This window comes from Mesorhizobium sp. M0991 (assembly GCF_040318915.1).
Lineage (GTDB): Bacteria > Pseudomonadota > Alphaproteobacteria > Rhizobiales > Rhizobiaceae > Mesorhizobium.
Map to the genome: position 1 here is coordinate 1 of NZ_JAMYNE010000033.1, position 52950 is coordinate 52950.

General features: G+C 60.9%; 45 protein-coding genes and 8 pseudogenes. 17 read left to right on the forward strand and 36 right to left on the reverse strand.

Annotation, left to right across the window (positions count from 1 at the left end; all coding sequences use genetic code 11):
- Window positions 1–149: 149 nt before the first annotated feature.
- From NKH70_RS29915 to NKH70_RS29950, 8 genes and pseudogenes are all read right to left on the reverse strand, one after another.
- Window positions 150–4477 (reverse strand): annotated as a pseudogene (locus NKH70_RS29915) (strawberry notch-like NTP hydrolase domain-containing protein).
- A gap of 215 nt (window positions 4478–4692) precedes the next feature.
- Window positions 4693–4909: pseudogene (locus NKH70_RS29920) on the reverse strand (DUF6117 family protein); the annotation flags it as partial.
- Between the two features lie 45 nt (window positions 4910–4954).
- A pseudogene (locus NKH70_RS29925) lies at window positions 4955–5427 on the reverse strand (UCP036055 family protein).
- A gap of 94 nt (window positions 5428–5521) precedes the next feature.
- Window positions 5522–7648, reverse strand: a complete 2127-nt coding sequence (locus tag NKH70_RS29930) for a ParB/RepB/Spo0J family partition protein (RefSeq protein WP_353026868.1) — start codon at window positions 7646–7648, stop codon at window positions 5522–5524.
- A gap of 74 nt (window positions 7649–7722) precedes the next feature.
- Window positions 7723–8190, reverse strand: a pseudogene (locus tag NKH70_RS29935) (DUF2958 domain-containing protein).
- Window positions 8187–9158: an ArdC family protein gene (locus NKH70_RS29940; RefSeq protein ID WP_353026870.1), complete on the reverse strand. Its 972-nt coding sequence runs from the start codon at window positions 9156–9158 to the stop codon at window positions 8187–8189. Before NKH70_RS29940 ends, NKH70_RS29935 begins: the two are co-directional and overlap by 4 nt.
- A 176-nt stretch (window positions 9159–9334) precedes the next feature.
- A complete protein-coding gene (gene ligD / locus NKH70_RS29945; protein ID WP_353026872.1) occupies window positions 9335–11491 on the reverse strand; it encodes a DNA ligase D in 2157 nt (718 codons plus the stop codon).
- A 215-nt stretch (window positions 11492–11706) separates the two neighbouring features.
- Window positions 11707–12168, reverse strand: coding sequence for a hypothetical protein (locus NKH70_RS29950; RefSeq protein ID WP_353026873.1), 462 nt, complete (start codon window positions 12166–12168; stop codon window positions 11707–11709).
- A gap of 158 nt (window positions 12169–12326) precedes the next feature.
- On the opposite strand from NKH70_RS29950, the gene NKH70_RS29955 reads away from it, so the two are divergent.
- The 3 genes from NKH70_RS29955 (at window position 12327) to NKH70_RS29965 (ending at window position 15121) form a co-directional block, all read left to right on the forward strand.
- A complete protein-coding gene (locus NKH70_RS29955) occupies window positions 12327–13082 on the forward strand; it encodes a hypothetical protein (protein ID WP_353026875.1) in 756 nt (251 codons plus the stop codon).
- Between the two features lie 1497 nt (window positions 13083–14579).
- Window positions 14580–14732 carry a hypothetical protein gene (locus tag NKH70_RS29960; RefSeq protein WP_353026877.1) on the forward strand — a complete coding sequence of 51 codons (153 nt, stop codon included), beginning with the start codon at window positions 14580–14582 and terminating at the stop codon, window positions 14730–14732.
- A 200-nt stretch (window positions 14733–14932) separates the two neighbouring features.
- Entirely contained in the window at window positions 14933–15121 is a 189-nt protein-coding gene (locus NKH70_RS29965; RefSeq protein WP_353026879.1) for a hypothetical protein, read from the forward strand.
- Between the two features lie 115 nt (window positions 15122–15236).
- Here NKH70_RS29965 and NKH70_RS29970 read toward each other — a convergent pair.
- Window positions 15237–15416: pseudogene (locus NKH70_RS29970) on the reverse strand (chromate transporter); the annotation flags it as partial.
- 230 nt (window positions 15417–15646) lie between these two features.
- On the opposite strand from NKH70_RS29970, the gene NKH70_RS29975 reads away from it, so the two are divergent.
- Window positions 15647–15949, forward strand: coding sequence for a hypothetical protein (locus NKH70_RS29975; RefSeq protein ID WP_353026881.1), 303 nt, complete (start codon window positions 15647–15649; stop codon window positions 15947–15949).
- Window positions 15950–16308: 359 nt separating this feature from the next.
- Here the strand turns inward: NKH70_RS29975 and NKH70_RS29980 are convergent, their stop codons facing one another.
- Complete coding sequence (locus NKH70_RS29980; protein WP_353026883.1) at window positions 16309–17583, reverse strand: class I SAM-dependent methyltransferase; 1275 nt, start codon at window positions 17581–17583, stop codon at window positions 16309–16311.
- A gap of 446 nt (window positions 17584–18029) precedes the next feature.
- Between NKH70_RS29980 and NKH70_RS29985 the strand changes: the two genes are divergently transcribed.
- The gene (locus NKH70_RS29985) at window positions 18030–18509 is read left to right on the forward strand and encodes a Ros/MucR family transcriptional regulator (protein ID WP_353026926.1); all 480 of its coding nucleotides are present in this window, start codon (window positions 18030–18032) and stop codon (window positions 18507–18509) included.
- Window positions 18510–18663: 154 nt separating this feature from the next.
- On the opposite strand, the gene NKH70_RS29990 is transcribed toward NKH70_RS29985, so the two are convergent.
- Together NKH70_RS29990 and NKH70_RS35880 are read right to left on the reverse strand one after the other, a co-directional pair.
- Window positions 18664–19095 (reverse strand): L,D-transpeptidase, encoded by a 432-nt coding sequence (locus NKH70_RS29990; protein WP_353026885.1) that lies wholly within the window; start codon window positions 19093–19095, stop codon window positions 18664–18666.
- 244 nt (window positions 19096–19339) lie between these two features.
- A pseudogene (locus NKH70_RS35880) lies at window positions 19340–19548 on the reverse strand (ParB N-terminal domain-containing protein); the annotation flags it as partial.
- 269 nt (window positions 19549–19817) lie between these two features.
- Between NKH70_RS35880 and NKH70_RS30000 the strand changes: the two are divergent.
- Window positions 19818–19970 carry a twin-arginine translocase TatA/TatE family subunit gene (locus NKH70_RS30000; protein ID WP_353026887.1) on the forward strand — a complete coding sequence of 51 codons (153 nt, stop codon included), beginning with the start codon at window positions 19818–19820 and terminating at the stop codon, window positions 19968–19970.
- A gap of 180 nt (window positions 19971–20150) precedes the next feature.
- Here NKH70_RS30000 and NKH70_RS30005 read toward each other — a convergent pair whose 3' ends face one another.
- Together NKH70_RS30005 and NKH70_RS35885 are read right to left on the reverse strand one after the other, a co-directional pair.
- Window positions 20151–20372 (reverse strand): hypothetical protein, encoded by a 222-nt coding sequence (locus tag NKH70_RS30005; RefSeq protein WP_023673607.1) that lies wholly within the window; start codon window positions 20370–20372, stop codon window positions 20151–20153.
- A 78-nt stretch (window positions 20373–20450) separates the two neighbouring features.
- Window positions 20451–21044 carry a CatB-related O-acetyltransferase gene (locus NKH70_RS35885; protein ID WP_502908424.1) on the reverse strand — a complete coding sequence of 198 codons (594 nt, stop codon included), beginning with the start codon at window positions 21042–21044 and terminating at the stop codon, window positions 20451–20453.
- 69 nt (window positions 21045–21113) lie between these two features.
- Between NKH70_RS35885 and NKH70_RS30015 the strand changes: the two genes are divergently transcribed.
- Complete coding sequence (locus tag NKH70_RS30015) at window positions 21114–21488, forward strand: glycosyl hydrolase 108 family protein (protein WP_353026889.1); 375 nt, start codon at window positions 21114–21116, stop codon at window positions 21486–21488.
- Here the strand turns inward: NKH70_RS30015 and NKH70_RS30020 are convergent.
- From NKH70_RS30020 to NKH70_RS30045, 6 genes are all read right to left on the reverse strand, one after another.
- Window positions 21410–22504, reverse strand: coding sequence for an ABC transporter ATP-binding protein (locus tag NKH70_RS30020; RefSeq protein WP_353026891.1), 1095 nt, complete (start codon window positions 22502–22504; stop codon window positions 21410–21412). The two genes, NKH70_RS30015 and NKH70_RS30020, sit on opposite strands and share 79 nt — an antisense overlap.
- Window positions 22497–24167, reverse strand: coding sequence for an ABC transporter permease (locus tag NKH70_RS30025; RefSeq protein WP_352562071.1), 1671 nt, complete (start codon window positions 24165–24167; stop codon window positions 22497–22499). Before NKH70_RS30025 ends, NKH70_RS30020 begins: the two co-directional genes overlap by 8 nt.
- A 119-nt stretch (window positions 24168–24286) precedes the next feature.
- The gene (locus NKH70_RS30030) at window positions 24287–25390 is read right to left on the reverse strand and encodes an ABC transporter substrate-binding protein (protein WP_352615194.1); all 1104 of its coding nucleotides are present in this window, start codon (window positions 25388–25390) and stop codon (window positions 24287–24289) included.
- A 214-nt stretch (window positions 25391–25604) separates the two neighbouring features.
- Entirely contained in the window at window positions 25605–26708 is a 1104-nt protein-coding gene (locus tag NKH70_RS30035) for an ABC transporter substrate-binding protein (protein ID WP_352615196.1), read from the reverse strand.
- Window positions 26705–28057 (reverse strand): sensor histidine kinase, encoded by a 1353-nt coding sequence (locus NKH70_RS30040; RefSeq protein ID WP_353026894.1) that lies wholly within the window; start codon window positions 28055–28057, stop codon window positions 26705–26707. Before NKH70_RS30040 ends, NKH70_RS30035 begins: the two co-directional genes overlap by 4 nt.
- A 40-nt stretch (window positions 28058–28097) precedes the next feature.
- Window positions 28098–28772 (reverse strand): response regulator transcription factor, encoded by a 675-nt coding sequence (locus tag NKH70_RS30045; protein WP_352562083.1) that lies wholly within the window; start codon window positions 28770–28772, stop codon window positions 28098–28100.
- 890 nt (window positions 28773–29662) lie between these two features.
- Here NKH70_RS30045 and NKH70_RS30050 point away from each other — a divergent pair.
- A complete protein-coding gene (locus tag NKH70_RS30050; RefSeq protein ID WP_353026929.1) occupies window positions 29663–30145 on the forward strand; it encodes a hypothetical protein in 483 nt (160 codons plus the stop codon).
- A gap of 55 nt (window positions 30146–30200) precedes the next feature.
- On the opposite strand, the pseudogene NKH70_RS30055 reads toward NKH70_RS30050, so the two are convergent.
- The 3 genes and pseudogenes from NKH70_RS30055 to NKH70_RS30065 all read right to left on the reverse strand — a co-directional run.
- A pseudogene (locus tag NKH70_RS30055) lies at window positions 30201–30551 on the reverse strand (tetratricopeptide repeat protein); the annotation flags it as partial.
- 6 nt (window positions 30552–30557) lie between these two features.
- Window positions 30558–31013, reverse strand: a complete 456-nt coding sequence (locus NKH70_RS30060) for a tetratricopeptide repeat protein (protein WP_353026896.1) — start codon at window positions 31011–31013, stop codon at window positions 30558–30560.
- A gap of 47 nt (window positions 31014–31060) precedes the next feature.
- Window positions 31061–31795, reverse strand: coding sequence for an IclR family transcriptional regulator (locus NKH70_RS30065; protein WP_353026898.1), 735 nt, complete (start codon window positions 31793–31795; stop codon window positions 31061–31063).
- Window positions 31796–32086: 291 nt separating this feature from the next.
- Between NKH70_RS30065 and NKH70_RS30070 the strand changes: the two genes are divergently transcribed.
- From NKH70_RS30070 to NKH70_RS30080, 3 genes are all read left to right on the forward strand, one after another.
- On the forward strand, window positions 32087–32341 hold the full coding sequence (locus tag NKH70_RS30070; protein WP_353026900.1) for a hypothetical protein: 255 nt from the start codon (window positions 32087–32089) through the stop codon (window positions 32339–32341).
- Between the two features lie 64 nt (window positions 32342–32405).
- On the forward strand, window positions 32406–32528 hold the full coding sequence (locus NKH70_RS30075; protein ID WP_353026902.1) for a putative universal stress family protein: 123 nt from the start codon (window positions 32406–32408) through the stop codon (window positions 32526–32528).
- A 618-nt stretch (window positions 32529–33146) separates the two neighbouring features.
- Complete coding sequence (locus NKH70_RS30080; protein WP_353026904.1) at window positions 33147–34271, forward strand: DUF2333 family protein; 1125 nt, start codon at window positions 33147–33149, stop codon at window positions 34269–34271.
- A 356-nt stretch (window positions 34272–34627) separates the two neighbouring features.
- Here the strand turns inward: NKH70_RS30080 and NKH70_RS30085 are convergent, their stop codons facing one another.
- Window positions 34628–35635, reverse strand: a complete 1008-nt coding sequence (locus NKH70_RS30085) for an AI-2E family transporter (protein ID WP_352561869.1) — start codon at window positions 35633–35635, stop codon at window positions 34628–34630.
- Between the two features lie 286 nt (window positions 35636–35921).
- Entirely contained in the window at window positions 35922–37229 is a 1308-nt protein-coding gene (locus NKH70_RS30090; protein ID WP_352883531.1) for a hemolysin family protein, read from the reverse strand.
- 554 nt (window positions 37230–37783) lie between these two features.
- Between NKH70_RS30090 and NKH70_RS30095 the strand changes: the two are divergent.
- A pseudogene (locus NKH70_RS30095) lies at window positions 37784–38038 on the forward strand (DUF1402 family protein); the annotation flags it as partial.
- Window positions 38039–38125: 87 nt separating this feature from the next.
- On the opposite strand, the gene NKH70_RS30100 reads toward NKH70_RS30095, so the two are convergent.
- From NKH70_RS30100 to NKH70_RS30115, 4 genes are all read right to left on the reverse strand, one after another.
- Window positions 38126–38710, reverse strand: a complete 585-nt coding sequence (locus NKH70_RS30100) for a LysR substrate-binding domain-containing protein (protein WP_353026906.1) — start codon at window positions 38708–38710, stop codon at window positions 38126–38128.
- Window positions 38711–38772: 62 nt separating this feature from the next.
- Window positions 38773–39939: an MFS transporter gene (locus tag NKH70_RS30105; protein WP_353026908.1), complete on the reverse strand. Its 1167-nt coding sequence runs from the start codon at window positions 39937–39939 to the stop codon at window positions 38773–38775.
- 155 nt (window positions 39940–40094) lie between these two features.
- Entirely contained in the window at window positions 40095–41510 is a 1416-nt protein-coding gene (gene chrA / locus NKH70_RS30110) for a chromate efflux transporter (RefSeq protein WP_353026910.1), read from the reverse strand.
- Window positions 41511–41518: 8 nt separating this feature from the next.
- On the reverse strand, window positions 41519–42496 hold the full coding sequence (locus NKH70_RS30115) for a chromate resistance protein ChrB domain-containing protein (RefSeq protein WP_352561874.1): 978 nt from the start codon (window positions 42494–42496) through the stop codon (window positions 41519–41521).
- Between the two features lie 108 nt (window positions 42497–42604).
- Here NKH70_RS30115 and NKH70_RS30120 point away from each other — a divergent pair, with 108 nt between their 5' ends.
- From NKH70_RS30120 to NKH70_RS30130, 3 genes are read left to right on the forward strand one after another with little or no spacing between them, the layout of a single operon-like run.
- On the forward strand, window positions 42605–43576 hold the full coding sequence (locus NKH70_RS30120) for a Fe-Mn family superoxide dismutase (RefSeq protein WP_353026913.1): 972 nt from the start codon (window positions 42605–42607) through the stop codon (window positions 43574–43576).
- Window positions 43573–44043 (forward strand): chromate resistance protein ChrB domain-containing protein, encoded by a 471-nt coding sequence (locus NKH70_RS30125; RefSeq protein WP_353026915.1) that lies wholly within the window; start codon window positions 43573–43575, stop codon window positions 44041–44043. Before NKH70_RS30120 ends, NKH70_RS30125 begins: the two co-directional genes overlap by 4 nt.
- 55 nt (window positions 44044–44098) lie before the next feature.
- Window positions 44099–44971, forward strand: a complete 873-nt coding sequence (locus tag NKH70_RS30130; protein ID WP_502908426.1) for a DUF1259 domain-containing protein — start codon at window positions 44099–44101, stop codon at window positions 44969–44971.
- A gap of 140 nt (window positions 44972–45111) precedes the next feature.
- Here the strand turns inward: NKH70_RS30130 and NKH70_RS30135 are convergent, their stop codons facing one another.
- Window positions 45112–45828, reverse strand: a complete 717-nt coding sequence (locus NKH70_RS30135) for a HoxN/HupN/NixA family nickel/cobalt transporter (protein WP_352561878.1) — start codon at window positions 45826–45828, stop codon at window positions 45112–45114.
- 163 nt (window positions 45829–45991) lie between these two features.
- On the reverse strand, window positions 45992–46888 hold the full coding sequence (locus NKH70_RS30140) for a class I SAM-dependent methyltransferase (protein WP_353026919.1): 897 nt from the start codon (window positions 46886–46888) through the stop codon (window positions 45992–45994).
- 152 nt (window positions 46889–47040) lie between these two features.
- Between NKH70_RS30140 and NKH70_RS30145 the strand changes: the two genes are divergently transcribed.
- Entirely contained in the window at window positions 47041–47622 is a 582-nt protein-coding gene (locus NKH70_RS30145) for a TetR/AcrR family transcriptional regulator (RefSeq protein WP_353026920.1), read from the forward strand.
- 105 nt (window positions 47623–47727) lie between these two features.
- On the opposite strand, the gene NKH70_RS30150 is transcribed toward NKH70_RS30145, so the two are convergent.
- Window positions 47728–48372: a DUF1007 family protein gene (locus tag NKH70_RS30150; protein WP_502899425.1), complete on the reverse strand. Its 645-nt coding sequence runs from the start codon at window positions 48370–48372 to the stop codon at window positions 47728–47730.
- A 374-nt stretch (window positions 48373–48746) separates the two neighbouring features.
- Between NKH70_RS30150 and NKH70_RS30155 the strand changes: the two genes are divergently transcribed.
- Window positions 48747–49535 (forward strand): sulfite exporter TauE/SafE family protein, encoded by a 789-nt coding sequence (locus NKH70_RS30155; RefSeq protein ID WP_353026928.1) that lies wholly within the window; start codon window positions 48747–48749, stop codon window positions 49533–49535.
- A gap of 51 nt (window positions 49536–49586) precedes the next feature.
- Here NKH70_RS30155 and NKH70_RS30160 read toward each other — a convergent pair whose 3' ends face one another.
- The 4 genes from NKH70_RS30160 to NKH70_RS30175 all read right to left on the reverse strand — a co-directional run.
- Window positions 49587–50114: a hypothetical protein gene (locus NKH70_RS30160; RefSeq protein ID WP_353026921.1), complete on the reverse strand. Its 528-nt coding sequence runs from the start codon at window positions 50112–50114 to the stop codon at window positions 49587–49589.
- Between the two features lie 92 nt (window positions 50115–50206).
- The gene (locus NKH70_RS30165) at window positions 50207–51190 is read right to left on the reverse strand and encodes an ABC transporter ATP-binding protein (protein WP_353026922.1); all 984 of its coding nucleotides are present in this window, start codon (window positions 51188–51190) and stop codon (window positions 50207–50209) included.
- On the reverse strand, window positions 51183–52196 hold the full coding sequence (locus NKH70_RS30170) for an ABC transporter ATP-binding protein (protein WP_353026923.1): 1014 nt from the start codon (window positions 52194–52196) through the stop codon (window positions 51183–51185). The genes NKH70_RS30165 and NKH70_RS30170 overlap by 8 nt, the downstream gene beginning before the upstream one ends.
- On the reverse strand, window positions 52193–52950 hold a 758-nt coding region (locus tag NKH70_RS30175; protein ID WP_353026925.1), incomplete at its 5' end, for an ABC transporter permease. The genes NKH70_RS30175 and NKH70_RS30170, both read right to left, overlap by 4 nt.

Genomic DNA, 52950 nt, shown 5'->3' on the forward strand with positions numbered 1-52950 from the left:
GCTGGGTGAGGTGTATAAGCCACTTTGGGGCCCGTCGCCGCGGGTCCATTGGTGGCCCTGGGGGCGGCCTTGGTAGTGGTGGGGGCGGCCCCCCGCCGCGCAATGGCCGCGGTGGGGGTGTGCGAGGTCGGGTGCAGCGTGACGCGGAATCATGCAGCCTCCCGCTCGCTGACCCGCTCGATTGGGAAGCGGTCGAGCACGCGCTCCAGCACAGCGAGCCCGTTGGCGTCGATCGGCACGAACATCCTGAGCTTCCACGAAATGATCTCGTGGAAGAGACCGTAGGCAGTGAGGCGCTCCCGCATCGTGTCGGTGAAGCCCGACAGTTCGATGCGCCATGCGCCCATGACGCGGCTGCGGCGAAGCTGGAGACCCTCGGCGAGATCGAGGATCGTCCGCCCGTCGATCAGCGCCGCGAGCGCCTGCTCGGGCGATAGCGATGCGACGTCTGTCGCCGTGGCGTTGGCGGCCCAGGCCGGCGAGACACGGCGCCCAATGATGCGCTCGCCCTCGTCGGTCTGAAGTCGATAAACGCGGGTCGACTCGTTTGGCAGACGCTTCCAGATCGGCAACAACAGGCCCGTCACCATGTGCAGAACGCCATCGGTGAACTCGGCAACCTCGGCGACCTCCGCAGTCCATGCTGCGGCGAAAGCTTCACGGTGGGCCTCGACCCAGCGGGTTTCGCCCATAGCCTTGAGCGGCATGTTCTGGCCTTCGATCGGCCGGACCAGGCGCACCCGCCGCTCGACCTCGCCATCGTCGAGCATGATGCTGGTGGTCGGGATCTGCACGGCGGCGCGTCCAGATTGCTCGTTGATCAGTAGCATGGCGCGCGAATCGCGAAGGTGATCGAGCGCCGCATCGAGCGTTACTGGCCGGTTGCGCTTGCGTTCGGTGATCGTCAGCAGCCGCGTTTCGGCGCCGGTGCGCGGATGCGTGTAGATGACCTGCCGATCGGGGATGACGAAGCTCTCGGCCCGCAGGGTCTCCAGCCCTGTGTCATAGGTGCCCGAGGCGATGGCGCCATCGATCCGAGCGGCCAGAAGCTGCTCGAAGGCGCCGAACAGCACGCCCTGCAGTTCGATGGTCAGCGCCAGCAGGCGATTGAGGAAGGTGGTGATCGGCGGCAACTCGTCCTTGATGCCATTGGCATCCATCAGCTTGAGGCCCGTCGCCGCCTCGAAACGCTCAAGCGAGCAGCCCTCGACCTTGCCGCGTACGATCAGCAGATAGAGTTGCCGTAGCGCATCGCGGGCATAGTGGCTTTCCAGATTGTCCTCTGGCCGGAACAGCCCTTGGCCGCCGGTCTGGCGCTGGCCGCGCGTGATTGCCCCCAGCGTGTCGAGGCGGCGGGCGATCGTCGAGAGGAAGCGCTTTTCGGCCTTCACATTGGTCGAGATCGGCCGGAAGAGCGGCGGCTGCGCCTGATTGGTGCGATGCGTGCGGCCCAGGCCCTGGATCGCGGTATCCGCCTTCCAACCGGCCTCGAGCAGGTAGTGGACACGCAGGCGCCTGTTTCGGGCCGAGAGTTCGGCATGGTAGGAACGACCCGTCCCGCCGGCGTCGGAAAACACCAGAACGCGCTTCTGATCGTCCATGAAGGACTGCGCCTCGGCCAGATTTGCCGACCCTGGTCGATTCTCGACGACCAGGCGGTCGCCCTTGCGCACGATGCGCCGCGAGCGGCCAGTGACTTCGGCCACGAGGTCCGCGCCGAAATGCTGAACGATTTGGTCGAGCGCGCCGGGGACAGGCGTCAAGCTTGCGAGTTTGGCGATCAGTTCGTCGCGCCGGGCGACCGCCTCGCGGCTCTCGACCGGCTGGCCGTCGCGGTAGACCGGCCGAGACGACACATTGCCCTCGCTGTCGGTGAACGGTTCGTAGAGCTGCACCGGGAAGGAATGGGCGAGGTAGTCGAGGACATATTCGCGCGGCGTGATGTCGACGCGGACGTCGTTCCATTCCTCTGTCGGCAGTTCGGCCAGCCTCCGTTCCATGAGCGCCTCGCCGGTCGAGACGATCTGGACAACGGCCGCATGCCCCTCCTCCAGATCGCGGGTGATGGAGCGGATCAGGGTCGGCGTCTTCATGCTGGTCAACAAATGACCGAAGAAGCGCTGCTTGGCGCTTTCAAAGGCGCTACGGGCGGCCGACTTGGCCTGGGCATTGAGCGTGCCGGTGCTGCCGGTGATGTTGGCCGCCTGCATGGCCGCATCGAGATTGTTATGAATGATGCCGAAGGCGGCGGCATAGGCATCGTAGATGCGGACCTGTTCCGGCGTCAGCTCATGCTCGATCAGCTCGTATTCGACGCCGCTGAAGGAAAGCGAACGGGCGGTATAGAGGCCGAGCGCGCGGAGGTCGCGTGCCAGCACTTCCATAGCCGCGACGCCGCCGCCCTCGATCGCCTCGACGAAGTCCGCCCGCGTCGAGAACGGAAAATGCTCGCCGCCCCAGAGGCCGAGCCGCTGGGCATAGGCGAGATTGTGAACGGTGGTGGCGCCGGTGGCCGAGACATACACGATGCGGGCATTCGGCAGCGCGTGCTGCAGCCGCAGGCCGGCACGGCCCTGTTGCGAGGGAGCGGCATCGCCCCGTTCGCTCTTGCCGCCGGCGGCATTCTGCATGGCGTGGGCCTCGTCGAAGATGATGACTCCATCGAAATCCGGACCCAACCATTCGACGATCTGCTTGACCCGCGAAACCTTCTCGCCGCGGTCGTCGCTGCGCAGCGTGGCATAGGTGGTGAATAGGATGCTCTGCTCCAGCGCGATCGGCTTGCCCTGCGGGAAGCGGGAGAGCGGCGTGATCAGCAAGCGCTCCATGCCGAGCGCCGACCAGTCGCGCTGCGCATCCTCGATCAGCTTGTCGGACTTGGAGATCCAGACCGCCTTACGACGGCCCTGCATCCAATTGTCTAGGATTACGGCGGCGGACTCGCGGCCCTTGCCTACACCGGTACCGTCGCCGATCATGAAGCCTTGCCGGAAGCGCACGGCCCCCGCGGTGTCATCGGCCGCAGCGCTAACCATGTCAAAGGTATCGTCGAGCGTCCAGGCGCCGGCGAGATACTCGGCGTGAGCCTCGCCGGCATAGATGACGGTCTCGAGCTGCGCGTCCGAGAGCAGGTCAAGGACGTTCTTCGGCAGGCGCGGCCGGTAGCTTGGCTTGGGCGGCGCCACCGAGGCCATGGCCGCCGATTGAACGAGCTGGGTGGGGTGAGCCCGAGAGCCGGGGATGCGGATCGCCTGAAGCCCGTAGGCCTCATAGATGGCGTCGCTGATCTGGCCCCCCTCGGCCGCTTGCCAGTCGACAGCCTCATAGGCGAGCTCGATGGCTTCCGGTTCGGCGATCGACATGCGTGGCGTGGTTCTCGCCGAGCGTGTGAGATAGCCGTGCACGGTGCGGGGCGCGGCGACCGCCGATGCCGCGCTGGAAACGGCGGCCATCACGACCGGCGGCCGCGCGGGAAGGCGCTCCTCAATCCACGTGAGGAGCGTTGCCGCATCCGGAGCGATGCCGGGAGCATCGGGGAAGAGCGAGGGATCGTCCGCCGGCACCCTGTCGATGACGGTGAGGCGCGTCGGGAAGGTCGTGCCGTGCTTGGCATAGACCGAGCCATCGATGGCGGCGGAGAAGACGACGCGACCACGCTCCTGCAGGCGGGTGAAGGCCGGGGTCCAAGCCGGATTTTCGGGGCCGAAACTCGCACCGGTGATCGTCACGAGCCGCCCGCCGGGCGCCAGGCGCGCCAGCGCCGAGGCGATGTGCCGCCAGGCCGCGTCGGCCATGCGGCCCTCGACATTGGCCATGACCGAAAAGGGCGGGTTCATCAGCACCACACTCGGCACGGCGCCGGGATCGAGATGGTCGTCGATCTGGGCGGCGTCGAAGCGGGTGACAGGAACGGCCGGAAAGAGGCACGAGAGAAGTGCCGCGCGCGTCTCGGCAAGCTCGTTGAGGATGAGCGAGGCGCCGGCGATCTCGGCTAGGATGGCGAGCAGCCCGGTGCCGGCGGAAGGCTCCAGCACACGGTCGGCCGGCGTGATCGCGGCGGCCGTTGCGGCGACCAGGCCGAGCGGAATCGGCGTCGAGAACTGCTGGAAGGTCTGTGCTTCTTCGGATCTGCGGGTATGCGTCGGCATGAGCCCGGCGATCTTCGACAATGCTGAAAGGCGGAGAGCCGGAGACGCGGCTTTGCGGAACAACGCCTTTCCGTACTTGCGCAGGAAAAGGACCGTCGCAGCCTCGCAGGCGTCGTAGGCCTGTTTCAGTCCCAGGCGCCGGCGGCGTCGGAGGCGCCGAATGCGGCTTCCATCGCCGACCGCAGCTTTGGCGCGTCGATGCAGTCGCCGCGGTCGAGATAAGGAAGCAGCAGGCCTGCGGCGGCGAAGATAGCGACGGCTGCACCGGCTTGGGGGAGCGCGAGCGGCGCGGCTGCGGGAACCGCCACAGCGGGCGAGATCATGTACATGGGTGAACCTCTGGAGAGCGGGGACAGGATCGAGCCGCGCGGCGCTCTCTCTCTGGACCGCGCGGATTCAAACCCATCCCGGCTCGCCTCTCCCTCTCAGGCCCCTGCCGAAGCCAAAATGAAACAAGCGCCCCGCCATGAGGTGGAGCGCTTGCCGGTATCAACCGATCTCGATCATATTCCGCCGTCAGGCTCCGACTTCTGTAGGAAACCATTGGCGTTGTCGGATCGGGCGGGAGGTAGGCATCATAGGGATTGCCGTCGGCAAGATGAGCGAACGGCGTGAACACGTAGTCCGCGCCCTCCCGCTCGACCGCGCAGATTACATAACGCCGCTGCCCGGTCGCCGCGTCGGTGCATTCCATCAGCGCGAGGTTGCCCTCGCCGGCGGCACCAAAGCAGCGTCTGGAAGTTGCCCGGGTTCAACTGGATCGCGGGCACCCTCGATGATCGCTTCGCTGTGTGACACCGCGCGGGTCAGGCTGCCGCCCGTCCTTCGACGACGTCGGCGCCAACTTCGTCGGCGGTGATGTCTTCAAGACGCGCATTGCGGTATCCGGTCTTGGCCAACCAGAGTTCGGCCGCATCGCGGCTCTCGGCGAGGTGGAGCAATTCGTCGTCGCAGACCTGCTGCAGGACCCGGACCATGCCGATCGCGGGTCGCTCGACGATCTCGAAGCTGAGCGCGCTGTCGACTGAGTAGCTGCGCAAAACGGTCACGAGGATGATGCCGCCGGAGGAAAAGTTCCCTTCGTTGAGCGTGATCGAGGCCGGGGCGCTGTAAGTCGGACGGTCGCGCGGTGGTGCCTTGCGGACCAGACGGCTGAGACCGTTTCGACGCTCCCAGTCCGCGCGCTTTCGGGTGAAGCGCGCGGGCGGTTTTGGCGTGCGTCCGAGTAGCGGATCAGCGAGCCAAGCGGGGCGTTGTCATAGACGATGTGGGCAGACATGGATGTCTCCTGAAACGAAAATGGCCCGGCGATACACCGGGCCGTGAGGTGAAGAAGAAAGGGCCGAGCGACCCGGGCCGCTCCGCCAACGGTGCTATTCGGCGGCGACCGCGTGTGCGGCAGTCTCATCGGCGGCCGAGCCGTCGTCGTCGACACGGGCAAGGAATTCGGGAAGGTCGGCTTCCTCGCCCTCATCCGGCTGCGCGGCCGGCGCGTCATCGCCGCTAAGGCGGAGCGGTTCGGGCAGCCAGCCGCTATCGACCAGGAGGCGCTCGGCCTCCTTGGCCATGTCGGCCTTCTTGAGATGGTCGATAAGCTGGGCGGCCTGGTCGCCGGCGCCTTCGCGCACGGCTTCGAGAATGCGGGACTTGGTGACGCGGCCGAGATAGTTATCCACCGTCGGCCGCCAGCCGGCATCTACCATGTCAAGCCCGGTGGCACGGGACAACCGATCGGCTTCACGCAGGCGCTGATCGAGCCCATGCTGGGAAACGCCGCTGCCGTAGGGATTGGGTCGTTCGAACAGGGCGTTGATCCCATAGCTGACGCAATGCGCCAGCAGCGTCTGCCGGCTGGCTTCATCGAGTCCGCCGAGCCACGCCCATAGGGCCTCGTCGTCATCCAGTGGAATGACGCTCTTCCATGCCTCATGGCGCTCATCGACGGCCTTGGCCGCAGGGCTGTCCTTGAGACCGACGTCCTGCCACGGCAAGTGGACATGCCGGACGAAGGCCTCGACGCAGCCGGTCGCGGAACGCTGACCGAAGGTGTCGAGGACCAGTCTATGCAATAGCGCCGTGATGGCCACATGCTGGTTCTCGGCCACAGCATTGCGCAGCGCCAACGTGCGATGGGCAGTGAGTTCGATGAGCAGGCGCTCGGGCAGCGGCTTGATGGTGTCGCCGTCATCCTCCTCAGGCTCAGACGCCTGCGCGCCGATGGTGATAATGGCGCGGCGGGCGGAAGGATCGTGTCTGCTGTCGTTCTCGGTGGCGCAGCCTGGCTCGGCGGAGTCGCCGTCGACCGCCTGCATGGCTTCGTCGTCGGGTCGCACATGGCCCCGATCGACGACGAGACCACCATCACGATCGATGCTGATGAACACACCGGCGCGGGCGATCTCGGCCCGATCGTAGTTCATCGGCCGGCTCTCGAAGGCCTCAAGCGCGGTCGCGATCTGGCCGAGGCGCTGATCGACATCGTCGGGGAGTTCATCGGATTCGCCATACTCGGCTTCCAGCCGATCGTACTCCGCCCGCAGGGCTTCGCGTTCCGCCCGCTCCGCGTCGGTCAGATCGACGGGGGTGCCGGCCAGTGCGCGCAGACCGTGATTGTGGCCATAAGGCAGATCGACATCGACGACGATCCATTTCCAGCCCTCTTTCGCGATCTCGTCGGCAGCGGACTTGAGCTTGTCGCCGACCAGGCGGTCGAGCAACGCCGGGTCCTGCAGCCAGCCGCCGTTGTCGGCCTCGAATAGGTCGCGCAGCACCACGCCGCCGGCGGCGACATACGCGTCGACACCGACGAACAGCGCCCGGCGATCGCTTGCCCGCACAGTGGTCTCCGTCAGCAGGCGCCGGATCTGCTGCGGCTCCTTCGACCAGGAGTTTTCGAGCGCCTCCCAGACCTGCTCCTGACGCGTGTGATCGTCGGTCACGGTAAAGGCCATGAGTTGCTCGAGCTTCATGCCATCCTGCTCGTAAACCTCCTGCAGCTTGGCCGAAACCCTGGCCAGCCTCAGGCGCTGCTGGACGAACGTTGCGGAGACGAAGAAGCGTGCAGCAATCTCCTCATGGCTGGCGCCCTGGTCGTGAAGGGTCTGGAAGGCGCGAAACATGTCGAGCGGATGTAAATCTTCGCGCTGAAAATTCTCGGCCAGCGAATCCTCCTCGATCGGGACCGCGCTGTGGGCGTCGCTGACAACGCAGGGAACTGGCTCGGTCTTGATCATGCGCTTCTGCTTGACCAGCAGTTCCAGCGCGCGATAGCGGCGCCCGCCAGCCGGCACCTCAAACATGCCGGTCTCGTTACCCTCGCCATCCAGCACTGGCCGGACGTTGAGGCTCTGGAGCAGGCCACGCCGTGCGATCGACGCGGCGAGGTCCTCTATCGTTTCCCCGCGCTTGATGCGCCGGACATTGGACTGGCTCAGCATCAGCTTGTTGAAGGGGATGTCACGTGAAGCGTTGAGGGTGATCTTCTGCTTGGGCGTAGCCATGGGATTATCTCCGCGACGGGCCGACCGAGACTCTCTCGACCTCCAAACCCGTCAAAAAGACGGGCGCAGCCCTCTCACTCTGAGGACTGCGCCGCACACCGAAGATCCAGAGGGGGGACAGGGCCGCAGACACGACTTTGCTCATCTGCGGCTTTGCGGATTTCAAGGTGAGATCTCACTTGCCGTCCGGCCATGCTGGGCGGCGTGGTAGAGATGCGTTCGGCGTCGCGAAGGCTTCCCGCCCGGCGGGCGGCCTCTGCCCAGACCGAAATCGGCAGGTCGGTACCAAAGAGGATGTCGCGCTCGATGCCGATGCCGAAGGGCAGCCGGCCGACATCATCTCAAGGAGCGAGAAACTGCCCTGCCCCGGATAGCCGAGATCGGCGAGACCGAACATGGTGTCGCCATCGGCATCCAGCGCGGTCGCGAGTCAGGCTCCTTCGCCGAGTGGATTGAAGAACTTCACGGCCGGTACGTGTTCGGCGCCGCGCTCGCGGCCGTTGGAGAGCAGGCACGCGCAGTTCCTCGGTGAGAACGATCATGCCGCCCTTCTCTCGATTTCGGCCTCATCGACGTCGGCCGGGCCTGCCCTGGCTGCACGGTCAGGTTGCGGCAGGAAGGCGAGCAGCCAGTCGGCCGCCTTGCTGGCCTGGGAGGCGGCACGCACGATGGCGCGGTTGTCTTCGCGCAGGACCTCGAGCCAGGAGGCCAGGTAATCAGCGTGGCGCACGGTCGGCACGATGCCCAGCGAGGCGCAGCAGAAGGCAGCGTTCATCTCGGCGACCAGTTCCTCGAAAGCATATCTCTTGGTGCCGAAGGCGCCCCCGAGGTCGCGGCCGACGCGGGAGGGATGGCCGGTCGCATGGCCAAGCTCGTGCAGGGCGGTGCGGTGCCAGTCGATGGTCTCGAAATAGGCCTGCGGAGGCGGCACCTGTGCGTAGTCATGCGCCGGCACATAATAGGCGCTATTGCCGCCGATGCGGAAATCGATACCTGTCGCTTTAATCAGTGCGTCGACGGCCGGTTCGATCAGTCCTGGCTCTGGTGCGGGCGGAAACACCGCCAGATCGTCGGGCAGATTTTCGCATTGCGCCATGTTGAACACGGTGAAGCGCTTCAGGAACGGTATCGCCTGGGCTGCCTCGCCGGTTTCCCGCGCGCGATGCTTCTCGTCGTCAGGGATGAAGCGGTCAGCATAGACGACGGTGGTCCCGTGTTCGCCCTTGCGGACATGGCCGCCCAGCGATAGCGCCTGGCGGAAAGTCAGCCAGCCCTGGACGGGAAAGCCATGCTCGACGACCGCACCCCACAGGATTAGCACGTTGATCCCCGAATAGGGGCGGCCAGAGGCGGCATTGGCCGGCATGGCGAGGGGTGCTTGCGCCGCCGCCGTGCCCCAGGGCTGCACCCAGGGAAAGTGCCCAGCTTCCAGCTCGGCGATGATCTTGTTCGTGATATCGTCATAGAGGCTTGTCCGGTCGGCGCCGGCGCGAGCGTAATGTCTGGACATCGCGTTTCTCCGCGACGGGCGCCGGAGGCCTCTCCTCCAGCTCTCAACCCCGTCACGGCAAACCGGTCCGTACTCTCACTCTAGAGGGCGTTGCCGGGCCTCGAAGGGGGACGCTCCCGAACTTGGGGCAAAGGCGGTCCGCGCCAAATCAGCAAGTGTCGCTGACCATGTTGTTGCTACCGGACTGCGTGGCGGATGCGGTCGGTAAGCGTTTGTTCGACGTCGAAATAACCTTCCCAGGCTTCGGTCAACTGAGCCCGCGCGGCGGCGGCGAAAACATCGAAACCGTTGGCGCTTTCGCAGGTGGGCAACTCATCCCAGCTAACAGGCACCGCGCACGACGCCCCAACGCGTGCCCGAGTCGACCAGGGGCAGATTGCAGTTGAGCCCTGGCCGTTGCGCAGGTAATCGAGAAACATTCGGCCCTTGCGCTTCGCCTTGCTCATGTTGGCGACGAAGCGCGACGGATCTGTGCGGGCCAGCAGTTCGGCGAAATCTTGGCAGAAGCTCTTGACCTGGTCCCAGTCTGCCTCCGGGACGACTGGCACGACCACATGAACGCCCTTGCCGCCGGAGAGCAACGGCCACGACTGCAGTCCAAGCGCTTCCAGAATGCCCCATACGTCGACGGCTGCCTGCTTGACGGCAGTAAAGCCCAAGCTCTCGTCGGGGTCGATGTCGAAGACCATACGGTGCGGCAGATCCGGCTGCTGGCGACGGCTTCCCCAGATGTGGAATTCGAGCACGTTCATCTGGACGCCTGCGATCAGCCCAGCCAGGTCATCAACCCACAAGATGCGGCTTTCCTTACCGGACATCTTCTCCAACTGGCCGTCATGGATGGCCTTGGGCATGCCTGGCAGTCTGTGCTTCTGAAAGAAGGTCTGCTGCAGGTCGCCGTCGGTATCGCGCACCAGCGACAGCGGTCGATCCTGGATGTGCGGCAGCATCTTCTCGGCGACTATGGCGTAGTAAGCGGCGAGCGTGGCCTTGGTCACCTTGGTCCCCGGATACATGATCTTGTCTGGATGCGTCAGCTTGACGCCGACAGCAGCGGCGATCTCCTTGCCAATTCCCGCATCGAGATTGGCGGAGCCAAGAGTTGCCGGCGTCTTCGGCATTTCCATCACGACCTGGTCGGCTCGCTTGTCTTCGCGCATGCCCTCAAAGCTTGGATGCCGCAAGCTGCCGTCCGGTGTCACTTCGGCATAGGTAACCTCGGCAACAAGTTCGGGCTTCACCCATTTGGCACGTCGGGCAATGTCTCTCGGGACGGAGGCGAAAGCCGGTTTCTCAACACGCAGTTTCGAGAGCTTCGCGAGGATGTCCTTGCGCATCGCCGCAGTGAACCCCGTCCCGACGCGGCCGCGATAGATGAGCTTGCCATTGTCGTAAGTGCCCAGGATCAGCGAGGCCATGCCATGTCCTGTGTCACTTGGGCGATAGCCGCCGACAACGAATTCCTGTCGCTTCGTGCACTTGATCTTGAGCCAACTCCAGGTGCGTTCGCCGACGTAGGGGCTGTCGGCGCGCTTGGCGATGACGCCTTCGTGACCGCCCTCGCACATGGCGTCGAACACCTTTCTGCCGTGGTCGACGATGTGGCTGGAAAATTGCAGGCTGTCCTCTGGGGTGCGAGCGCCAAGCAGGGACTCAAGTTGTTCCTTGCGCTTTAGGAGCGGCTGGTTCGACAGATCTTCGCCATCGAACTCAAGCAGATCGAAGGCGTAGAACTTGAGGGGCATACCTGCGGCAATGCCGGTTTTCAGCATGGAGAAGTTCGTGCGGCCCTGGCTGTCGATGGCGACGATCTCACCATCGATCAGCACCGCGCCCTTGGTCAGTCTCTGAAGCGGCGGCAGGATGACCTTGAACTGTCGGGTCCAGTCGTGGCCATTGCGTGTATACACGACGACGTTCGAGCCGGAGATGGCGACTTGGGCACGATAGCCGTCGAACTTCATCTCGAAGAGCCAATCCCCGCCCACCGGTATGTCGTCTGTTAGTGTGCAGAGCTGGAAGGACCGAAACTCCGGGAGCCGATATGTAGGGATAGATTCTGAGTCTCTGCGCCGCGTGCGCCTTTTGCTAAGGGTGCCATCTACAGCCGACATGCGGAACTCGGATACATGGTCCGATTCAATACCCTGCCTAGGATTCGGTTCCATGCCGAAGCATCTCCACGCCGGCGACCGTCGGCGCTCAAAGGAAGAACGGCGTATAAGCCGCAGTCCTGCGCGCGTCCGCAACAGCGGACGATTGCCGCGCGCAGGACGGAGGAAATTCGCCCCCGCCGCGGGCGGTGAACGGGACAGCCGTAGGAGCGTCAGCATAGCGCCGGCCGCAGGACGGGACGCGGGACCGACTGTCCCCGTCCGCGGTGGTCCGCGTGTGTTTGCTCAGGATGGTAGCCGACCCGGCAGTGATCGCGCGCAGTTCCGGTTCTCGACAGTCCGACCACTGATCGGCGACGATGCGATAGGATTGAACAACCAGGGCCGAGTTGGCCTGGAAGAAATCGATCTGGTCTTGCACCCTTTCGGCTCCCTCAATTGCGTGGCAGCTTGTGAATTTCCAGCCTGACAGGCCCTCCCCTGTCACAACTCGTGCAGAAAAGCGCTCGCTCGACCGAACTGAACAGAGCGCCTTTTCCATAGCGTTCGATGAGCCCGGCAGGCTTTACCGTTGCATGGTGCGAACAAGATCTGCACCAAGCCCGCAACACATGCCATTCGCGAAGATCGCCGAGCGCGACGTCGAGGCCCGCGTGAACGCTGCCATCAATGATGGTCTGCGGCGGGATATTCACCTCGCCGGGTGTCAGGATTTTCTCCATCACATGTCGGCTGTTGTAGTGGATCAGCAACATGCCCGGCCGGCGCCGGATGGCAGCTTGCCAGGCCGCCTGACTCACCGTTGAATCGGGGGAACGCGAAATGGTTTCTGACAAAGCCTGCTCGTCGCGATCCCAAACCTCGATCCGGAAATTGTCTTCCGCGGTTTTTGCCATAGCTTCGCCGGCCAGCGCGTTTCACGCCGAACCATGGTCCCTTTGCTGCTCCAGATCACGCCGAAATAAGGAACATATTCCTCTCCCGTCAAGGGCGATCTTGACTTTTTGTTCTTATTTTGTTCACATTGGCAGAATCAGGTAATAGGAGGCGAACCATGGAACTTCGCTTGAACATCGAGGACGCAACACCCCAAGAGCTCGCGCGTGGTATCGCGGCAGCCGAAGCAGTGTTTGCACGCGCCGGCATTACGGCCTTGCAGGGCGCTGAAGGCCTGTTCGCATTGGAAGGGTGGGATATCAAAGGCTTTCCAGAAGACGGCAAGCCTACCGAAGAGGAGGACCGGGCTGCCACAGTTTGGTTGGAAGCCGACGAGGCTGCTGCAGCGGCATGTTGTGCGGGCTGGCCCGCGGAAAAAGTTCCGCACCATCAGGTCATGGAGCTGATTAACGTCCCCCGCACGAAGTTGCAAGCCGAGGCGATTCCGGACACTTGGCCGGATCGTAAGCAGCTCTATCCTGACGTCGTCAAGCGGCTGGAAATCTCGACCGGCCCGGACCGCCAGATCGATTTCGATATCGCCTTTGTTCTCGGCTGGGTCCCCGAGCGGCCAACGCTCGATCGGGTTGAGCCGCTTTCGGAGGATGGAGACCGTATCCCCTTCTTCACCAGCGACCTTTCCCATGTCGAAGAGATGGCTCGCAAGGCGCTCAAGGACTGGACAATCGAGATCGATCGAGATCCCTGTGATGCCCACGTCTTCGACCCGGCGGCTGGCGATGGCGATGATGAGTTGCGCATGGCGGCATGGCGTGATTTCGACGGCTCCTTGCATATGGAAAAGCCGCCGGCAAACCCTGCAATCGCGCTGACGCTGGCAATGATACGCGGCCAGTCAATGCATTTCGAATAGTGGTCAAGCGCAGTCGGGGGCTCACCTACGTCATCGGTGATCGACCGCGACTGGCCACACCGGCGACGATCCAGCCATTGTGTGCCGCTTCTTCTCCTACACGCTTACAATTTAGGCGACAGCTGCCAGAAGTGGCGGCTTCATTTGCGAATGATCCATTGGATCATGCCGGTATCAACGTGGGCGTCGTTCGTGAGTTCGCGCACCATCGCCGTGGCGTGCTCAGTCCATTGCGCTTCTGGATCAGCAGTTCGGCGACTGATGCCTTGAAAGCGCTTCGCAGCCCATGGAAATCGAGTGCTGACACGGGATCGAAGGGGGTAGCGTCTTTCATCTCGCAACTCCCGGCAAGGGCGGGAGTACGCTGACACTCTCAAGCGCCAGCGCCCGTACAGTGGCCAGCCACGGCTCAATGATGCGCTCTAAACCGTCGCTTAGCGAGTCATTCCGTAGCCAAGCCACGTCACGAGTGCCGTCACCTCTTATTGGCAAGGAGACGCTTTCACTAATCCCTTGCCAGAACGTATATTAGAATTCGGTGAACAACAGTCCACGTTCTCGATCAGTCCTTGCAGATGTATCCGCCTACCTGATAGCGTGCGCCGGGGCTTTCTGTAGGCGAAATGCTAAACCGGACCATAGCTTCAACCACAACCAACTTGCGGCACTTTAACTTTCCTGTTCCGGACAACGTCATAGACGCTGTGCAGGCGTATCTCGACCGCTGCGCTCCCGGACGCATCATTTCAACTTATTCAGCAGCTCAGTCGGTGCGGGACAAAGCTCCGGATTGCGAGCTATCAGACGATCAGATCGAACGGTACATCGTATTGTGCGCAGTCGACCACGGGCTTGCGGTGCATTTCGATCGCAGAGGACGCCCCCTGGAGCCTTACTCAAGTCTGAGTAGAAGCCACTGGCACCTCGTACCCATCTGGAATGTGAAAGCGCAAATGCGATTGGTAGACGCCTCATTCCGCGGCCATGCAGGCAACCTATCAGCGACTCCGCCTTCTCTATGTGGCGTTGTACCTCTTGGTTCAAACATGCAATAGTTGTGGCCGACGGCGGGCTGCCGGGTTTGGCAGGTGGCTGTAGTCTGCCGTCGCTGCGGCCCCCGCACGTCATTTTTCGTCGCAGGGCGCACGGGTGCAAAATACAATCTGAGTAGACACTTCTGCATGCGAGCCATGTCCGATTGTGCGTTGCAGCATATGCGGAACCAGATAGTTTGAGCTGGTCGGCCGTCTACTCCTCCCAGATGAGACCCGACAACCCGAAAGCGGTGCACCTCCTCCCGCGCCGTAATCGAAATCGAGCCCGCTGCCACCTCCTCCCGGCAGCGGGCTTTTTCATTCGCAACCAAGCACGCGAATGCAGCGAATTTTGCTCTTGAAAAGCTGATTCTGGTGGTCTTACAAATCCGCCATTGCCCATGTAGCGTGTGAGGCAATTGCGATGGACGGCTCAGTTCAGCTCAACCAGAATTAAACCCTTATGGAAGTGATCGAAGCCTGCGGCGAAGGGTTTGTTCGCGTGGTCGAAGACGGCAACGAAGACAGCCGGTCATTTGAGTTGGAATCCTACGCCCCAGCGTTCGCAGAAGGCCAGCGGCTTCGCCTGAAACTACGCGAGTTCGTAAGATTGTAGACGATCGCAGCCATAGGGCGCATAGTTCGCCCCATGGAACAGCCGCCCGAACCCGGTGCCGTAAACGACAATGGGAAATCAGAGGATCACCTCGCCGCGGTGACCACGACACTATACTCCATCCTAAGCGAACTCGATGCACCCGGAGAGCTGCTGGCCGTTTTGGCCCGCTATCCGTCAGCTAGAGGAGCGCCGTGGGGGTGGCTTACACGGTGATCTGGTACGGGAAACACGGCATCGTTGAACAGACGCCTTTCGATGCCGAGAAAGAGGCGCGGGACTTTGCGCTGGCCAGCTTCGACGAGCGGCAGCACAATGACGGTATCGTGGCGGTCGAAGTTCGCAAAGCGGACGGCAAGGTTGTGTTTAGCAAGGCCGGCAGCAAATAGAATTACGCTTGGCCATTCTCTGGTCCGTCCTGGTGCTGCTCCCCGTCTGAGGAGCTTTTCTCGGATCCACTGTCGCCGAAAGAGCCCATCTGGATCATCATCGCTCGTGCCGTCTCGATGAGCCGTCGAGCGGATTGAGCGCGCCTGGTGCGCGGAAGGCCGCAATATAGCCGACGAACTGCAGCACCAGGATGAACGGCCCCGGCGTGATCTCCGCGAAGTCGAGCACGTTGACCATCTCGCCGGGCGAGAGCCAGCCAAAGGCCGGCACGGCCGCTTGCCGTGGAAGTGCAATTGGAAGACCGTTCGGTGTTCGAAAATCCTTTGCAGATAATGATATTGTTGGTCCTTGCTGAAGAAACCCACTACGGCTAGCCATCCCGCACAATACGAAGCCGGAAGACTGAGCCAATGATAGCCCGAACGCTCATCCCATGTTCGATTGTGGCCCTGGTGCTGCTTCCGGCGATATCGGCGCCGGCCGCTTCCGCTGGTTGCGCAGTCGGAAGGTCGGACAAGCTAATCTTGCTCGACTGGTCCGCCCAACCTACAAAAAAGGGGCCGACCATAACGTTCCGGCTGAAAAGCAATCTTCAAAAGGCTGTCCGATCAATCAGTGCGACGCTGGTTTTCGACGACGCTCGTGGCAATAGGTTGGCTGAGTTACCGCTCAGCCCTGGCCTGAAGATTGCCGCAGATGTCGAAGGCGCCGCGGACGATGTGATACTCGATCCTCGCATGAATACCGAGCTCCAGGCTGCGGGCGTGAAGGCAACGATCTGCACACGCTACGTGGAGTATACTGACGGGGGCTTCGAGGAGTACTAGATCCCGGCATCGGACTTCGGCGAGCCAGCCTTATGTGTGGGAGCCACGATAGACCGTGGAGTGCTTCACCGAAAAAATAGGCATGATGCAGGCTTCCGGCTTCTAGGTATACACTGGCCTCCCGTATGATCGCGCGTCTGGTGGTGCATATGCTGGCGCCATAACAGGAAGGCCCACTGTACACCCACATCCAGCAGGTGCCGGCCTGCGCCATCGCTGCCCGCAACACCTCCAATCGCTGCCCCCTTTCTGAACGAACAATCTCCTTTCTGGTTTCATTTGCCCGATTTCGGTGCGGGTGCTCGCTTTCAGCTTAACCTCTGGACTGGCTAGACCAGCGGCGTCACCCGGTCAGCGTTCTAGCCATAAATATCGGCTCGAGTTGGCGGCAAACCGCTTGGACCCCGCGCACGCTTGGTAACGACGGTCTGGAAAATTTGCGCCGAGGCGCGTTCGAAAGTGATCGAACAGCCGGTGAGATAAAGCAGCCACAGCCGCGCCTTGGCTTCACCGACCTCGGCGATGGCTTCGTCAAACCGGGCGTGCAGGCGCTCTGCCCACAGCCGGCAGGTGCGCGCATAGTGCTCGCGCAGATTCTCGACATCGTAGACGAGGAAGCCATGCGCCTCGAGATTGCCGAGCGTCATGCCGATCGTGTCGAGTTCGCCGCCGGGGAAGATGTATTTGATCAGCGCCTTGAATTCCGGACCCTTGCGCAAGGTCTTTTTCATATCGCCCTTGCTGCGACGGGTGATGGCATGATGCAGATAGATGCCGCCCGGCTTGAGCAGACGATGGATGGTCGAGAAATAGGTGGCGTGATTGGCAAGCCCAAGATGCTCGAACATGCCGATCGACGATATCTTGTCGAAGGTGCCGGAAAGCTCGGTATAGGACTTGATCTCGATGGTGATGCGGTCCTCCAGACCCTCGGCGCGGATGCGTTCTCGGGCAAGATCGGTCTGCGCCTGCGACAGCGAGACGCCATGGCCGACGACGCCGTAGTGTTTCGCGGCATGGATCAGCATGGCGCCCCAGCCGCAGCCTATGTCGAGCAGCCTTTCGCCCGGCTTCAGCCGGAGCTTGCGGCAGATGTGGTCGAGCTTGTCGATTTGCGCCTGATCGAGGCTGTTGCCGAAATCCTTGAAGTAGCCGCAGCTATAGACCATCTGCTCATCGAGGAAGAGCCGGTAGAAGGCGTTCGAAATGTCGTAGTGATGCTGGATCGCTTCCTGGCTCGAACCGCTGACAAACGGATTGCGCCCAGACAGATCGGTCCGCGCCGTCATTTGTTTTCGTGAAAGCAGCACAGCCGGCAGGTCGCGCAGGATCGCCAGCTTCGGCAATGACTTCAGCTTCGTCCTCAGCTTGCCCTGTGAAGGCAGGGCGTAGAAATCGAAAATCGTCCCGTCTTCGACGTCGACGGTCTTGGAAATCCACATCTCGATCAGCGTCGAGAAAGAGGGCCGGCGGACCATCTGCCAGACGATATCCTGATCATTGATGGAGAGCACGGGGCCGGTGGCGGGGCCAATCCGCTCGCCGGTCCACAGCCTGACCGCGAAACCCGGCTTCAGCGTTTCGAAAACAGTTCGAACGATACGTGCGGCTCTTTCAGTTGCTTCCTTTGTCAATTTTGTGTCCTGTCGGGTTATACGCCAAGCTAAGATGCTAACATGATGCTCGGAATATCTGATGTCATGACTCCAGTCAGGGCGTTCAGAAGGCATCTCGACCAAAGCAACCTGGACCAGTACGCATTCATAACGAATTGCACCGACCCGCAGCGAATTGCCCAGCGGTGTCACATCGCCCATGAAATTAGCGCAGACCGAAGCGGAATTCCAAGTGCCTAGATGTTGGGATTTCCGACAAGAAGGCCTGCTTTCTGGCGGCCGCCCTTTCTAAGATCAGTTGGTGCTCGCGCCGGCAGCCCCGTCGCGCGATCAGCTAGCATCGTCATGCGGGGTCTCCCGCACCCAGGCATCATCCATTTCAGGGTATGCAGACGATTGTTCTTCCTGTAGCTAGACTCATAACGGGACAGGCTACATCACAAGTGCATATTTCCAGGGCCGCTATGACCAAAGATATTGCCGAGACCAAAGCCGAGCTTATCGGCCTGACTACGGATATCGTTGCAGCCTATGTCAGCAACAACCCAGTGCCTGCTTCAGATTTGCCGCGCCTCATCATAGATACGCATACGGCAATTTCCGGTCTTGGATACGCGACCGGGCCGTTCGCCGACGAGAAGCGGGTGCCGGCAGTGCCGATCAAGAAGTCTCTAACGTCGGATTTCCTGATCTGCCTTGAGGATGGCAAGAAGTTCAAATCGCTCAAGCGTCATCTGGCGACGCACTACAATCTGACGCCCCAGCAGTATCGCGAGAAATGGAGCCTGCCGAAGGACTATCCGATGGTGGCGCCGAGCTATTCCTTGTCTCGTTCGCAACTTGCAAAGGCGTCCGGCCTGGGCCGCAAGGCGGAACCTGCGTATGAGCCGGAAAACCCAGGAGCGCGTCCGAAGCGGAAGAAACTTGGGCTGAAGATCAGCTGAGGCGGAGCTATCTGTACTGATTCGGATGGGGTGAAGGTCAGACCGCCGTCAAATTCAGATGTGAAATGGAGCGCTCAGAAGACATTTGGAATGAGGCCGGCGAACCGTGCGCGGGAACGTCCGCTAGGACGTGTCTTTTCGTCGGCGCCGAGCCTCAGTCGGTGACGACGATCCGCGTGTTGCCGAAGCCAACTTCCCGCACCATTGAATAGAAGGTCGCGGCATTGGCGGTGTGCAAGCGGACACAGCCATGCGACGCCGGGCGTCCAAGGTATCTCACCGGGCCCGTGCCATGAATGGCATAGCCGCCACGGAAGAACACCGAATAAGGCATCGGCGACATGTCGTATTTGCGCGAATACCACATCCGCGCTGTCCGTTGCGGCCGATAGCTGCCGCGCGGGGTGATGTAACCCTTGCGGGCGGTGGATACGCTCCATCGATAAAGCACTTGACCATAGCGGCTGACAGTCATGGTCTGCGAAGATACATTAATGGTGGCGATCAGGCCCGCGGCCTTGCCTTCGATAGACGCGCCGAACAGCATCGCAGCAAGTGCTGCCGCCATGAGAACAACTCTGTTCATGAGATCAAACCCCTTTGATGCCCTTGCTCGCCTGCCGTCGCGGTTTTCATTTTTTTAAAGGCAGGTGAGTGAAGTAACACACAGTCCTTGACGAAATCGCCAATCTAAAGCAGCGGATTTGAACGATTTTCCCGTCATAGCTGCCGCGACGACACGCACAATCGATGTGGGCGGCAGGCTTGCAAAACCACCCCGTCCACTGCTCAAATCGTCGGATGAACGAACAACACCTGAAGCTGGTTACCTCGCGCGTGATATTCTCATCGAGGCTGATTTCGTGCGGATCGTTCACGGTGTCGATGACACAGCGGATCGGTTCGGTCATCTTGATCTGCTTGCGTTTTTACGCGACGCAACTGCTCGAGCCTGCGGCCTTCGCCCGATGCTGACGAAATGGAAGCCGGTTTCCGCACTTTCGCCGTCAAGCTCCGGCTTCACCACAAGGTTTTGCAGGGGCTTGCGCCATCGGCTTCAGCGTAGCGTCCGCTCGCGGCGAGCAGGGTTGCGAATATCCTCACCAGACATGCGCCTGATATTCGGGTTGACGGGCGGTCCACATGGCCCGAAATATGAACGGCAAATCGCGCGGCCGCATGGTGGAATGGCCCACGCGAGCGGTATGATGGCCGGCTTGGCGGTGTCGATCGAGGCGTTCAACCGGATCGGTCGCAAAACCGCGGAGAGATTGTCGCTACCGGCGATGTGCGCGAGAGGACGAACCGATGTTCGGATTTGGCATCACCCACCTGGTGGTCATCTTTGTGGTGGCGCTGGTTGTTTTCGGGCCAGAGGAGCTTCCAAAAGTCATGCGATCGCCAGGGGCGATGATGAAGACATTCAATCGGATCGCTGGTCATTTCGGAAGTTTACGGTGACGATGCGGATGCCCTCAGCTTGGTCCGAGCGCTCCATCCTGCAATCATCCTCGCGCCTACGCCGCGGTGGCATAATTCCTTGTCGCCGTAGGCGATGTACCCGACCAAGTCCTTTCGGCCGCCCAGCAATACCTAATTTTGTTCCACAACCCATTTGTTGTAGGGGCTTGGGCCTGATGATTATCTGGTCCTGCTGTTTTGCCGGTCGCGGTAATTATCGAATGACCAGAGAAAATATTGGTCAACCGCTATGGCGACGAACAGGAAAATAGCCAGCGCGGCAATGCCTGAGAGCCAGTATCCGGCACCCAATCTGTAGGCAGATAGGCCGGTCGCCGCTGCAGCCAGCCCCGCGAAATAGGCATCATACTGGTAGAGCAATTTCAGCGTAAAATTTCTCATCGATCGTTTCTACACCAATCCCTTGTTCCCAGGAAGGTTCAGGCATGACGACATCGCATCGCGCCGACGGCCAGATCGCTAGACCTTCCGGCTCGACACCGACTTGGTTCTGGTCGCGTGCTTAGCAATGAAAGTCTCGATCGGACCGGTGAGAATAGCTGCCTCGCTCTTGATCTTATCGTCGTCCCATAGCCACCACTGTATTTCCAGCAACTGTGCAATGACATCAGTAGGGAACCGACTGCGGATGACTCGTGCACGATTGCCGGCGACTATTGCATAGGGCTCGACAGACTTGGTGACCACGGAGCCGGCACCCACAACGGCGCCGTCGCCCACTGTCACGCCTGGCAATATGATGGCGCCGTGGCCAATCCAAACATCGTTGCCAATCGTAATGCCTCCAGGCTTTCCGGCGTTGGGTATCGGCTCAGGCTGCTTCAGGAGGCGGCTATAAATCGGGAATGAAGTGGCACTCTTTGTCTGGTGTTGACCAGTACACATGAAGAGGACTTGGCCAGCAACTGAGCAGAAGCTCCCGACGTCTAGGGGAGATTCACTAGTTGGGAAAAGCACTTTCCGCCAAGTGACGCCATAGGTGTGGCGGCCGACAGAAACATGCTCGGGCAATTTCGCACGTGCGTCCCGAATCCACTTCGAAATAGCCGACATTCTTCGATCCGCCTCTGCCGAATGGCATAGCCGGAAAACACGCATCAACACAACCCAAGAGGAATTGTAATGGCAGTTTCCCGTGAGAAGGAATCGCTTGCCAAGGTGCTCGCGCACGAAGGCGGCTATTCAAACAATAAGAATGATCCTGGTGGCCCAACATTGAAGGGCGTCACCCAGCGCGTCTATGACGCTTGCTGGGTCGTCAAGGGCCAGACAAAGCGCTCGGTCAAAAGCGTCACGACCGACGAGCTGAACGAGATTTACGACCGGCTCGTTGCCGCGAACGGCTTCTTCTTCCCGGCGGAATTTTTGTGGTCGCCGTTCGCGGTACCGGGTGGTCGAACTTCAATGCCCGCATCAAATTACTTGGTCGTGCCCAGCGTTCGGCTCCCGCATTCCGCCGCGAAAACCATCAGGTCCTCGACGGGGAACTCAACGTAGTACTGGCCGGACGGAAGGGCATCGCGGGAATAAGTCCGGACCGTCAGGTCATTGCCTTCGAAAATCACCTCGTGCCGGTCGCCAAGGAAAAGGCTCTCGACGCAGGTCATGGCAATACGCCCCGGGCCGTCCTTCCCGGACCACGTCACCCGCTCAAGCCGGACGAGTGCGGTGACTTTGGTGCCGACGGTCAGCTCCTGCTGAGCACTGCCCACGAGATGGATCCCGTTTGCGACAATTTCCGCACGGTTGCCCTTGATGGCGGCGACCACGCCGTCAAGGCGATTGCTGGCGCCCATAAACTCTGCTGCAAACAGGCTCTTCGGCTTGTTGTAGATTTGTTTGGGCGTTCCGTCCTGTTCGATCTGGCCGCCATTGAGCAGCAGGATGCGGTCGGCGAGCGCCATCGCTTCGACCTGGTCATGGGTGACGCAAAGTGCCGATAGGCCGAGATTGGTGATGAGGCGACGCAACCAGATCCGCGCTTCCTCGCGCAGCTTGGCGTCCAGATTGGACAGCGGCTCGTCGAGCAGGATCACGTTCGGCTCGTAGACCAGCGCGCGGGCCAACGCGACGCGCTGTTGCTGGCCGCCGGAGAGCTGGTGCGGATAGCGCTCACCTAGTTTGCCGAGGCCTATGCTGTCCAAAGCCTTCTGGACGCGGCTGGCAAGATCCGCCCGAGACACTTTGCGCAGCTTCAGCGGATAACCCACATTCTCCGACACCGTGCGGTGCGGCCACAGCGCATAGGACTGGAATACCAGCCCGAGACCGCGCGTTTCCGGCGCCAGATTGATGTTCTGCTCGGCATTGAAGAGCGGCCTGTCGCCGAGCAGTATCTTGCCACGGTTGGGTGTTTCCAGACCGGCGACCGCTCGCAAGAGCGTCGTCTTGCCGGACCCGGAGGCGCCGAGCAAGGCGACGATCTGGCCCGGTTCGACCGAGAAGGACACACCTTTCAGGATCTCGAGGGTGCCGTAACTGAGGCGCAGGCCATCTATGATGATGTCAGTCATTGAGGCGGACTCCAAAGCGCATCGCGACGGCAAGACCGGTTACGATGATGGCGGTGTTGATGACGGCGAGAGCGGAGACCAGATCGATCGCGCCGGTGCCCCACAGGGAAACCATGAGCGAGCCGATCACTTCGGTTCCCGGTCCGAGCAGATAGACGCCGGTTGAATACTCACGCGCGAAGATCAGGAAGATCAGCAGCCAGGCCGAGAACATCCCGCCACGGATGAGCGGCAGCGTGATGTCCCTTGCGACCCGGCCTTCGCTGGCGCCAACTGATCGTCCGGCTTCCTCGAGTTCCTTGCCGATCTGCAGGAGCGTTCCGGAAATCAGTCGCATGCCATAGGCGAACCAGACAATGGTATAGGCGAGCCACACCGAGATCATCGTGGCACGCAGGGGCGCGATCGGCTTGAAGAACAGAAAGATCCATAGCATCGCCAGGCCAGCCACAATGCCTGGCATCGCCCGCGGTATCATGGCCACGTAGTCGACGACTTTGGTCAGGGGTGCGTTTGAGCGGTGACCGGCGAGTGCCACGGCAGTATAGGCCGCGATCGAAGCCGCACCGCCGATGACCGCAACACCGACCGTGTTGACAATGGCGCTGACGACATTCGGATAGTCAGCGAGATCGCGATAGTGATCCAACGTCAGCACCTCGAAGATGTTCACCCCGACGCCCCAGCTTGTCACCAGCGAGCGAATTGCGACGCCGCCCACCGGTATGATCACCGTGGCCGCGAACCAGGCCACCACGAGCGCGAAGGCCGGCCAGCGAAGTGCGCCCAGCCGGATGGGGTTGTGCCGGCTGCCCTTGCCCTTGACAGACACATAGCGGCTGGCGTTGCGCAGCATGTAGCGCTGCAGCACCACCAGCGGAAGCGCGATCATGATGATCGCCACCACCACCACGGCCATCAGCTGGTACGAAGGAACGCCGAGCTTGTTGGTGAGCTTGTAGAGATAGGTGGCGAGAACCAACACCCCTTCCGGATCGCCAAGCACCAGTGGCAGTCCAAAAAGTTCGAAACCGAGGAAGAACACCAGAACCGCCGCATAAAGCACCACCGGCATCACCATGGGCAGCGACACGCTGGCGGCGACGCGCCAGGGGCCGGCGCCGGCGATGCGTGCCGCCTCTTCGAGGTCAGCGCCGACGTTGCGCAGCGCCGCCGATGCATAGAGATAGACATGCGGGACATGCGTGAGCCCGGCGATGATCGCGATCGATGTCACCGAATAGACATTCCAGGGCACGTAGCCAATCACCGACTTGACCGCCAGAGAGACGAAGCCGACCGGTCCCAACGTCATCACATAGCCGAAGGCCAGCACTACCGCCGACATGAACACCGGGATGAGGATGATCGGCTCCAGCCAGCGCTTGCCCGGCACGTCGGTACGCACGATGATGAATGCCAGCAGTATTCCCACCGGAACGGCGATCACCGTCATCCCCACCGCGAGCTTGAGCGAAGTCGTCAGCGCGAGCCAGAAATCCGCATCCGCAAGGATGAAGCTATAGGCCTTCAGCGACAGATGCGCAGTCTTCTGGAAGAACGGGCCGGACAGAAAACTCTGGTAGATGATCAGCGTGACCGGCGCCAACACCACCAGGATGGCGAGGAGATTGGTGCTGACACGAAAGACGCGGAAGGGCATGATCGCCTCGAACAAAGCCGGGGGCCGTCCGCTAGCAAGAGCGCAAGCGCGCCGTTCCGATGGTTCTTAACAGCAAGAAGGCGGAAGAGCCGATTGTGGCGGCACTCCCGATCAGGCGATTACTCGCCCTTCATGGCTTTCTGCCACTCGTTGAGGAACGCCAGCCGTGTCGTCTCGTCCAGGCCTTCGAGCAGTTTGTCGTCGAGCGCGATCGGATGAATATTTTCGCCGGCAGCGGCCTTTATGGACGCCAGCGTGGTTGCCCCCTCAATGTCATCGCGAACGGCATAGAGCTTGATGTCGTCGGCGATCAGCTTCTGCGCGCGCGCCGACAGCAGATAGTCGATGAATAGCTTCGCCGCATTGGGATCCTTGGCTTCCGCCGGAATGACCGTGGCGCGGGTGGTCACCAGGACATAGTCCTTGGGGATTATCACACCAAGGTTCTCGTCCTTGGCCTGTTTGGCGAGGCCATACGAGCCGAAGATGCCGTAGGCGATAGAATGTTCGCCAGACGTGACCTTCTCGATCATCGAGCCGGCGGAGCTGTAGAGCTTGATATGGGCCTTGCCAAAGGCCTTGTTGAGCGCCCAGGAATCGGTCCAGGTCTTGGCGTCCTGGTTGTAGAAATAGAAGCCGACACCGGACTTTTCCGGATCGTAGGACGCGATCTTCCCGTCGTAATCGGCGGTCTTGCCGGTCATCAGCTTGAGCAGATCGGCGTGGCTTGCGGGAACATCGCCTTCAGGCACGAGACGCTTGTTGTAGACGAAAGTCACCGGGTCGGCTGTGGCACCATAGATCATGTTCTTGTAGGAGGCCCAGGCGGGGACGTGAGCCGCCTCCACGGATTTGTACTCCTGCGCATAACCATCCGCCGCAAGTTTGATCTGCAGATCCGGCGCGGAAGACCATGCGACATCCGCCGTGCCTTGGCCCGAAGCGGTTTCGGCGATGACGCGATTGTAGAGCTCGGTGGAATTGAGGTCGGAATATTCTACGGCAATCCCGGGGAACGCTGCTTCGAAATCCTTGAGCAAGGGCTGGACCAGCGCCGCATCGGTCGTTGAATAGATGCTGAGGTGTCCTTCCGCGGTGGCGGCGGCCACCAAATCCTTGTAGTTGTCCGGATACCCGGCGGGAATTTCGGCAGCGGCGGCAAGCGTCGCGAAAGCGGCTGACAGCGAAAGCACGGCCGTCATCGTCGCAAGACGATTTTTCATTGAGGGTCTCCTCCAAGTTCGCCTAAATCGTACCTCCTCCAGGCACAAAAGGCGAGTATCATCCTGACCTGTCACCAACCTGTCACGGCGATGTCGAGGTTTGCTCAGCCGACTTGGGCCCGATGGGTCGTGCTCAGTTCCTAGACGACAGCGGGATCTGCCACATCGACGTATCGCTGAGATTGTTGAAATTTTGGGGCGGCATCCTGCGTTTTCACTGTCGCTGGCCCTGGCCACCTATCATCGACTTGCTCCAATCTTCAATGAAGCGGCGGCGCAGCGCCTCGTCCTGTACGGCAAGTAACGCAGGGCCGATGCGAATGGCGCGCGCGATACCAGACTCACCAAGTGTTTCCGGGCCGTCCGCTCCGTCAGGCAATTGCCCATTCTCGGCGAAGAAAAAGGAACTTTCCCTCGCGACTTTCTGTCCCCGGGCTGACAGAAGGTAGTCGAGAAATCGTTTGGCAAGGGCCATACTCGGTGCCGTCTTCGGAATGAGCGCGCCACGACTGAGTATCAGCGCATAGTCCCGCGGGACAACGACCCTTAGGTCGGAATTCCCCTTGGCCGCTGCATAGGCGTAGGATCCGATCATATTGTAGCCAATATACAGGGTCCCGTTTGCAACGTCCTGAAGGGTCTCCGCGGTGCAACAACGAACCACGGTTTCCGCTCGGCTCATGCTTTCCAGAAGCCGACCGTAGACCGCGGTCGTCTGCCGCGCATCACTGAACGCCAATAGGTAGCCGATGCCCGAAAGCCGGATGTCGAACGTTCCGACCCGTCCACGATAAAAATCGATCCGCTGCCTAAGTAGATCGGCGAGTTCGATGTGGGTGCGCGGTACGTCGCCGGATGGCACGAGGCGGGCGTTGTAGACGAAGACGGCCGGCTCGTAGGTAAAGCCGAATACTTCGTCGCGCCAGTTTGCCCAGTCGGCGACATGCGCGGTTTCCGCCGATACGTGCGGCGCCGCGCAGCCGTCATTGGCGAGCTTCACGAGTTGGTCGACCGACGGGGACAACAAGATGTCGCCCAGCACCGCGCCCGTCCGACAGGCTTCGCTGGCACTCTTTTGCAAGTCGTTGGTGACATATTCAACGTAGTCGATTGCCACATCGGGGAAAATGGACTGAAAATCTCGAATCAGGGGTTCCATCGCCGCCAGATCGGTCGCGGCGTGGATCGATAGTCGATCCTTCTCCGGCTGCGGCGAAGGGAAAAATGCGCTGCTTCCTTCAGCAGCTCTTGCCGCCTGATCGACGCACAAAAGGATTGCAGCCAGTAAAGTGAATGCCCGCAATGCTCTCGCTATCATCCTGCCTTCTCTCTGGCGATGGGCAACGTCAAGGTGACGGTGAACCCTTGCGTGCGCTTCCCGCCATCCTCGCTTTTCTCGCGGAAGGTCAGCGCGCCCCCGTGAGCCGCCGCCACCTCCGATGCGATGGCGAAACCCAGACCTGCGCTGCCGTCGTGAGATTTGGACGTTTCGAAGCGCTGCGTGACCCGCTCCCACTCGCTCGGCGGAATGCCCGGTCCGTCATCTTCGACCTCGACATGGGCAAGCGTACCGTCGCTGCGTACCCTGACCTCAAGGCGCGACACCACTCCATGGCGCAGAGCATTGTCGATGATATTGACGATCGCTTCACGCAGGCTGACGGCGTCCGCAAGCACGACAGGTTCGTCGTCAGGCGCCTCGAAGGAGACGATGATATCCGGATCGACAGTTATCGGAACCGCCGCGCGGAAAGCGCGCCGTGCGACGTCTGCCAGGTGGTGCGGCTGAAGCTGCACGGAATCGGCACGATGGATGACCATGGCGTGGCTGAGCAACTGGTTTGTCAGGCGCGCAAGTTCGCCGGCGCGCTGCTGCACGCGATCGAGATGCTGGCGGCTCGACCTGTCGAGTTTGGCCTGGCTCAACAAATCGAGCTGCGCCGTCAGCGCCGTCAGCGGCGTCCTGATCTGATGCGCCGCGTCGGCGATGAAACGCTGCAGGAGTTTCACACGCTCGTCGAGCCGACTCATGAAATAATTGATGGAAGTAACGAAAGGCCGCAATTCTCGCGGGACGACGACTGTCACGGGCGTCAGGTCTTGTGGATCACGACGGCGAAGCGTCGCTCCCAGATGCTTGACCGGTTGCAGAGAATAGCGAATGGCCACCATCGCCCCAGCCAATGCCAATATGCTCATGATCCCCAGGAGGACGGTCGCTCTGAGCGTCAACTCCCCCGCGAGCGCACTGCGCGCTTCCGTGGTCTGCCCAACGATGACATGCGCCCAACCGGATACGGCGGGATCGGATAGAGCGCGAGCCACCACCGCTATGCGGACCGGTTCGCCGCGATAATGCGCCGATTCCAATACCGGGACATCGTGTATTGCTGCCAGATCAACTTCTGTTTGCAGATCGGCATAACCTGTCAGCGTCGCGCCGGAAGGATCGATCACGCGATAGAAGATGCGGTCGCGGCTGGCGAGGCCCAGGAGCTCAAAAGCCGATACCGGCAAGTTGACGATGAGTGAACCGGATTCAACCGTAAGGCTGTCCGCCATCTGGATGGCCGCACCTAGCAGAAGCCGGTCATAGGCGTCATCGGCGGCGGTTCGCGCGTAGTACCACGCCGCACTCACCAGAAGAGCCGCGCCCAGGCCCAGCACCAGCGAGATGCGGACCGCCAGGCGCGTGAAAAGGGAAGGCTCAGCCGGTATCATCGGAAGCCAGCTGATATCCCACGCCCCGCACGGTGACGATCTGCGCCTTGGCGCCTTCCAGTTTCTTGCGCAGCCGGCCGACATAAAGTTCGATCGCGTTCTGATTGACCGGCTCGTCAAACCCAAAAAGCTGATCGATAAGTTCATCCTTGCTGAAGACGCGACCTGGCCGCGACGCCAGTATCTCAAGCAACGTCATTTCGCGTCGTTTCAATTGCACCTCGCGCCTGCCTACCCGGACCGAGCGGCTGGCGCGGTCGAGCACGACATCGCCGCACTGAACGATGTTGGTCGCCTCCCCGCTTTTCCGCCGCAGCAGAACACGGGCGCGCGCTTCCAATTCGCGGAAATCGAACGGTTTGACCAGATAGTCGTCGGCGCCGATATCGAGCGCGCCAACGCGGTCCTCTATCTCGGAACGGGCCGTCAACATCAGAACCGGGGTCGTCTTTCTTGCCTGCCGGAGCCTTCGAACGATTTCGAACCCGTCGAGGCCGGGCAACATGACATCGAGTATGACGAGATCGTAGCTGGTGAAACCGAGGATATCTGCAGCAGCACGACCGTCCGTCTCCCAATCGACCGCATGGCCGATCGTTTCGAAGCGGCGGCTGATTGCCTCGCCAACGTCGTGCGTGTCTTCGACGAGGAGAATTCGCATGACGGAGCATTTGCACGGAAGCAGTAGCCTATCAAGCGTCGCGCTTGACAGCATCTGCGGATATCAGCTGTTCAGCTTCCAATCATCCGAACGACTGGCTGCGCCATGCCGTCTGCCTTCATTTTGATCTGCGCATACACTTCGGCCGACGAGGCGCATCAGGCGAGACAGGATGCCCGGATTGTCGTGACGACAAAAGCAAGCTACGATGTCGACTGTCGTTCTCGCAAAGACACGTTGAACTTTTCGCCTGCATCTTGTTGTCGTTGGCGTCGTCATTTTCATTTTTTGCCTAGTTGCTTGGCAGCGCCCTCCGTTTATCCTCGCAAACGCGGCAGTCTTGGTGGCGATTGTGCCGTTGGTCATGTGTGACGCGGCGGGTTGTTGCCTGCGTTGCGCCCTTCCGGATAGCCTTTGGAACAGCTTGGCCTAGCAAATGCTGGGTCTCGCCTGAATTGAAGAAAAACTCGCCAATTTGTCCAAGGTATTAGTGCAGCATTGCCCTACCTTATCGCCGCTTGGAGTGTGATCGGCAATCGTGGTACCGCAATGCCGGGAGGCGACGATGCGTGTCATTTTCCGATGTGATCCGATGTTGATCGAGCATTTGCCACGCCCGATCCTCGCGCGCGGTGCTCTACCGGATTGGCTGCGCGCAATGCCCGCCACTGCCTATTCGGCGATCCACGGCCGCGACATTCGCACGCTGAAGCAGTGCCCGCCCGTTATCGATGCGATGACCTATGGCTTCATGATCCTCCTGCCGTGCGATGTCGTCGTCGACAAAGGGACCTTTTCCTGGGACTGGCAGATTCCAGACCCGGTCACTGAGAACCACCCCCGAGCGCCTTTGAGCTTCCACACGCCGGGGCAGCTCGCCGGCAGCCCGTTTGCCACTCCCGGTCAAGCCGTTTGCCACTCCCGGTCAAGCCGCTATCAAATTCAACAGCTTCTGGACCATACAGATCGAGGACGGCTGGTCGCTCTTCGCGACGCATCCGGTCAATCGCGAGGATCTTCCCTTCAGGCTGGTGACTGGCCTCGTGGATTCCGACCGGTTCAGCGATGGGGGCATCAATTTCCCGGCGATCTGGACGGAGCCCGGATTCTCTGGGGTGCTCAGGAAAGGAACTCCGGTCGCGCAGTGCTTTGTGGTTCCGCGGGCTGCGCCGCAGCTCGAATACGAAGTGTTCGACGAAAAGCGACAGGCATCCTATGCGCAGACGGTCGCCGATGTCCTGTCAACGCCCGGCGTCTACCGCAAGCGGTTTCGCGCCAGGCGGGGACTGCTCCGCCAGCGAGTGAGCGACGCAGCGCTTTCTCATCAAGCCACAGCCGGCCCCTTGGCGCCGACGTCAGCGCCATGGCGATGACGCCGAAGGTGGATGAGCTGAGACCATAGGCTAATGAATACGCTGCCATGGCCTCGTCGAGGTCGCCGGTTTCCTGCAGGACGACACCCAGATTGACAGCCGCTTCCGGGGCGTCCGGGCTCATCTCAAGCACGCGTCGATAGACCTGTGCAGCGCTGCCGAACTTGCGCATGTCCTGACGCACCAGCCCGAGGTCGAACCTGGCCGACGGATGCCCGCCGCCGGCGACTGCGCGTTCGAGCAGACCTTCCGCCTCGACAGCCGCTCGGCGCTGCCATGCAAGGCGCCCGAGGCGCGCCGCTGCCTCCCCGGATTTCGGATCCCGTTGCAAGACAAGTGTCCAGGACGCGCTCGCCGCAGGGGCATCGCCTGCTTGATCGAAGGTGCGTGCCCGTTCGACGAGCATTTCCGCCTAAGATGACAGTCTTGGCGCGCGATCCAGGAGCTGAAACGCCGCTTCAAACCTGCCTTCGGCCCGGGCAATCCGGCATGCCAGTATCAAGGCGGGCACATTGTCGGGTCGAGTGGCAAGGCTTGCTTCGATGCGCGCACGAGCCTCCGGCAGATCTGCCTTGGCGAACAATACAGCCGCCAGAAGATGGCAAAGCGCCGGGTCGCCTGGGTGCTGCTTCAGGCCCAATTCGCACACATCGATCGCTTGGCCATGATTGCCGGAATTGAAAGCGGCCACAGAGCGGCGGATCAGATCGTCACTATCGTTTTGATTGGTGCGCATTGTGCTTGGACGCTCACTGGCAGTCATGTCCGCAAGGGGCCGATGTCGATTCCAGTCATGGTTGGCGGGACCACTTGCCACAGAGCAGAGAGTAACCGACTTGGAGCCTCGCTTGCCACCAATCCGCCCCAACTGCTACTCCCCTTCCCTTAAGCAGACACGTGCTGGTCACGACCATTCTATGAGCGCGCTTGTGCATATTGTTTGCTCGCAAGGGATATCGATAGACGTTCGCCAAAACCCAGCAAAAGCGGTCTGATGCTGACCAACTTTTCCGGCGTAAATCTGGTCAGCGGCCCAGAAACAGCCAGCGCTCCGATCAAGCCCTCGCTGCCTGAAAAAACCGGTACGGCCATCGCAGCTGTTTCGGAATCTCCCTTCCCGAGCGATATAAACGGAATCTTCGCCATAAGAGCTGTTCGCGTCCTAGGCTTAGCGGTACTGAACCGTGCAAGCACTTGGCCAGCTGCGTGCTCGTCAAGCGAAAGCACATCACCCTCTCGGATTTGATCGCGGATCAAATGACGACAGTCTGCGCGAAATAGGCAAATTCCGTCATTTCCCTCCTTTCGAAAAAACGATGCGCTTTCACCAGCCTGTTCAACAAGGCTCAAAAGGAGAGGCCGAACGAATGCCTCTATCTTAAAACGACGACGGTAGAATGAGCCCAATATCATCGGCGTAGGGCCGACAGCAAAGCGCTTGTCCGCCATGCGAACAATGTAGCCACTGCGGACAAGGGATTCCGTTAACCGAAGGATCGTGCTTTTGTAGAGGCCTGTTCTAGAAGATATCTCAGCCAGGCTTAAACCCTCGTCATGCTCTGTGAAGCACCCGAGGATCGAAAGCGCGCGATCGACAGCTTCAACCCCTCCCGCTCTTGTGTCAGCTTGCTCCACCGCCTGATGGTTCACGCGTTTGGTTCCTTCGAACGCCAAAGCTCAGTTGCGAAGTCGGGTCCTGATCACGTCCACACGTGCTCAACTTTGGAGTACCTCGCTCGCGAAAAGCAAAGTGCCATTTCATCATTCAGCATATTATCCTGTCGGTAAGTGAAAATCCTACACGATCGTGGAAAAAGAGGACTTACTGCATCTTCAAACGTCGCGTCCTGTCGGACATGATGTGGGGACCCACCGGCAACTCAGTCACGCTATTTCGATTTTGCTTTGATTGGGTTGGAGCCAAATAACCAGACTGCGCGCATGACCGTTGATGCGGTCCTGTTTGGTTCGGGTCACCCAACCATAATTCTGCCGGAAGACGCAAACGTTGGTGCGATCGATCATGTCATCATCGCTTGGGATGATAGCCGCGTTGCGGCCCGGGCCGTTGCCGATGCGCACGCGTTTCTGCAATGTGCCTCAAAGATAACGGTACTGACAGTGACAGACGAAAGGTCGCTGCGCGATATTGGCGAACGCCTCGCCCTGAGCCTGAAAGCGTGGCTTTCCCGCTGAGGGGATCTCAATCGACCTCGAAGATCGCCCCATTGGCGTTACGCTTCAGGCGCGCGCTGTCAGCATGGGCGCCGATCTGCTTGTCATGGGTGCCTACGGCCATTCCCGGATGAGAGATTTTGTCGTGGGTGGAGCAACCAAAAGCGTTCTTGGCGATCTACGCCTGCCTGTCCTTTTGTCGCACTAGAAATCTGCCCGAGAGCTGTCGACGGCGAGTTGGCTACTACGATTGTGCCAGCGGCGCACTGTATCAGGTACTAAACTAGCCCAAGACGAAACTGCCGGATTGCTCGTGAGTTGCCGATTGTTTTGCCTTCGATATCGAACTCGAACTGAACCGGGAGCATAGCCGTCCGCGGCACCTACGATTGATTCCTGCCCCTGCCAGAGGCCGACAATGACGGTCCGCCTTTGGTGCCCTTCACGTCCGCGCCTCCAACCACTTGAGGCCGAACTCGCACAGAGCCAGAAGTCTGCGGCTGAGCGAGCACTAGGTGATGGTGATGTTGGCAGTCTCAAACGTCAAGACGGGCATCTCGCAGAGGCACACTGCTTGCATTTGGCGAACGTCTATCGATATCAGAACGAAGTAAACTGGCACGCGGGCGCGCTCATAAAAAGCGCCGAAATTGCCTGTCGTGTGCGAATGGCTAGGCGAGGTATGGTGTGTGCCGATAACCATGCGGTTTGAAAACCGGGACGGATGGTCTATGCAGCGCGTCGTTCTGCAAACCATTTATTTGAAAGACAGGTGGCGTTTCGCACGCGCCTTTACGGTTTGACTGACTAAGGGGTGACGTGAGCCATGCTTGATCCGATCGTGAATTTCTTCACCCGGATTTTCCAATGGATTGGTCGCGGCATCGGCCTCGTCATCGGCGCGATCCTGTGGCCGTTCATGTGGGCCGGCCGCTGGTACACGCAGCGCGGCTGGATTCTGAAGGCGGTGGTCGGCCTGGCGCTTCTGGTGCTGATCGGCCTCTACGCCAACTTCTTCTACGCCACCCAATGGTGGAACAAGTTCGACCCCAACTACGTCGACAAATATACCTTCGAGAACCGTAACATCTCGGCCGGTGAACAGGTCTCACCGGGCGCCGGCACCGATACCGCCAAGACCTGCGGAAACTCGGGCATCGCCCAGGTGGCGGCTGACCTCACCGATCTCAACGTCAACCAGAATGCCTGGATCTCGTCGATGATCCTCTACAAGCTCGGTCTGTTCGGCATCGACTGGGATCACACGCCGTTCATGGACAACAAGGCTTCGTTCCAGCGCGGCATCAACCAGGCGGTGCGCCGCACCTCCACCGAGCTTGCCGACAATCTCGGCCGCGTGCGTACGACGTCGCAGATCGACGGCGACCTGCAGGATGCGCGCGGCAATCTGCAGTTCGATGAGGAGACCTGGTATTTCGGCGTAAGCCCGTTCGGCCCGAAGACTCCGACGCCGAGCTATTATCGTGACGCCGTGCGCAAGCTGCGTTCCTTCAACGCCCGGCTCGCCACCTGCCAGGCGACATTCGATGCCCGCGCCGACAATCTGAAACAGTATATCGACCGCATCTCCTCCGACATCGGCTCGACCTCGGCGATCCTCAAGGAGCGCGCTGAAACCCACAACAATGGCTGGTTCGACTTCCGCGCCGACGACCGCTTCTGGTTCGCCTATGGCCAACTCTATGCCTATTACGGGCTGATGAAGGGCGCCCAGGCCGATTTCGAGGACGTGATCAAGGAAAAGCATCTCGGCAATCTGTGGGACACGATGGATGCGCAATTCGTCTCGGCGCTGCGCATCCAGCCCTTCATCATCGCCAACGGCCGCGAGGACGGCTGGCTGTTGCCGAATCACCTAACGACTATTGGCTTCTATATGTTGCGCGTGCGCTCAAACATGGTCGAGATCAGCAACGTCCTTGCACAATAACTCGGTGGATGGAGCGTTGCCGCGCGGCTACGACATCAATTCGTCCCGGCAAGAACTGGTCGGCTGGGCTTCTAACCATGCGCTCCACCGGTCAAAAGCGGAAACAAGCCGATCGACTACGACAACACCCTATGCCGCCAACGTCACAAGATCGAGAACATGTTCGCCAAGCTGAAGGACTAGCGGCGCATCGCGCCCAATTTGACCGCTACGCACACACCTTCTTCGGCAATCTGCATCGCAGCCGCCGTCGCCTTCCGTCTTAATCAATGAGCCTGACGCTAGCTGGCCTGTTAACCAGAGCACGAGGATATCATCGACGCGACCGGTTTCGTTCGATCGGCATTGCTCCAATCCTAGATCAGCCCGCGCATCGTTAGTTCAGCCTTCAGATAGGCATAATAGATCGGCGCGGCGACAAGACCCGGCATACCGAACCAGGCCTCCATGAAAACCATCGCCAGAAGAAGCTCCCAGGCACGCGCATTGATCCGCGAGCCGATAATCTTGGCATTTACGAAGTATTCGAGCTTGTGAATGACGATGAGAAAGGCAAGCGAGCCTAGCGCTGCAAGGAAGGAGATGCTGAGGCTGACAACCACGATCACCGTGTTGGAGATCAGATTGCCGATGACCGGCAGAAGGCCGGCGACGAAAGTCAGCGCTATCATCGTCCTGATGAATGGCAGATCGATTCCGAAGGACGGCAGAACAGCGACGAGATAGATCGCCGTTAGAAACGTATTCAAGGCCGAAATCCGGATTTGCGAGAACACGATGTTGCGAAAGGCCTTGCTCAGAATTTTGACACGATCCGCCAGCGCGATCGCCAATGGGCCGGGCTCGCCCGATTGCGCCGCCGAGCTCACCGCGATCAAGCCGCCGATCACCATGCCGACGATAATGTGGACCACCAGGACGCCGACATCTCGCCCGACGAGTTGAAGCTGGCCGGCATGTTCGCGGAGCCACCGGGCCGCGAAGACTTCCAGTTCCTCGATATTCGACGGAAAATAGGCCATCGCCCAAGTCGGGAGATGGACACGCGCGGTATCGATGATCTCGGCCATCTTCTTGAGGAGCGTCACGACGTTCTCCGAACCGCCAGTCAATTGCGACACGCCGCTAAAGATAGCGGCGGCTATCAGGAGCGTTAAAATCAATGCCACCAAGGTCAGCGCAAGGCTTTTCGTAAGACTGTTGGAGACGCCGATTCGATGGAGCATCGGTGCGGTGAAATGAACGAGGTTGAACACGAGAAGGCCTGAAAGCAGTGCCGGAAGCAGGCCGAGCTCAAGAATGGCGACCAGCGCTATAAGCGCGAGCAGGCACGACGCGAGATAGAACCGTGAGAAAGGCAGCACTTTTCACCTGCTGAAGCAGCCAAGTCCTCTCCGGGTTTCCATTAGCTTTGATACCCGCTGAAGCGCAAGCGAACACGCGCCCAATACGAGTGTGAAGCTAACCGCCTACATTTCTTCCCGGTTTGCAGCTTGATGGTTGTCGGTCATACTTTGATCCATGCGACACGGTCCATCAGGTCGAATTGGCATGTGCGCCTTCGAACCGCTCGTCTTCTGCCGACAAGGCGTGAATCAATCGTCGCGAACGGCAGTAAGAGAAATGCGGCCATCCTGCGCGATCATTGATTTAATGCTGAGCGAGCCGGCGTCCGCTGGGTAATTTGCTGGCCATGACCTTGTCGATGCGTCTGCCGTCAAGATCGACGACTTCAAACCGCCAGCCGTCCGCTTCGACCGTTTCGCCTGTCGCCGGCAAATGGTGCATGTGCGACAGGATGAAACCGGCAACTGTTTCATAATCGCGATTTTCTGGAAGCTCGATGGCAAGGTGATCACACATCTCGTCAACGGGCATATACCCGGCAAGCAGCCATGACCCATCCTCGCGCTGCACGGCGGCCGTTTCTTCCTCGGCTTCCAGATCGGCACGGAACACGCCGGTGATCGCCTCGAGGATGTCTGCCGGCGTCACAATGCCCTCGAAATGACCGTACTCGTCGTGGACCAGGGCAACAGGCACCTGTGCTCCTTTCAGTGTTGTCAGCACATCAAGCGCGTCCGCCTGGTCGTGCACGATCGGCGCATTCTGCAAGTGACGCCTGAGATCGACCTTCTGCGTGAGCATGCCCGCCAGTACCTTGCGGGTCTGCACGACGCCGATCATTGCATCGACCGTACCTTCGGCAATCGGCAGCAGAGAATGCTCCGTCTCGATGATCGCCTTGCGCACTCTCGTTTCTTCCCAGGTAATGTCGATCCAGTCCACATCGGTCCGTGGTGTCATAACGGCGCGCACCGCCCGGTCTCCCAGACGCATGACGCCCGCGATCATCCGGCGTTCGTCTGCCTCGATGGTCCCGTGATGCTCGGCTTCGGCAACCAACATTTTGATTTCCTCATCGGTGACTTTTTCCTTGGACTCGCCTTTTTGGCCTAAAAGCCACAGCAAACCACGACCGGAGAAATCCAGTAAAAACACCAACGGTGCGCCAATTTTCGCAACGACGGTCATCGCCGGAGCTACACGCATTGCTATGCCCTCCGGATTGCGAAGTGCAATCTGCTTGGGAACAAGTTCTCCCACGATCAGAGAGGCATAGGTGATGGCTGCCACTACGATACCGACACCCAAGGCGTCTGCAACGTTGCCGGGCACGCCGCTAGCGGCCAAGAGAGATGACAGGCGCTCGCCCAGCGTGGCGCCTGAGAACGCGCCGGAAAGCACACCCACCAATGTAATCCCTATTTGGACAGACGATAGGAATTTTCCGGGATCGGCACCAAGCGCCAGCGCGCGATTGGCACCCTTCAGGCCTCGTTCGGCCATACCTTTGAGCCGAGCCGGCCGCGCCGAGACAACGGCTAGTTCCGACATTGCAAGCAGGCCGTTGATGCAGATCAGGACGACGACGGTCGCGAGTTCAATGTAAAGCATAGCGAACGTTTAGCATCTGCGAAGCGGGAACGAAAAGGCGCATTCGACCACTAAGTTGCAGCGACCCGTAGCAAGGACCGACGGCAGATACACCAATGCGACTGCTTGAGCGGAAGGTCGGACGAGCTCGTGCTACTGGACTGGTCCGCTGAGCCTGGACGGACGGGACCGATCATAACGTTTAGGGTGAAAAGCAACCTTCCAAGGGCGGTACGCTCGATCAACGCGAGAGTCGTGTTCGAAGATTCGCAAGGCAACAGGTTGGCCGAGATGCCGGTCCCGCGAACGACTTGCTGGCGTCAGCACCAGCACAGTGACCGATACGTCACACCCAGGGCGCGATTATGCCCGGCGATCGCGGTCATGCGTTGACAACCGGCGTGCCACGCTGATTGAGCTTGAATGGTTCATACAGGAACGGGCGGCGAGCATGGGTCTATACCCTGCTCCTCGGGATGACAGAAAAAAACCAAGCACGCGCTCACAGAGCTGACCGCCCTTGTCCTGGTTTTTGCCAACGGATTGGGCCTTGAAGCTCTCGCGAAGGCCTCACGGTCGTTCCTCCCGGAAACCGGTTCGAGCAGCAGCCGCCGATCCCCGCAGCGGCAGCGAATAGGACCCGCGCCTTCAAGACGACTTACGACGCCAAGTACCACAAGATTCTGGCGTTGCTGAGTAACGATAAAAAGCTCGTGCAACAGATCAAAGATGCAGCCACGGCTTATAGCATCGATCCGATCCACATAGTCGGGGCCCTTGTCGGCGAACATACCTACAACGTAAGCAGCGTCGATGCGGCGCAGACCTAGGACGTTCGCCCGTCGCAGAAGTCCTCGAACGATGAGCCCTTCGAGTAACTTTTCCGACTGCTTGACCTTCACGATTCGATCTTAGGCCTATGGACCGAGCGTTTTGAGGCGGCGCGCATCATCGGCGGTCTCAGCCAACAGCCAGTCAGGGAATGTCGTAATTTTAGGGAGCATCGACGTCGCCTTGGGGCAGACGATCCAGTAGGTCTTGGACAATCGCAGCGTCGTGGCGAACGGCCTTACGAGCCGCCCGCTGATGGGGTCCCAGGCCGCAAGCGTGGTGCGGGCGAGTGCGACGCCCTTGCCGTCAATAGCGGCGTCTATGACCATGCTGGCGCGGTTCAAGACTGGCCCATGGGAGAGTTCGGCATTGACCACGCCAGCGGCCTCGAGCCATTCCGACCAGTCCTTTCGTTCATCAAGATGCAGCAACGGAAAGTTCAGCACATCGGACGGCTCGCGCATCCGCTGGTGAAGTTTGGGACTGCAGACCACGAACAGTTGCTCGGAGCACAGGCGGACAACATCATGCCCCGCCCAATTGCCATCGCCATGCCGCACGGCAAGATCGACGTCCTCTCTAGCGAAGTCGACGTGATGCATGACCTCGACGGGGCGGGTGATCTGCTCGGCGAGCGCCAGATAGGTGGGGCGTTGAAATTCCACAAGCATTCGGAGCACGGGCGATCCATTTCGCTTGTCGTTGCCAGGTCAGGCAACGCATTTTGCACCTGCTACTGCCCTTCCCGTCGTTCCTCCGGCGGGCGAACCTTGCGGAACATCGCAAGCAGAAGGATGTCGTAGACAATCTTCAAGGCGCCAGCGATGAGCAGCGGCCAACCGAAACCGGACATCGCGAGCAACGAGCCGGCAAGCATCGGACTGGCGGCCGCCGCGAGGCTGCGAGGCACGGCAGTGACACTCGCCGCTGCCGCTCGCTCACCCGGCGTCACCACCGCCATGACGTAGGAGGTGCGGGTCGGTACATCCATCTGCGACAAGGCGCTCCTGATAAGCAGAAGTACGATGACCGGACCAAGGCTCGGCATGAAGGGAATGAGCAAAAGGCAAAGACTGGACGGCAGGTGGGTAAACACCATGGTGTTTACGAGCCCGATCCGTTTGGAGATTTGCACGGCAACCAGATACGACCCGGCCGACAGGATGCCCGTCAAGAAGAAGATCGCACCTGTAGCAGCGAGCGATAGGCCGTACTGTTGGAAGAGCCAAAGAGCTAACAATGACTGGACCACGAAGCCTCCCGCAAAGGCATCGAGGCTGAAGAGCGCAGCGAGCGTGAGGACAATGGTTCGAGACTTGCGCAATGGCTCTGCCGGTGCCGCACTCGCATCGAGCGGCTCGTCCGGCAGTTTCCGATAAAGGAGCAGCGCTCCAACTCCCAGAAAGGCATAAAGCAGGAAGGCGATCTGGAGAGCTTGCTTGATGTCCAGGTCGACAATCTGGCGGAGTAGGTCGGGGGCGCCGGCCGCCAGAGCGCCGACTGCCCCTATGAGGGAACCGACGAGGCTGTAGCGTGCAAAGAGCGCGGTGCGGTCGCGATCAGTGACACTGTGGGCGAGCTGCGCGTGCTCCAGCGGCAGAAAGACGCTGACGTCGCCAGAGGATGGATTCAGCGTTCCGATGAATGCGACAAGGAGCAGCGGCCAGAAATCCTGAACCAATGCGAAGGCGATCCCCGTGACGGCCATCAGGACGGCAGCTGCGATCAGCAGCGAGCGGCGGGAGAAATGGTGTGCGATAAACCCGACTGTCAAGGTGAGCGCCGCCGAACCCGCGAGCGTCGCGGTCGTGAGAACCCCGATCTTGAAAGCGTTGAAACCAAGTGTGGCCAAATAGGCGGGAAGCAGAAGACTGACGAGGCCGTCGCCGAATGCCCTCAATCCCCTGGATGTCAACAGGAGGGCAGCTGCCGGCCTGGCACCGGCAGGCAGCAGCGAAAACCTCTGTTTGGCCCCCGGTTCGCGCGAAGCATTCGTCGGCGTCTGGGCTGTCAGGGATGCCTCCTGCCGCAGAGTGGTTGCGCCCGCGACACAGCTTAGATCGACCCCGTTGCAACGCCGTAGAGCACGCCGAGGATCGAGCATGCCGCGAGTACGGGGATCATGCCGATCTTGAAACGGAATACCGCGAGCAGCGCCCCGAGCGTCAGCACCAGAGACGGCAGGTTGATGGAGCCGAACACCGGCACGTCCAGCGTCATGCCCAGCCAGCTGACGTCATGCAGCTCGCGGAACAGCACGTGAAGCGCGAACCACACCGCCAGGTTCAAGATCACGCCGACCACCGCCGCCGTGATGGCCGACAGCGCCGCCGACAGAGCCTTGTTGCTGCGCATTGTCTCCATGAACGGCGCGCCAAGGAAAATCCATAGGAAGCACGGGACGAAGGTGACCCACGTCGTCAGCAAGCCGCCGAGCGTTCCGGCGACAAGGGAGTTGAGTACGCCCGGCGCCCGATAGGCTCCCATGAAGCCGACGAACTGCGTGACCATGATCAGCGGGCCAGGCGTGGTCTCGGCCATACCGAGGCCGTCCAGCATTTCTCCCGGCTTGAGCCAGCCATAGTGATCCACACCCTGTTGCGCGACATAGGCGAGTACCGCATAGGCACCACCGAAGGTAACCATCGCCATCTTGGAGAAGAAGATCGCAATGTCAGTGAAGACATTGCCTTGCCCTAACAGCGCTAGCAGCCCGACGACAGGTATCAACCACAGCGCCAGAAAAACTGCCGCGATCTTCAGCGACCAACTGACGGACGGCCGGGCGTGCGCCGGCACCCCTTCGCCGAGCGCTGTATCGGCATCGGCGACCTGCTTGCCGCCGACCTTGCCATGTCCATTGCCCGACTGGAATGCAGCCCACTCAGCTCTTCCCCCCACGTAACCAATCACGCCCGCAATCAAGATAACCAGTGGAAACGGCGCATCGAAGAAAAAGAGAGCGATGAAGGCTGCCGCCGCGAGCCCGACCATGACGTTGTTCTTGAGGGCCCGCTTGCCGATCCGCAAGACCGCCTCAAGCACGATCGCGAGGACCGCCGCCTTCAAACCGAAGAAGAGGGCCTGAACGGCGCCGACGTTGCCGAAGATGGCGTAGATCCAGCTGAGCGCCATGATGGCGATCGCGCCTGGCAGCACGAACAAGATGCCAGCGACGAGACCACCTTTGGTCTTGTGCATAAGCCAGCCGATATAGATGGCCAATTGCTGCGCCTCCGGACCGGGCAGCAGCGTGCAGTAATTGAGCGCATGCAGGAATCTGGTCTCGCCGATCCACCGTTTTTCCTCGACGATGATGCGGTGCATCATGGCGATCTGGCCCGCCGGCCCGCCGAAGCTGAGCGCGGCCACTCGGGCCCACACCCGCGTGGCCTCAGCGAACGAAACGCCATGACCCGGCATGTCGCTTTGTCGGTTTGACGCTGTCACCATACTCTCCGCATTGGCCATGGCTGAGATCACCCGCGCTTGGAGCGGAAATATCGATAGAGATTGTCGAACACCGAAGCGCCCTCGGCGATCCGTTGCTCGTCGCCCGCATTCGCCATGGCGATACCGGCGATCAGGCTGGCGATGCCGGTGGTTTCCTCGCGGCCGAACTTGCCGTCCTTGAGATCGATATCGTGGACAACCTCGGCGATGGCCTGCAGAGCCGTATCGGTAATGCCGGCGCGGGCCAGCAGTACCTCGAAGCTGCAGCGGTCGCCTTCATGGGTGATTTCGCCCTCAAACATGTCGAAGCGCAATTCCCCCTCGTTCGGCACGTATCCCTTGCCCGCCACGAAGCGAATGATGGCATCGGCATCGATGAAGCGACGGATCAGCCAGCTGCAGGCGATCCGGTCGACATACACGTCCCGGCGCGTGACCCAGATCCGGCCCTTGAGCTCGCTCGGCTCCGTCGCCTTCTTCGGTTCCGTGGTCATGGCCTTGTCCTTTATAAGCTGTGCCTCGAGCTCGGCGATCAGTCCCTCGCTGGCGAGGCGACCATTGGCGCCGAAGAAGTCGATCGTCACGACGTCCGCGAGCCGCTTGCGCAAGCGGCCGAGTTGCGGTCGCGCTTCCGCATGTTTTTCCGCTGTCGCGTCGGTCTTGATTGCTGCGGCCAGAGCGCGCGCTTCCTCGACGATCTCTGCATAGTCGGCGTCACGGGCGGCGTCGAAGAGCGCCCGGACCTGGGTGTCCGATAAACCATCGACGAGGCGCGCCTCGCACATCATCGCTTCGCCGCCGCCAGCGACGATCTCCTTGAGAAGCCATTCGAAATCCTCCTGCATCTCGGCATTGGCCGGCAGGGCGTAAACGGTGCTTTTGACTGCGACCGCGCCGATGCCTTGCAACCGTCGCCAGATTTTCACCCGGAAGTAGGCGGGTTTGCTTGGCAGTTGATGGATCAGGAGCAGCCAGCGCTGCTCCTGCGATTGCCCCTCACTCATAAGTGAACCGTATCACGAACAAAGCCAAATGCAACACTTGTATCATTTTCCATTCAGGCATAGCGTTCGTCTCCTCACGGATAGGCCGTGCCGCAGAGGGGGAAACCGATGCCACACCAGATCATGCCGCTGCCGTTCAAGCCGCCTCGCCTCGTCGGCCTCTCCGAGCGGCTGTTGGCAAGCCACTACGAAAACAATTACGGCGGTGCCGTTCGTCGCCTCAACGCCATCGAACAGCGGCTCGACGGACTCGACTGGGGCGCGGCGCCAGTCTTCGACATCAACGGTCTGAAGCGCGAGGAACTGGTTGCCGCCAATTCGGCGATCCTGCACGAAATCTATTTCGATGGACTCGGTGGCTCAGGCGATGCCGCAGGCGATCTCGCTACAGCGCTGGAGCGCGACTTCGGCAGCGTGGCCTCCTGGCGCGCCAAGTTCATGGCGTGTGCGAAGGCGCAGGCCGGCGGCTCGGGATGGACCTTGCTGACCTGGTCGGTGCGCCGCGATCGGCTGACGATCCAATGGGCCGCGGACCATACCAACTGTCTCGCCGGCGGCGTCCCGATCCTCGCGCTCGACATGTACGAGCATGCTTACCACATGGATTTCGGCGCGAAGGCCGGCGCCTATGTCGATGCGTTCATGAAGAACATCCATTGGGAGCGGGTTGCTGCCCGCCACCGCCGAGCCGTCGCGCAGCGTGATCCTTCAACAGTATCTGCATCGGACGACACGGTTCCAGCGATCGCGCCAGAGGAACTGCGGGCGCGTCTCGATCGAGGAGACGATCTCGTCGTGCTCGACGTATGCCTCGCCGAGGATCTGGCTAAACGCAGCGATATGCTGCCAGGGGCCAAGCTCCGAGCTCCCGAGACGATCGCCGATTGGGCTGGTGAACTGCCTAGAGACAGGCCGGTCATCGTCTATTGCGTCTACGGCTTCCAGGTCAGCGGCGACGCCGTCGCCGAACTGCGTCGCCGCGGCATCGATGCAAGCGCGCTTTCAGGCGGCATCGCCGCCTGGCATGCGATCGGCGCGCCGACCGTCCCGCTGATACTCAAGGAAGGAGATGAATCATGAAATGGGTTACCCGCGAACGTCCGGTCATCGACCGCATTGCCTGCCCCTGGCTGATTGCGCGCTTCATCGACAAGGAACCGGAGTTCCTCTTCGTGCCGCCCGATCAAGTGATCCCTATTGCCCAGGAGACGGGTGCGACGCCATACGACGTGCCCGGCGTCGAATTCACCCATGTCGGCGACGGCTGCAGTTTCGATACCTTCGTCTCGAAATACGGCCTCGAGCGCGACCCGGCGATCGTGACCATTGCCGCGATTGTGCGCGGTGCCGACACCGACCGGCATGACCTGACGCCGCAATCGGCCGGCCTGCTGGCGATCTCCATGGGTCTGCGGGATGTGACTCCCGACGACCACGAAGTGCTGAGGCACGGCTTCGTCATATACGACGCACTCTATGCCTGGGCTTCGCGCCGCAAGGGGGAGACGCACAACTGGCCGCCAGCCTCGAAGCCAGCAGCAGCATGACGAATTGGGCAATGGGGGCAGATCACAAGGAGAAAATCCCATGCATGCAAAACTCATGGCCGGAGCAGTGCTCCTGACAATATCGTCGCTGCTCCAGCCCGCGTCGGCTGCTCCCGATTGGCAAATGGTTGCGAAGGCATTCGGCAAGTCCGGAACCGAGATGCCTGATGGCGTCTACCGGGTCGGGCTACCACGAACGGACCTGAAGGTTTCGCTCGATGGCGTGGCCCTGAAGCCCGGCTTTGCGCTTGGAGGCTGGATCGCCTTCGAACCGATGGGGAACCAGGCCATGGTGATGGGCGACGTCGTCCTGACGCAAGATGAAGTGAACCCGGTGATGAAGAAGCTCGAAGAAGGTGGGATCGAAATCACCGCGTTGCACAACCATTTGCTGCGCGCCGAGCCGATGACACTCTACATGCACGTCTTCGGCCAAGGCGACCCGGTCCCGCTCGCTATAGCGCTTCATGCCGGATTGGCGCTGAGCAAAACACCGATGGGAGGCGGCGCCCAGCCGCAAGCCGCTCCGCAGATCGAGTTCGACGCCGCCGGTGTCGACCAAACCATGGGTTATAAGGGTAAGGCCAATGGCGCGGTCTACCAGTTCACGATTCCGCGCGCTGAGCCGGTTGAGGAAAATGGAATGGAAGTGCCGGCGGCCATGGGCTCGGCAATTGCGATCAATTTCCAGTCGACGGGTGGCGGCAAGGCGGCGATCACCGGTGATTTCGTGCTGACCGCAAAGGAGGTCAATCCGGTTATCAAAGCCATGCAGGACGACGGCATCGAGATTACGGCGCTGCATAGCCACATGCTCGATGAGCAACCGCGGCTCTTTTTCATGCATTTCTGGGCGAACGACGATGCGCAGAAGCTGGCGAACGGGCTGCGCGCAGCCCTCGACAAAGTTGCGGTCAAGAAGAGCTAGGTCGGCCCTCTGGTGAGCGTGCAACGTGGCTCGGGCAAACAGTCACGCTGAGTTCGCACAGATAGCGCTATTGCGCCGTCCAGCCCGCCATCCATCGGCAAGGTCCACGCTTTGCGTCCGGCTGTCTGCTTGAACGTCTTTCAACGCGCAGAGATTTGCCAGACGGCTACACCGGCAAGAATAAGGCCGGCAATGCCTTCGATGGACCGCGAAATGACATCGAACAAGCGTGGCCGGCTGTCGAAAAAATGGACCAGACGCTCCCGAAACAGGATCGACAACACGGCCACGCAAGACAGGGTCAGTGCCACGCCGACCATCATGGTGATCGCGAAGAGAATGCCGGCGAACGGAACGCCTCTGGATATCGCGAAGGTCATCGCAAAGAGCGTGAGCGGGCATGGAATCAAGCCAGCCATGACCCCCACCGCCTCGCCTTCGTGCTTGTGGTGATGATGGCCATGGCGGAAGGCACGCCAGATCATCCAGACACCGATCAGGCCAAGCAGGCCGCGACTGACGTCTTCCAGTAGCGGCGCACGGCCAACACTGCCCAGGGCAATGGACACCAACGGCAACGAAAGCGCCGCGATCAGCACGGCAATCGTCACATGCGTGAAGGAAAGTGTCAGCGACACCAGAAGCCCACGCCGGACACTGACATCCGATCCTGCGAGATAGGTGGCAAGCACGGCTTTGCTATGGCCTGGCGTCAGGGCATGCGCCGCGCCGAACAGAACGCCCATCGGCAGAAACGCCGTGAAGGCCAGCCAGCCGCCGCCGGCCGAGAGCAGCTTGATCTGCTCGCCTAGCGCCAGATAGATCGTACGCTGGAATTCGACGAGGGTTTGGAACATCAGGCTGGAACCGGCCTCATCCGCAGGTCAATTCAAAGCGCATGGCGAAGACTCACTTCGGGTTTGCTGTTGAGGCAGGACAGCTGGCATTGCAAGCAGGCCGAATTGCGACACGTGGCTGTTTCTTCAGACAGGTCGCCATTCAGCCAGCACGTGAGCATGATCACAGCGATCCCGGCGACGCTTGGCCTGGCTGGTCCTTGTTCGCCGTCGCGCGAACATAGTTCAGGTTCTTGGTTCCGACGGTGCCGATATCGCTGATCTGGAATCCGCTCTCGGCCAACAGCGAGGCGACCGAATGCATGTCGACATGACCATGCTTGTGGAGCCTGGGCAATCTGGACTTGCGCACCGGCCTGCCGAAATCGATGAGCAACAGCCGGCCTGCTGGCTTCAAGACGCGCGCCGCCTCGCGGATGAAGGCCGATCGAACGGGCTTCGACAGGTGATGCAGCATCAGCGTGCCGACGACGATGTCGAATTGCGCGTCCTTGAAGGGAAGCTCCTGCGCCATCCCCTTGACGAAAGTCAGATCGAGACCAGACCGCTCGGCCTTGGCGCGCGCCCGCTCGATCATTTCGGCCGACGCATCGACGCCGGTGACGCTTCCGTCCGAACCGACCAGCCGCTTCGCGGCAATGGCAAGGGTTCCCGTTCCACAGGCCACATCGAGCATCGCTTCGCCGGGCTGGAGCTTTGCCGGGCGAAGCATGAACTCGCGAAACCGGCCCTCGCGCCCAAAGGTCAGAACGCGCGCAAGCAAATCATAGGCCGCCGCCCGGTGCAGGACGATGCCGATGCCCCTGTCGCTCGCGCCGTGCGCACCGTTGCCGACCGGCGCCCTGTGACGCAGGCTGCCCCATAGCGCCAATCCCGCGATCACCGCAAGGACGAGGCCGTGGAATGCCGCCGTCCAGGCGCCAGCCTGAACATAGCCCATGCCCAATTTGGCGAGGACGAGGAAGCCGGCGACCAGCGACAGCTTGGCAAGCAGGGCCAACGCAATCACGGTCTTGCGCGAATGCGGTCCGTTGCCGGCGTGATGATCAGATGAGTGCATGTCTGGCGACCTTCTGCTTCATTGCGGTGTGCTCAAACCCGATTTGAGCTCCTGGACTTGGCGTATCATAATGGACACACTGTCTGGAAATGCTGTTGTCGGACACCGGACCGCCGAATGTCCGAAACCGGGCACTGCAGAAGGCCATGGCCATGAAAATCGAACGTGCGGGTGAGCGGAACACGATCGATCGACGCGTCGCACGGACGCGCGGACTGCTGCAGGACGCGCTCATCGCCCTGATCCCGGAGCAGGGATATGCTGCCATCACTGTCGACGACATTTGCCAGAGGGCCAATGTCGGCAGGTCGACCTTCTATACCCACTATCCCGACAAGGATGCTCTGCGCAGCGCGACCATCGAGGCGCATCTGCGGTCGATCGGCCGCAGGCGCGAGGCGGCAAGTCAAGCAACAGGTAGCCGCCTGTTCGAGTTCAGCCTGCCCATGTTCGAGCACGCCCATGCATTCCGACCGCTTCACCACGCGTTGCTTGCAAGCAGCGGCGATACGATCCACGACGAATTGCGTGAGCGTATCCGGCGAGCCGTCCGGGAAGAACTCGTCGAGAAACGGATCAGCGATCGTGGCGTGCCTGCCGAATTCGCCATTCAGTTCATCGCCGGCGCATTTCTTGCGATCCTCGCCTGGTGGGTCGCCACTGACGTGAGCCTTTCACCGGCACAGGCTGACGACCTGTTCCAGAGGATGGCGGGAAAAGGTATCGGCGCCTAATGTGTGCAGAGTTCCGATTCCTGAACAGTGACTGATTTTGCGGCAGCGAGCCTGATCGGCTAGAGTGCCGGCGTGGCAGCCGCCAGCGCGACGAACCGGCTCCCGTCAGCCGCATGTCAGTTCAAGGCGTGTCGCGAAAATCTTGCCTAGATTGGTCCCCGTCGGGTCACTGAAGAATGCGTCTGTCAGGCTCTTCTGGTTCTGCGCGATGGCCGTGTCCGGATCCGGACGCACGACCGCGCGCGAGCAGCCTTCAGGCAGGCCAGCCACAGCAATCTTGTCGTCGTCGGTAAAATCGATCGCCGTATAGAAGGTCGGGTCGTAGACGCCGATGCTGACTTTTCCAGCAAGAGCCAACGGGTCCTTCGGCTGCGTTTCGAACTGGACGACGAGTTGATCGTTTTCATAGCTGACGCTGAATTTCGGCGGCGGCGCCATCGTCACGTCCTTGCCGTTCAAGGTCACCATCTGAAAATAGTTGTACTCGGCCAGCGACGCATGGATGGTGAGGGCGACTTCATCGAGTTCCTTGGCATCAAGGACAAGGTCGGAATTCTTGTCGAATTCCATCAGCACAGTGCTGGAAAAGAGGTCGTCGAAACGCCAGAGATGCCGAAGTGACTTGACCATCCTGTCTGGACCGACGGTCAGATCCAGCTTCGCTTCGGCAAACACATGCGGATGGGCGTTCGCCGCCCCGGCGGAAGCGAGCAACAGCGCGACGCCTGATACCATGCCTGTCAGTCGCATTTTCACTCGCATTTCATCGCTTCCGGATCAGGCAGGACACCTGCCATTGCAAGCAGGCCGAAATGGGACGGGCCAAAGCCCATACCAACCTTGATCGATCAGGGCTGTGTTGCTTCATCTAAAGAGGCAGCTACCCAAGGTCGCCCTTCAGCCAATGTTTGAGCATGATCACCGCGATACCAGCAAGGATTGCCAGCACTATCATCCAGATGATCTTTTGCTTATCGCTCAACTTTCTGCTCCGGATCGATGCCGAGGAATGGTTCCTACCGCGAGTTCCTTGCAAACGCAAAAAAATCCGCGTCTCTTCCGAGAGACGGGCCATCGAGGATCGAGGGCTAGAATTTTACACACCCTTGCTGCATATCGTCCACATGGCCGAAAGACGCGGCATACTGGCATTTGTGGTTGGCGCGGTCGTCGGTTCGCTTGGCGGACTAATTGGCCTTGGCGGGGCAGAGTTCCGACTTCCCTTCCTCATCGGGCTGTTCCGGTTTGCCGCTCTTGAAGCGGTAATTCTGAACAAGGCCACCAGTCTGGTGGTGGTTGCGTCTGCCCTGCCCTTCCGGGCCGCTACCGTCCCTTTAGCCGCCGTCGCAGCTCATTGGCCGGTCATTCTCAATCTGCTGGCGGGTAGCCTAGCCGGTGCCTGGTTCGGTGCGGGTTGGGCAACAAGGCTCAAATCCGAAACTCTCTATAAGGTGATTTCCGCACTGCTGCTGCTAATCGCCATTGTCTTAGTCTTCGGCCACGATCCGAGCGCAACAAACCTGCGGCCTTTCAGCGGGCCGGCGTTGATCATTGCCGGGATCATCGCCGGCTTCGCCATCGGCGTCGTGGCGTCGCTGCTTGGTGTAGCCGGTGGGGAACTGCTTGTCCCCACGCTCGTCCTGCTTTTCGGGATCGACATCAAGCTTGCCGGGAGCATGTCGCTTGCGGTGAGCCTTCCGACGATGATGGCCGGTTTCACCCGCTATTCGCAGGACCAAAGCTTTGGCGTAATTGCGAGGAACAAATGGTTCGTGGTCCTGATTGCTGCGGGGTCGATTGTCGGGACATGGATCGGCGGCATGTTGTTGGGCATCGTGCCAGAGAAAGTGCTGCTGCCTCTGTTGGCTGCTATCCTCGTCATCTCGGCCTACAAGGTGTGGCGCCACGAGTAGCACCATCGGAATCACTACCCTTGGTCGCCATCGGCCGCCTGTTCACCCCGATTAATCATCGGCTATCGAGCTTGCAATGATCATGCTCGACTTGATCCGGGACCTTGGCGACGTCAAATGGACGAGCTGCTTTCGATTGCCGGCAATCAATATGTAGAGTTTGGAGACGTGAGCCCCGTTTCTGTCCTCGCCGATTTTTTCGGCGTCCGTCCGGGCGAAAAAACGCTCCTCGAATGCCGTGCGGTCGACATCGAACAGCCTGATTGAGCAGGTTTGCACGGCGCTGCCGTTCAAGGTGGCTTTTGTCACCGCGATCATGGTTTTGGCCGGTAGTTCGTCGCCGGCCGCCACCCAACCCTGGAAGGCTTTTACGTCATCGACCGGAGCAAGCGCTGCGTCGCCGGACAGCGGTGTCCATCCACGCTTCTTTGCAACAGCGGCGGTTCGCTCGAAATCTGGCCCGTGCGCAAGACAAATCCCGTGAAAAGCTTCCAACGCCAGATCGACATTATCGGCATGCGCCAGCGGCGATGTCAGCCACATAGCTGCAAATGCCAGGACAAAACATGCCTTCGACATTCAGCGCGCCTCAGTCAGGAGAACGGGACAATCCACACGATCAAGATGGACCCTCTGGCAGCGTGGTCAAGAGGGGCTGCAACGACCATCCTTCAGATCACCGGGCGGTGGGCGCTATCTGCGAGGTGACAGGCGGCAACGCCGCCGTGGGGCACCATCCGCAAAATTGGTTCCTCGACCCGACAGATATCGATCGCCACGGGACAACGCGTGTTGAACCGGCACCCGGGAGGCGGCGCGCTTGGGCTCGGCGGATCGCCGGCGAGAATGATCCGGCGGCGCCCGGCTTCGATGCGGGGATCAGGAGAAGGAACAGCCGACAGCAACGCTTGGCTGTAGGGATGGGCCGGCTCGCGAAACAGCGGCCGGGTCACGCCGGCTTCCGAGATACGGCCGAGATACATCACCGTCACGTCGGAGCAGACCTCGCGCACGATCGCCAGGTCATGCGCGACAATGAGGATGGTCAGACCAAGCTGCTTTTGCAACGACGTAAACAGGTTGACGATCTGCGCCCGGATGGAAACATCGAGCGCGCTGAGTGGTTCGTCGCAGACCAATATGGATGGTTTGAGGGCGAGCGCGCGCGCAATCGAAACGCGCTGGCGCTGGCCGCCGGAAAGCGACCTTGGCAAACGGTCGAGCACGGTCCCAGGCAGCGCAACCAGATCCAGAAGCTCGGCGATACGGCGGCGGCGCTCTGCCGACGAGCCGAGGCGATGGATCTGCAGCGGCTCCTCCAGCGTCTGATAGACGGTCTGGCGGCGGCTCATCGACCCCAACGGGTCCTGGAAGACGAACTGGACTTCACGGCTGAACGACTTCCTGTCCGATTTCAGCCATTCGGCGCGATCTCTTCCCCCAATCAGGACAGTGCCCTCGCTCTCCTTCTGCAAACCGACAATGGTGCGCGCCAGCGTGGTCTTGCCGCAACCGGACTCGCCGACAATGCCGTGGAACGCTCCGCGCGCGACCGACAGGTCTATGCCATCGACCGCCCGCACCGCGCCCGCGCCCGAGCGGTTGGCGAAATGGACTTTCAGCCCCTTGACTTCGATCGCCGCGAAATCAGACATGAACGGCAATCCCTTCTCGCCGAAGCACGACCGGGCAGGCCACGCGATGCGGATTTGCCGAGATCGATATCGTCTGAAGCGGAGGTCGGTGTTTTCGGCAACCGGCTTCGACCAATTCGCAGCGGTCAGCGAAACGGCAACCCGGCTCCAGCCTGATCTGGCTTGGCGGCAGGCCCGGTATCTCGCGCGTAGCCACATTGTCGTCAGCACGAAAATCCGGCACCGACGCGAGCAGCCCGCGCGTATAGGGATGGACCGGCTGCGTCAGCACATCCATCGCCGTCCCCTCCTCCGCCACCTGTCCGGCGTATAGCACGATGACGCGGTCGGCGACGGAAGCGACAACGCCGATGTCGTGCGTGATCAGCACGACGGCGATGCCGTCCTCGCGCTGGATCTGGCGGATGAGCTCCAGGATTTGCGCCTGGACGGTGGCGTCCAGCGCCGTTGTCGGCTCGTCGGCAATCAGTACGCGCGGCCGGGCCGCGAGCGCCAGCGCGATCATCGCACGTTGCAGCATGCCGCCCGACATTTCGTGCGGATAGCGGTTGTAGCGATCCTCAGGGTCCGGAATGCCGGAGCGTGCCAGAAGCGAAACCGCTTGCTTGCGCGCAGCCTCGCGCGACAGGCCGGCGAAGCGGCGCGCCTGGCGCGCCAACTGCGGGCCGATTTTCAGCATCGGGTTGAGCGCGCTCATCGGGTCCTGGAAAATCACGCCGAAATAGCGCCCGCGCAGGTCCGACAATTGCCGGGAACCGATGCTGAGCAGTTCGCTTCCGTCGGCTCGCGCTGACCCTTTCATGTCCACCGTCACACCTTCGGGCAGCAGGCCGAGGGGGCCGAGCGTCATGACGGTCTTTCCCGAACCGCTTTCGCCGACGACCGCGACCGTTTCTCCAGGACGGACATTGAACGACACCCCGTCCACCGCCCGCACAGAAACGGTGGTGGCGTAGAGATCGATGACCAGGTTCTCGATCGAGTAGATCGGCTGATCGTCGCTCATGAGGTCGTTCCCGTTTCGACGGCATTGCGCTCGGCTTCTTCGCGAGCGCGCGCCCTTCGACGTTTGCGCAACGTCGCGCCGCGAACCGGCCGCGGCACCTTTTGCAATGCGAAGGCCTCGCCCAGAAGGTTGAAGCTGACCACGACCAGTGTCAGTGCGAGGCCGGGCAGCACGACAAGGCGTGGAACCTCCTCGATGTAGCTCATGCCGTCGACGAGCATCTGGCCCCATTCCGGTGTCGGCGGTGCGACGCCAAGTCCGAGAAAGCTGAGCGTTGCGATGGCCAGCACAAGGGCACCGGCGTCGGCGCTTGCATAGACGACGACGAGAGCCAGCACGTGCGGCAGGATATGGCGGACAAAGATCCACAGATGGCCGGCGCCCATGACCCTCGCCGCTTCGATGTAGGGCTGCTGCAGCTCGGCCGTGACGACGGCGCGGCTCATACGGGCATAGTTCGCCCACCACGCCAAGGTGAGCGCCGTGATCATCGACCAATAGCCGGTGCCCAGAATGCCGATCAGCGCCAGCGCGATCACCAGGCTCGGAAGCGCCAGCGCAATGTCGATGATGCTGATCAGCACGAGTTCGACACGACCGCCGACATAGCCGGCGAAGGAGCCGATCGTCACGCCGATCGCCAGGGCGGCGACGAGCACGATGACCATGGCCACCAGGGAAATGCGGGCGCCACCAACGATGCGGCTGAAGACGTCTCGGCCGAGATAGTCGGTGCCGAGCCAGTGGCTCCAGC

Coding starts and splice junctions, on each gene's coding strand:
- NKH70_RS30035 (WP_352615196.1), bottom strand. CDS start 26,708: ATGATAGCGAGAGCATTGCGGGCATTCACTTTACTGGCTGCAATCCTT.
- NKH70_RS30130 (WP_502908426.1), top strand. CDS start 44,099: ATGGCCGGAGCAGTGCTCCTGACAATATCGTCGCTGCTCCAGCCCGCG.
- NKH70_RS29940 (WP_353026870.1), bottom strand. CDS start 9,158: ATGTCCAGACATTACGCTCGCGCCGGCGCCGACCGGACAAGCCTCTAT.
- NKH70_RS30030 (WP_352615194.1), bottom strand. CDS start 25,390: ATGAAAAATCGTCTTGCGACGATGACGGCCGTGCTTTCGCTGTCAGCC.
- NKH70_RS29950 (WP_353026873.1), bottom strand. CDS start 12,168: ATGGCAAAAACCGCGGAAGACAATTTCCGGATCGAGGTTTGGGATCGC.
- NKH70_RS30150 (WP_502899425.1), bottom strand. CDS start 48,372: ATGCGACTGACAGGCATGGTATCAGGCGTCGCGCTGTTGCTCGCTTCC.
- NKH70_RS30170 (WP_353026923.1), bottom strand. CDS start 52,196: ATGAGCGACGATCAGCCGATCTACTCGATCGAGAACCTGGTCATCGAT.
- NKH70_RS30140 (WP_353026919.1), bottom strand. CDS start 46,888: ATGCACTCATCTGATCATCACGCCGGCAACGGACCGCATTCGCGCAAG.
- NKH70_RS30145 (WP_353026920.1), top strand. CDS start 47,041: ATGAAAATCGAACGTGCGGGTGAGCGGAACACGATCGATCGACGCGTC.
- NKH70_RS29960 (WP_353026877.1), top strand. CDS start 14,580: ATGGAAGTGATCGAAGCCTGCGGCGAAGGGTTTGTTCGCGTGGTCGAA.
- NKH70_RS30005 (WP_023673607.1), bottom strand. CDS start 20,372: ATGAGAAATTTTACGCTGAAATTGCTCTACCAGTATGATGCCTATTTC.
- NKH70_RS30045 (WP_352562083.1), bottom strand. CDS start 28,772: ATGCGAATTCTCCTCGTCGAAGACACGCACGACGTTGGCGAGGCAATC.
- NKH70_RS29990 (WP_353026885.1), bottom strand. CDS start 19,095: ATGAACAGAGTTGTTCTCATGGCGGCAGCACTTGCTGCGATGCTGTTC.
- NKH70_RS30115 (WP_352561874.1), bottom strand. CDS start 42,496: ATGAGTGAGGGGCAATCGCAGGAGCAGCGCTGGCTGCTCCTGATCCAT.
- NKH70_RS30070 (WP_353026900.1), top strand. CDS start 32,087: ATGACCGTTGATGCGGTCCTGTTTGGTTCGGGTCACCCAACCATAATT.
- NKH70_RS30080 (WP_353026904.1), top strand. CDS start 33,147: ATGCTTGATCCGATCGTGAATTTCTTCACCCGGATTTTCCAATGGATT.
- NKH70_RS30100 (WP_353026906.1), bottom strand. CDS start 38,710: ATGCTTGTGGAATTTCAACGCCCCACCTATCTGGCGCTCGCCGAGCAG.
- NKH70_RS35885 (WP_502908424.1), bottom strand. CDS start 21,044: ATGTCGGCTATTTCGAAGTGGATTCGGGACGCACGTGCGAAATTGCCC.
- NKH70_RS29955 (WP_353026875.1), top strand. CDS start 12,327: ATGGAACTTCGCTTGAACATCGAGGACGCAACACCCCAAGAGCTCGCG.
- NKH70_RS30135 (WP_352561878.1), bottom strand. CDS start 45,828: ATGTTCCAAACCCTCGTCGAATTCCAGCGTACGATCTATCTGGCGCTA.
- NKH70_RS30090 (WP_352883531.1), bottom strand. CDS start 37,229: ATGCTTTACATTGAACTCGCGACCGTCGTCGTCCTGATCTGCATCAAC.
- NKH70_RS30160 (WP_353026921.1), bottom strand. CDS start 50,114: ATGTCGAAGGCATGTTTTGTCCTGGCATTTGCAGCTATGTGGCTGACA.
- ligD (WP_353026872.1), bottom strand. CDS start 11,491: ATGCTGACGCTCCTACGGCTGTCCCGTTCACCGCCCGCGGCGGGGGCG.
- NKH70_RS30025 (WP_352562071.1), bottom strand. CDS start 24,167: ATGCCCTTCCGCGTCTTTCGTGTCAGCACCAATCTCCTCGCCATCCTG.
- NKH70_RS30020 (WP_353026891.1), bottom strand. CDS start 22,504: ATGACTGACATCATCATAGATGGCCTGCGCCTCAGTTACGGCACCCTC.
- NKH70_RS30125 (WP_353026915.1), top strand. CDS start 43,573: ATGAAATGGGTTACCCGCGAACGTCCGGTCATCGACCGCATTGCCTGC.
- NKH70_RS30015 (WP_353026889.1), top strand. CDS start 21,114: ATGGCAGTTTCCCGTGAGAAGGAATCGCTTGCCAAGGTGCTCGCGCAC.
- NKH70_RS30075 (WP_353026902.1), top strand. CDS start 32,406: ATGGGCGCCGATCTGCTTGTCATGGGTGCCTACGGCCATTCCCGGATG.
- NKH70_RS30120 (WP_353026913.1), top strand. CDS start 42,605: ATGCCACACCAGATCATGCCGCTGCCGTTCAAGCCGCCTCGCCTCGTC.
- NKH70_RS30165 (WP_353026922.1), bottom strand. CDS start 51,190: ATGTCTGATTTCGCGGCGATCGAAGTCAAGGGGCTGAAAGTCCATTTC.
- NKH70_RS30000 (WP_353026887.1), top strand. CDS start 19,818: ATGTTCGGATTTGGCATCACCCACCTGGTGGTCATCTTTGTGGTGGCG.
- chrA (WP_353026910.1), bottom strand. CDS start 41,510: ATGGCCAATGCGGAGAGTATGGTGACAGCGTCAAACCGACAAAGCGAC.
- NKH70_RS29985 (WP_353026926.1), top strand. CDS start 18,030: ATGACCAAAGATATTGCCGAGACCAAAGCCGAGCTTATCGGCCTGACT.
- NKH70_RS29930 (WP_353026868.1), bottom strand. CDS start 7,648: ATGGCTACGCCCAAGCAGAAGATCACCCTCAACGCTTCACGTGACATC.
- NKH70_RS30155 (WP_353026928.1), top strand. CDS start 48,747: ATGGCCGAAAGACGCGGCATACTGGCATTTGTGGTTGGCGCGGTCGTC.